The following is a 57,671-nucleotide window of genomic DNA, read 5'->3' as shown; positions in this document are numbered from 1 at the left end:
AGTAGAATCGGCGCAGGTAAGCCCAATCCAATCAGACACATCATTTCCACGCGGCTATATTCGAACAGCTTTTTCTCTATTGGTACAGGTGAGACGAACTTACCTTTGGCCGTTTTGAACGTATCTTTTTTACGACCTTGTATACTTAAGTAACCCTCATTATCAATAGCACCAATATCGCCAGTATGAAGCCAACCCTCTTTATCAAACGACTCCTGAGTGGCTATGTCATTTTTATAATAACCGGAGAATAAGCCTTTACTGCGTACCATGATTTCCGCATCGCTCGCGATCTTGAGCTCAACCCCTGGGCCTGCATTCCCCACACTGCCGATTTTATCCGCGCGGAACGGGTAATTCAGTGTGCTGTAAGCAAATGATTCAGTCATGCCCCATGCTTCAGTGATGTTCAGACCGATAGAGTGATACCACTTGAGCAGTGCTGGAGATACAGGGGCGGAGCCACAGCCCAGTACTCGCGCTTGATCTAATCCCAAGCCGTCCGCGAGCTTTTTCTTAATCAACGAGTTCACGAATGGAATTTTCAATAAAATGTTTAATGTTTTTTGCGGAAGCTTGTCTTGAATCCGTTGTTGGAATAGCGTCCAGAGTCTTGGCACTGAGATAAACAAGGTAGGACGCTGCATTTTGACATCTTCAATAAAGGTATCGAGTGACTCAGGGAAAGCGGTTGGGACCCCTCCCATGATGGAAGAGCCAAAGATATACACGCGCTCGGTAATATGCGCCAATGGTAAATAAGAAAACAGTCGGTCATTTTCTTGTATGCCAATATGATTGATCAACTGCTGGGCTGACCAAGAGAACGCGCCGTAGGTCAACATCGCGCCTTTTGGTAAACCGGACGTTCCCGATGTATACACCAAGGACATCAACTTATCGTCGTAATGTTGTGGGCGTTCTTCACTTGGCTCGGCATCATCAATGAGTTGTTTGAACTGATACTGACACCTTGGCGCTGTATCGTAAGGCAATGAAATACTGATTAGGTCTGCGATACTATCAATCACTTGCTGTGTTGCGGCAGGGTCATCCAGCTTACCACCAATGACCGCTTTACTCTCACTATGGGTGATGCAGTACTCGATGGTGTCTGCGCCAGCGGTAGGGAAAATTGGCACACTGACGTAATCACCCAGCATCATTGCTAAATCGCAGATAAACCATTCTGCACAGTTTTTGGATACTAGTGCGACTTTATCACCAGGATGAATACCAAGCTTGCGCAGTGCGCTAACCAGCCGAAGCGCCTGATCCGCCACGTCGGCATAGGTGTATTCGACAAACTGTCGGTTGATGATTTGTTTTAGATAAACCTCATTCGGGCGTTCTTGTGCCCATTTGAGGATCATTTCATTTGGTGGTGGGAGAGCGCAAGCAGCCGCGCTGTTGGATTTTGGCTGACTCATCATCTGTGACTCCATGTCATCTCGTTAACTGTTATTTGAATTTATAGTTGTTAATGTAATGTTAACTTTAGCATGGTAAGTCACAAGTGGTGAATCGCTTGTGGCGAAAACTGTGGCAACGGTAACGTTAGTTTTGGTACGTTACCGTTGGTTTGACGAGCGCGAAAAAGGTGTTCATAAAAGATAAATAGGCGCAAATCAAAACTGCTGACGATAACTGGCAGGAGACAGTCCGGTTTTCTTTTTAAATATTCTCGAGAAATAAGACACATCATGATAACCACATTGATAAGCAATATAAGCAATCTTTGTCGAATCATCTTCAGTAAGCATTTGTTTTGCTAAAGAAATACGCTTAGTGGTGATGTAATCTCGAAAACACATGCCCACTTTTTTATGGAATACTCGCGAGAAATACGTCGGGGAATAGTGACACAGTGCCGCGGCATCTTCTTCGCGCACATCCTTGTCAATATTATTCATAATATAATGAATTACTTGGGATATATCTTTTTCACCTGTTTCAATCGATATTTCACCACTGTTTATTCCGTTGGATAAGAAATATTTTAGTTTGATCTGAGAAAGCCAATTATTGATAGTGCTTTGATTTAAAGAGTAATATTCTGCAGTGACATGTTCAGGAGGTAAACTCTCGTAGAGCTCCGCCGGAGCATTAGGTTCAGTATTCGTATCGTTGTGCGGATACACCACAATCAACCTTTTATCCAAGTTCTCGCACAAGGTGACGATGCCTTTTAGTAACTCGTTGTGATCGTGAGTGAGGTAATAAAAAAAATACTCACACTCTTTACTACTCAGTATAGAAATGTCGTTGCTGTAATCGTGTAATTCAAAATTGTTATAAAATTCAGAATAGTATGGTTCAGGCAGAGATTGAAATGATTCTCCGATCCAATAAGCTTTGGTTTGATTTTCCATAAACAACCCATTTAAGCGAAATGTAAGATTTTTGTTGTTATCTGACGTTATCTAATTACTTTCTGTTATTGAGAGTGCGTACTTTCTCATTCCTTGAGTTTTTTGTCTCACTCTTAATTCATTCTTTTATTGTTAGTATTAACTATAAAACTAATCCTTTAGTTCTGGTTTTAAAAAGTTGTTCGCTTAAATATGATAAGTGCATCACTATTTTTGAATGAATGTCTCATTTTTGAAGCGCATTATCCTTCTAAGTGATAGGGCAAAAAAGTGCTACTTAATCTTAACAAAGTCCTAACGTTCTAACACTTTGCTAACCTAAGTTATAAGCGAACGTCAAATACATGACGTCTCGTAAGGGATTAACTTAACATCAATGAAAGAGATGTCTGAAGAAACAGAGATCTTTAGGGGGCAAAATGGACAAGTTCACACAAGTATTAAAAGACTTTTGGAATGATGAAGAAGGATTGACGCTTCTTGAATATATCTTAGGTGCGGCATTGATTGTAGCGGCCTTACTCAGTATGGACTTCTGGGGAGCTTTGGCTGATAAGTTTGGTGAAGTATCTTCAGAGATTGATGGGATTGAAGTTAACTCTGGTGGTTAATAGTCAAAGTCTGACAGATATCAGTATGCACATAATTATTTGGGTATTGTTAGCTGTAATCGGTGTCTCTGATGCTCAGAGGCACCGTATACCGAATCAGCTTGTAGGTTTACTTGCCTGTGCCGTTTTAGCAGATATCTACATGCAAGGGAGTGAAGTGTTGGGGAGTCACATTCAAGGGCTACTTACGACTTTTGCTATTTGTTTCGGGTTGTATCTGCTCAGAGTTATGGCTGGAGGCGACGTAAAGCTTCTGGCGACGGTTGGTTTGTGGGTTGGTATTGATGTAATGGGGGAAGTCTCGCTCTATATCGTTGTGGCTGGTGGTTTAATCGCCTTATTTTATCTAGCGTTACATGTGGCATGTTCGACCATTCCATTTACACAGCAAGTTAAAGGCTATGCTGTACAGAAAGTCACTCCGGGATGGAAGTCTAAGCAGCCACTCGTGATTCCTTTTGCACCAGCGATAGTCATAGGTTTGGCGTACTACTTTTATATTCATTAGAGCTACCAGAAAATACTCAATTTAATGCTTGATTCAGAATGGAATCTTTTGTTTGGCAATTGATAACTTGCCAGCAAAGGCAATGAGTAAGTGCCAACATTAGGAGGGCACCACTTTATGGCTAAGGTCTTCAAAGACAGCTTAGTGCCGCAAATAGCGCCTCCACCAGTTCCGGTATCCGAAGATAATTTGGACATTCCTATAGCGGTGGTGGAGCACTTACTGCTTAAACATTTGGCTGCCTATCCCAAATCAGACTTGATTGAATTGTCGAATAGGTTGTGTGTGGTGTCAACGATCGTTGAGTCTTCACTAGCACACATGCGTAGCCGAAGCTGGGTCGAAGTTTATCAACCGTTAAGCGCGACGAGTTCCTATTCCAACATACGCTATGGGTTAACGGAATTAGGCACGGCTGAAGCTGAGTTGGCGTTTCGCCGTGAAGCGTATATGGGGTCGGTTCCTGTATCTTTAGAGCAATATTGGGATGTCGTGCAGCGGCAAAATCTACGTAATCAGCCGATTACACGATCCGATGTAGAGCGCGCGCTGGATGATGTGTATGGCTCACAACGACTAATCCCGGTGTTGGGGCCTGCGATAAACTCAGGTCGCGCGCTGTTGCTGTATGGGCATGCAGGGACGGGTAAGAGTTATGTGGCTGCACGAGTACTGAATGCCTTAAACACTTCAGTATTTATTCCTCACGCTGTTTATGCCGAAGGCAATATCATCAAAGTGTTTTCCGAACATCACCACAAACGTATCGATAACTCACACAGCAAATCCTTTGTCAAAGTGGCTGACCATTATGATAAACGCTGGATACTGTGTGAACGCCCTAATATTCAAGTGGGCGGTGAGTTAACCATGGATATGCTGGAAGTGAATCACTCAGAGCACAATCGAGTCTGGATTGCGCCACTGCAAATGATGGCGAACAACGGAATTCTGGTGATCGATGACTTAGGACGTCAATCCATGCCAGTGGATGCGCTGCTTAACCGTTGGATTGTGCCTATGGAATACTTTATTGACCACCTCGGGTTACCGAATGGTCAACAAATCTCTGTGCCATTCCTATTAACATTAGCATTTTCTTCTAACTTGTCTCCGAGTTCGATTGCCGATCCGGCGTTTTTACGTCGTCTCGGCTACAAAATCGAGTTCACCCCATTAGAGCTAGATGAGTATTGTCAATTATGGATGGAGCTAGCACAAAGTTATGAACTTGATCTTGATGAAGGCTTTTTTGACCAATTAAAACAATTACATGACGAGACTCAAACGGGATTTTTTCCGTGTTTGCCAAAGGACATTTTGGGAATAAGCAGAGATATTCTGTTGTTTGAGGAAATAGGGCAGCAGGTGTCGAACGAGGTATTGACTCGTGCTTGGGGTCTCTATTTTACCGTGGATGAGTAGTGGATGAGTAAAGGAGAGGGAAGTCATGAGTAAAACGCAAATTGCCATGCTGTTACTGTTATCCATCGCTTTTGGGTTGGGCGCAGTGATGATTGCAAAACAGTGGTTAGATAACCAAACACAGCCTACGATTAAATTAGAAGAAGTCGAGCGTCACCCAGTTCTTATTGCTGCCACTGATTTAGAGCCCGGGGTGATTATTGAAAGCAAGCACCTAACGACTAAGCAGATGGAAGTGGATTGGATTGAAGAAACAACCTTAAAAGAGTCAGCGTCGGCAGTGGGCAAAGTGGTTGCGACATCCATCTATAAAGGTGAATTGATCAATCCAAACCGCATAGCTGTTCCTGGAGAGGGGGTAACTTTGGCAGCCATGATTCCTGAAGATAAACGAGCGCTGACTATTCGTGTGAATGATGTCATCGGTGTTGCCGGATTCTTATTGCCTGGTAACAAGGTTGATGTGCTGAACACTAGGGAAAATAGCGGTACTCGAACTGTCCTAAAAAACCTTAAAGTACTCGCTGTTGACCAAACGGCACGAACTAACGATAACAAGCCAGTAATCGTGCGAGCCGTAACCTTAGAAGTAACGCCGAAAGAAGCGGAAAAACTGCTCACTGAAAACAGTAAAGGCAGCATTCAGCTTGCGTTGAGAAATCCGCATACCATTGACAAAGCACCACCAGTACGAACCTACAAGCCGCGACCTAGCGTGACCGTAATTAAAGGGTCACAAACTTCCAATGTACGAGTGAGTAATTAGGTGAATTATGAAAAGAACAATACTAATTTTAAGCCACTTAATCATGGTGCTCACGAGTACCACAGCCTACGCTGCCGCGCAGTCAGGACGGTTTGTTAGCGTACCTCATCACCAGTCGACCCAATTGATGATTTCGGGTAAAGCGAAAAAAGTTACGTTAGGTGATCCGGCTATTTTGGATATTTTGGTCTTGCGATCAAACGAGCTCTATCTGATAGGCAAAAAACTAGGCACGACCAATGTATCCGTGTGGGATCGCAATGGGCGCATTATTGAGTCATTTAACGTTGAAGTAACCCATGATTTGAATACTTTAAAATCTAAGCTTCATCAGTTTTTGCCTGAAGAAAGCATTGAAGTGCATAGTACTCAAGACAAGATCGTATTGCGAGGGCTTGTGAGTAATCAGCAAAATATGGATGTGGCAATCAAAGTCGCAGAAACGTTTGCGGCGGGTAAAGCTGCAGATGAAAACAAAGACCAAGACCAAGAAACTGAGAGTTCAGTGATCAACTTACTTTCTATTGGTGGCGCTCAACAAGTGACGCTTGAAGTTACCGTCGCTGAAGTACAGCGTTCATTAGTGCGCACCTTCGATACTAATTTTCATTTCTTTCAAAAAAGCGGCGACATCACCTGGGGAACGACAACGGTCGGTGGAGCGATTGATAGTATTGGTCCGATATTGAGTGGTAATGCAGGAGTGAATGAATTTGGTTTTTTGGGATCGTTTATCGACAGTAATACCTTATTTACCTTTGCCTTAGATATCGCGAAGCAAAATGGTGTGGCCAAAGTATTGGCAGAGCCCAGCTTAACCGCACTTAGTGGTACCAAAGCGGAATTTGTTGCAGGTGGTGAGTTCCCGATTCCTGTTCCTAATGAAGATGGCATAACCATTGATTACAAAGAGTATGGCGTCACGCTCGATTTTATTCCCTACATCCTGAGTGATAAGAAGATAAATCTAAAGCTTAATGTCAGTGTGAGCGAGTTGGCCACTTCTGGCGTCGTGACTTATAGCGTCGGAGATACTAACGCCGCGTATTATATACCGCCTTTAACTAAGCGTAGTGCAAGTAGTACGTTGGAATTAGCTGATGGCCAAACCATGGGTATCGCAGGCTTGTTAAGCGAGAACTCGCGAAACGTCGACCAAGGCTTGCCCGGTGTGTCTGATTTACCTGTGTTGGGGCGTCTATTTAAAAGTGAGCAATTTACTTCCGGTGAAACTGAGTTGGTTATTCTTGTCACACCACGTTTAGCCAAACCAATAGATAGACGCCGAATTACATTACCAACGGATGGCTATGTGAGCCCGAATGATGTGGAGTTCTATCTGCTTGGGAAGGGGGCAAGTTTAGATTTTGATAAATACAAGCTTGATGATGAAGCAAGTGTGAGTACTCAAAATCAACCAGACTATCAATTTACCTCAGGTGAAGGCGGTACTGATGGGCAGTTTGGACACAGCTTATAAACGCTTAGGGAAGTGAGTGATATGAATAACATAATCAAGTTAACCGTTGGTCTTATCTGTTTTGGCTTGTGGGGGTGCGCTAATGAGCCAGCGCTTGGTGTCGCTAAGAACCAACTCCGCGCGGAGCAAACTCTTAACCCAGAAGCTTGGCACGAAAACTTAGGTTATCTGCCCGAGGGAAGCGGTGAGCGTACCCAAACAAGTTTAAAAGTATATAACAACAATGGTGTAGCTAAGAAAAATAAGTGAGAACATCACTTAGGAGGCTGCTATGCGGTATAGAAAAATAATCACATCAAGGCGATCACAGCAAGGGATCACTTTGGTATTGATAAGTCTAATCATGCTGATTTTGATTGGCATGGGTGCATTTGCAATGGATTTGAATCACCAAGTCTTAAACAAAGCGCGTTTGCAAAATGCTGTAGATTCGGCCGCGTTGGCCTCCGCTGTCGTAGCCGATGACACCGGAGATGCAAATTTAGCTGAAACGGCTGCTGTTGCAGCACTCAATAGTTTTGCTACCTCGACTGGTAATGAAGAGTTAGTTTACACATCAGAAAATATTTCTATTACCTTTTCTACTGATAACCAAACCTTTGTTGATGTAGCCTCTTTTTCACCGACAGCTGATGATGACATTTATGTTCGTATCGCGGTTAGTAATGTCAATTTAACTCAATACCTAAGCTATATATTTGGTGTCGGAAAGAATGTGTCTGCAAGTGCGGTAGCAGGCCCCAGTGCTCCAATAACGAGTACGTGCAACATCTCACCAATAGCGATGTGTGGAAACCTTGCTGCAACTGATCTTGCTTGGGGGTATATACCGAGTACGAAACCCAATTATGACGCTAAGACTGACAAGATTGCTGAAACTGTTCATGTGTTAAAGCCGTCAGGTCATAAAGATGGAGGAATCGGCGCAGGTAATTATCATCTGTTAGATTTTGGTTCCGGTAAAAACACCGTTAGAGACTTATTGGCTGGTATCTCAGATACTTGTATTTCTGTTGGAAATACGGTTACAACTGAAACGGGTAAAGGAACGGGCCCAGTTGCACAAGGTTTAAATACACGATTTGACACTAAGTCGAGTAATAAGACAGATACGGGAGAAGAAATTAAATCGGATAAGTATTTAGAAGAGTCTAATGTTACTTATGACAACTATGAATCTGTGTATAAAGAAGCGGAAAGTACCTCTAATCCAGATGCTTTTTATTATGCTGATTATTACGCTGCGTTAAATTCGTGTAAAAGTGGTGGTATTTGTAACACAAGTTATTACGAACCGTCGGGGCAAGAAGGAAGAAGAACACTTCGGGTGCCTATCGTTAATTGTGATGGTTCACCAAAATCTGGCGGAAAAAAGGACTTGGAAGTCCTAGGGATAGGTTGTTTTTTTATTACACAACAAGTGAAAAAAAAAAGGTAACGAATCAGAGATATATGGCCAATTTCTCGAGGACTGCACTGTTAAAAATGCATCAACGGGCATAGACCCTAGTGATACGATTGGCCCATATAAGATTCAGCTCTACAAGGATCCTTATGGTGGAGCGTCTTGATATGAACATTGGCAATCGAAATAGTGTTATGTACAAAACTAATAGATATCAAGGTGGCCTTGCCGCACTTGAATTTATTATTTGTTTACCCGTGCTGCTAATGCTTGCTGTATTGCTTATTGATGTAAGTCGGGCGTTTATTCAGTACACAGAAATCAATAAAGCGTTGCAAAATGGGGTTAGGTACGCGGTAGTAGATACCTACGGGACGCTAGACTTTGGGGCGATTGCTGATAAGAATAAAATTAAAAATGTGGTGGTCTACGGAACACCGTCTCCGCCGGTTGGGGCTTCTAAGGTTCTGAAATACATAGAAAAGGATGATGTCGATATTGATGACACAACGGTACCGAACGAGGTGACACTTTCTGCCACGTATACATATGAGCCAATCTTTAATACGCTTCCATTCACGAATAACTCGCTGTCATTCACGATTGGCGCATCAACAAAGATGAGGACAGCCCCATGAGTAATTTTTTGCGTAAACAGAAAGGTGTAACTCAGGTTGAATTTACTTTGATCGCGTTAGCGGTACTGTTAGTTATTTTTTCTATTATGGAATTTGCACTTTATTTTTATTCAATACAAATGGCCAATGAAGTTACTCGCAGGGCAGCACGTTTAGCGACGGTTTGCTATATCGCTGATCGAGATAATATTCCTCAGCTTCCAGCAGTAACAGCGCTCTATCCACCTGGATTTTCGCCGGAAAACTTGACGATTAGCTATCTTGATAAGGATGGTAATAACGTAGATGTATCGGGGTTCTTGACATCGCCCCCTGCTGATACTGATGCATTAAACGCAACGTTTTCCACTATTCGTTTTGTCAAAGCAGAAGTAGATTATACCTTCAAGTTCTTAGTTCTATCGTTATTAATTAATGCTGTCGGTGCAAGCCCTGAATTTCAGACGATTCTACCAGCAGAAAGTTTAGGGGTATTAAGGCCAGAGTCAGGTCTTAATGATCATGAGGATTGCTGAGGGAGTAATTATGTTGAAACCAGTAGAACTAGATAAAGAGATAAAAACAAACAGCACATATTCCCTTAAAGCGAATATTAATATTTGGGTAATTTATGCGACGACTGAGTTCAAAACTCATATGGATTTGGAACTTTCGAAGTGCGTCAATGTAAATAGAGAATTGTTAGATTTGAATAAAGTCGCAGTAACGTCGTTGGGTGACAGAAGAACACCGGATGTTATTTATATTGAAGCTGGAAGTAATTGGGCACAAAGAGTTGCCCATATTTATTCTAACGAGGGTAACTTACAACGTAATCAAACTGCCTTGGTTGTTTTTGGCGATGAGCAAGACACCACTTCCCTCAAGCTAGCATTAAAGCTCGGGGCTTCTGATTATTTTCACCGCGAAGTCGGATTTAATGAGTTGTTGCCACTGCTAGAGGACATTGCCAACGAAAAAATTTCTAGCAGTGAGTTGGGAGAACTGTCCCTTTTTATCAATACCAAAGGCGGCTCCGGAGCGACGACGGTTGCATTGAATACCGCCATAGCGTTGTCGGAATATTCTAAAGGCAAAGTGTTGTTGATTGATTTGGGAATGCAGTTTAGCGATGCGGCTGACTATCTAAACAGTAAACCTAAATACAGTATTAATGATGTGATCGATACCATGGATGACCTTGACGATTTATCTCTGGATGGCTTGGTTTATCGACATGCTTCTGGGGTCAATTATCTCTGCTTTAGTTCTGACAATATTAAAGACAACTATGACCGAGCGGAGAAAGTCAGTGCTCTGATTCCATTGTTACGCCAATTTTATAGACACATTCTTGTCGATATGTCGAATGGTGTTGAACATGTCTTTCAGCATATAGTCAGCCCTGCTTCGTATGTCTATTTAGTGATGCAGCAAAACGTCACCTCGATCAAGCATGCTGCTAACTATGTGAAAACATTGCAGTTCGATCACCACTTATCGGGTGAGCAAGTCAAGCTGGTGGTGAATCGATATGAAAAGAAAAATTCCATTACGCTCAAAGATATTGAAGCAACGTTTCCAAATAGGGAAATGTTTTTAGTCCCTAATAACTACGCATTGGCAATGGAGTGCTCCAACTTGGGTAAGCCAATCGTGCAAACGAAGAAAAATTGTCCCATCAAGTCATCACTTATAGAGATATCACACGGTTTAGAGACACCTAGCAACGAAAAAGCACAAAGTTGGTTAGGTCGATTATTTTCTTAGCAGGGAGTTGCTATGTTTTTTAAACGAAAGAATATTGGCAGTACGTTTCCAGAGACAGAGCTGGTGACTGCTAATGAGAAGAAAACTCACAGATCCGCTTCTGATTCGAAAAGTAACGTTGTTGCTCAAACGGCATCGATTGATGAGAAAATTCGAGCAATGGAAGCTGAGAGAAAGCAGTTAGAAAGTGATCAGGCGATCAAGCACTATTACCATAGCAAACTCTTAGATACGTTAGATTTAGGGTTGCTATCACATCTGCAAGAAGACCGCGCAAAAGAGGAATTGCGTGAAGCAGTCGTTCACTTGATTGCTGAAGATCAGACTCACCCATTAAGCTCGGAAGCCAGAAACCGGATGATTCGCCAGATTGAAGATGAAATTTTTGGTTTGGGGCCACTGGAACCCCTGCTGGCGGACACCACCGTATCAGATATTTTGGTTAATGGACCGAAGAGTATTTTTGTTGAGCGCTTTGGTAAGTTAGAAAAAACCCCTCATACCTTTCTCGATGATCGACACTTACGCAGCATCATTGACCGCATTGTTAGTCAAGTGGGACGGCGAATTGACGAGTCCTCGCCAATGGTGGATGCTCGTTTAAAAGATGGCTCGCGTTTTAACGCCATCATCCCACCGCTCGCTATTGACGGTGCTTCGGTATCGATTCGTCGTTTCGCGGTCGAACGTTTGAATATGGACAATTTATTAGAGTTGGGCTCTCTCTCAACTGAAATGGCAAAATTCCTCAATGCAGCCGTTGTAGGTGAAATGAACATCCTCATTTCGGGAGGGACAGGCTCGGGTAAAACAACCACACTCAATATTCTTTCAGGGTTTATTCCATCTGATCAAAGAATTGTCACGATAGAAGACTCTGCTGAGTTACAACTGCAGCAGCCGCATGTGGTGCGCTTGGAAACTAGGCCAGCCAATATCGAAGGGAAAGGTGAAATATCTCAACGAGAATTAGTAAAAAACTCGTTACGTATGAGACCTGATCGCATCGTTGTTGGTGAGGTCAGGGGTAGTGAAGCAGTAGACATGCTTTCTGCCATGAATACCGGTCATGATGGCTCCCTTGCGACCATTCACGCCAATACACCACGCGACGCATTAAGCCGAGTGGAAAACATGTTTTCTATGGCGGGGTGGAATGTTTCAACCAAAAACTTACGTTCTCAAATCGCTTCCGCGATTCATCTTGTGGTGCAAATGGACCGACAAGAAGACGGCAAGCGTCGTATGGTCAGTGTTCAGGAGATCAATGGCATGGAAGGTGAAGTGATCACCATGTCAGAGATCTTCAAGTTTCAAAGACAGGGGGTGGACGGGAACGGTAATGTCATCGGTGATTATATTGCCACAGGCATTGTTCCTGATTGTCATGACCAGTTGATTAAAAGAGGCCTTGATCTGCCTTTTGAAATCTTCAACGAAAAAATACGTTAGGGAGGCTCTATGGGCGGCCAATTACCACTGTTTATGCTGTTATTGTTCTTGTCGGTATTTTTTATCAGTCAAGCGTTAATCATGCCGTCTGCAGGTAAGAAAGTTAAACACCGACATCTTATTCAACGTATTAAAGAGAGCCATAAACATATTGATCAGGAGAGTATTTCTTTATTGAAAGAAAACTCACTGAAACACCTTTCTGGTATTGAACGATTTTTAGTGCAATTTTCTTTATTTGCAGTCTTCAAAAAAAAGTTAGAGTTGGCCGGTATCGATATGACATTTGGTAAATTTCTTTTTCTTTCCTTTGTCGTAGGCGTCATCATTGCTTTGTTGTTATTACTATTTAGCCAGCCTTGGTACATGTGTGTGGGGGCAGCATTCTCTCTTTGGGTCATTGAGTACTTTTTGATTCAGAAGCGTATTGGCGATCGGTTAATGAAGTTCGAAGAGCAACTTCCCGAAGCGCTGGATATTATTAAGCGTGTTCTCCAAGCTGGACAGCCGATAAATCAAGCGTTTGGTGAGGTTGGCCGAGAGATGCCAGAGCCAATAGGTCCCGAGTTTAAGAACACGTTCAGCTTGCTGAATTATGGCTATGATATGCGTTTGGCGATTATGCAAATGAGTGAGCGCGTGCCTACCGTCTCAATGATGGCTTTTTCCAGCGCTGTTCTACTACAAAAAGAAACGGGCGGTAACTTAATCGAAAATATTGAAAAATTGTCTCGTGTATTGAGAAGCCGTTTTAAGCTTGCACGAAAAATAAAAACAATTTCAGCTGAATCTCGGATGTCTGCTTGGGTATTGGTTTTGGCACCGTTTGCGATGTATATCATTATTGCATTACTCAAACCGGATTACATATCTATCTTACACAACCATCCGACAGGAATTAAAATGATCATAGGCGGAATGGTTTCACTATTCATTGGTTCAATATGGATCCGTAGAATTGTAAACTTTGAGGTGTAGCTATGGATACAATAAGTGATTTATTTTCTAGCGTGAACATAAGTCAAGAAATGTTATTTATGTTGTTTGTCTTGGTTACAACAGTCCTGATAGTTATGACGTTAGGTATATGATAATTGGCGTCAACTCACCAATAAAACGTAAATTGTCAGAGATATCGTCGGGTGATGAAAAGCCGCAACATTTGTCAGCAAATGAAAAAATGTTGAATACATTGGAATCTCTAGCGCCTTTAACATCTTCAAAAAATGAAAAGGATCGTCAAACAAATCGGATATTGCTGATGCATGCTGGATTTCATCAGAAAAATGCGTTGTCTCTGTTCTATTCGATAAAATCGCTTACTACTATCATTGGCTTGTTGATAGCTTTTGGGTTTTACATTGTATTACCCAAATCAAATAACCTCTATATATACATGGCAGCCAGTGCATTTATCGGCTTGATTTTTCCTGACATTATCTTGAGGCGAATGGTTAAAAAGCGTCAAGAGAAAATACGTTCGGGTGTTGCGGATATGCTCGATTTATTGGTGGTGTGTACCGAATCTGGATTGGGTTTTAATGCTTCCTTACGTCGTGTTGGTGATGAAATGGTGATATCCCACCCTGATTTGGCTGATGAACTTGATACCGTATGTGCGAAAATTCAAGCGGGTAAATCAATGCCTGACAGTTTAAGAGAAATGATAGTTAGAACCGGGCTCGATGAGTTTATGGGGTTAGTGAGTATGCTTAGCCATGCATCTCGAGTGGGCGGCAGTTTGGTGGACTCTCTCAGAGAATATACGGAGGATTTCCGTGATAAAAGACAGCAAGCTGCAGAGGAAATCGCAGCAAAAATTCCGGTCAAAATGATGTTTCCGATGGTGTTATTTATTTGGCCCTGTTTTTTTATTGTTGCGATAGGGCCTTCATTGATAACGCTTGCAGAAGCATTTTCTAAATAAAAATGAAAGAACGAGCATTTTAAGGGACGATTATGTGGAAAATTTACTTGCTAGCTACGGTGCTAGTTATTTCTGGGTGTGCTAATAACGACACCAAACAATCTAATTTTGATAAAAGTCTTTATTCAGGTAAACCGGTTGAGTCATTAACTAGTGAACAGCCGCCTTTGAGTGAGGAAGAAGCGATTGAGAGGGGGGATCGAGCCCTAACCAGTAAGAATACTGATTTGGCGTTATACGAATACATCCGTTCACTCACATTTGAAAACGGCGTACATAAAGATAAAACGTTATACACTATTGGCCGTATTCACGAAGCAAAAGGTGACTTTGAATTAGCAGACCGATCGTTCAGAGCATCTTTGGCTGAAAACCCAAATCATATAGGGTCATTGGAAGAACTAGGTAAGCTCTATACTAAGCAAGGACGGAAAGATGTTGGTAACGACTACTATTTACGTGCCCTGAATGCAGACCAAGTTCGATTAGGTGGTAAAGGGGACTTAGTCGTCAACGCAATCACAACCGAAAAAGTAATGGCTTTGAGGTATGATGAGAATTCTCCAGTTAATGCGTATGTGGGGCTCGGTGTTCTCTATGATATCAACAATCGTCATGAAACCGCACAAGCATTCTTACGTCGAGCGCTTGAAATTAAACCGTACAACGAAAATGCATTAGTCAGTATCGGCTATTCCTACTACATGGTTGGCGATTACGGTAAAGCAACGCACTTCACCAATTCAGCTTTAAACCTAAACAACAACAATGAGAAAGCAATTAATAACCTAGGGTTGATTGCAATCGCAAGAGGCGAGCCGCGTAAGGCGCTTGGTATCTTCAGTCGTCATATGACGCCATCCGAAGCGCTAAATAGTGTCGGTTACTTCTTAATTTTACGTGATGAACCGGGTGAGGCGATTCCATACCTACAGCAAGCTATTGACAAAAGTCCTTCTTACTACGCAAAGCCAATGAAAACTTAGAGCGTGCTTTGGCGATGGTAAGGGCAGATAGAGATACTTCAAAAGCGTTTTTTCAGTAGTGTAATTAAAATAATTAACAATTATGCGTATAGACCAAAATATAATTGTTTGTTCTCTATTAAATAAAAATTCGTCTTGAGAAATTGAGGAGAATTTTTAATTAGAATTGGTCAGGTTTTGTAAAAGTTTTTTCTATTTAATGGAGGTGGTAGAAATAAAAAAGATAGTAATCATGTGCATTATTGTTTGAATGTTATGTATTAATAAAAATATATATTAATATGATTTTATGATTAATTTTAAAGCGTTAAATCTGATAATATTGTAAATAAATATAGCTGGTGCGACTAATGATTTTTTAATGGTTTCAATTTTCCCTTCCATGAAGGCTGTAAGAAAAGTATATTACTCTAATAATTCTTAGTTCTAAATTTAGTATGATAATTGTTTATTTTGTAGGTTTTTTGATTTTACAAATACTGCAGAAAATATTTTTAATGCTATTCTTATATCTGCATTTTTTTCATTATCATTGTAAGTTTTTCCATGTTTTATTATTTATATTTCAACGATCTTATCTTTTTAACTAAGTATCCAATTAATTTCCATAGAGCTATCGTTAGAAAAATAGATACATAACCATCTATTGCATAGTGCCAGCCAAGATGTACTGATCCTATCAATATTAATATAGCGTAAGCATAAGCAAAAAAACCTATTTTTTTATTTATCCGGTAAACACTTAGTGCCATAATAATTGCTATAGAAACATGCATACTTGGCATGGCAGAAATACCGGAACCTATACTGTTTGCATGTGTCATATATTCTTTCCAAAGGTGTTGCTGTGTTGGTAGAGCCCATAATTTACCTATGTGCATATCCATAAGGAACTGATTTTGGTTTGTAAGCTTGATCATTAATGGTGCATATTGATTATTTCCTGTTATAAGTTCCAAAAAACATGGACCTGCAGAAGAAAATATCGTGGCAAAAAAAACACCGATTATCATCCAAGACAAAGAAAAGCATAATAAAAACTGTTGCCTCAATTGAGGTTTGTTTTTATAGACTATGAAAAATATTAACAGTCCCCACATAAAGAAGAACCAAATATTATATGCAAAATTTATCGCTAGTGATGATAACGGAGATGAGAATATTGCATGTGTAATTTCCCAGGGGTAGAATCCAAAATGAATAAACTTATCAACTTCTGAAAAAATTATATCCCACTTAAATGGGTTAATTTTAGGAATAAGAGATTTTAAAAAAGTATGATTTGAAAATATTAAGTTGAAGGCTAGGAGGGATATAAAAATCGATACTATCCTGCCTGCAGGGAATAAGAAATTTATTATTTTAGTAAAGAAGTTTTTCAATATATACTTTTCTTTATTTAAAATTAAGTATAAATAATAATAAATGCTAAATGATATGCCAGTTATATAAAGTGCGACTCCCATTGTTTTTAAGTAGGTTATAAAAGAGTATGCGATGGTGGAGTTCACGAAATATGAAAGAAGATAGATAATGAATGTGGTAATAAGGCAGTATAGATATAGTACCTTGTCAACAAGTAAATGTTTTTTTATAGAGCTTAACTCTACGTCAACTCTTTCTCGCCAAGTGATAGTGATTGATAGTTTGCGTTCTTGTGTCATCATTATCCCATTGTAAACTTCGTCTTATTTAACAAAGCATAGTTGAAAATGGACAACCTGACGTTGTGAACTTTATCTATTACAAATTCATTCTCAATCACAGAATTGGATTGTCTACATTATAGTCTAATCAATGGCCGTATTTTATCAATGTCCAGAGTTAACGAATGTTCTCAAAAATCGACGCTAGAGTTTGGAAGACAAGTTTAACTTCGGCTCTGCATCCATGCAGTTGTGCTCTATCCAGAACTGAGGCATGTAATAGTCTAACTTGATGTGGCGATATTGGTTATTGTCTATTCTTTGGTAAGTTTTATAGCCAATAAAGATGAGAGACCAAAGCGCGATAAATATCAGACAGAGATGCGAAAATGTTGATGCTTTTGATGAAAGTAAGCGAGACTTTGATTCTTTCTCTGACGTATTTACTTCTCTAACACTTGCCCAATATAGAGCGACCGATATAGCAGCAAAGCCTTGACTCATCGATGCGTTAATTACTGAGGATATAAAGCTGTAAGCAAACCCAGATAGCACAGTCAGACCTAAAATTCGGACAGATTCATTTGTGATTTTGCAAACGCGATAGAGGGTATGCAGCAATAACACGATATAACAAAGCGCGGTGATGACTCCCCATTCGACAGCCATTAGCAGAATGGAATTGTGAGGGGAGTGGGCAATGACATCGTTGTTACAAACAAAGGTATCTCCACCGTGTCCCCAAAATGATATCATTGCGATGGCGTTCGACCATAAGTTCAGTCGGTTTGAATCACTTAAGCGAATCTCTCCTTGTCCGTCAGGCCAAACCCCATGAATAAAATACTGCGGCAGCGGCGTGAAGAGCAGCCACTTTAAGAGAAGCCCACAAGCTACCAATGTCAGCACCCACTTGAGTTTTTCTACTTTTTTTTCTGAGAGCAGTATCCAAAGTATTATCCCCGTAAAACTAGCAATAATTGCCCCTCTTGCATCCAGAGCAAACAGCAAACTAAATTGAATCACGACTGGAATGGCGAACATCCAAGACTTCGCTTTTCCTTTGTTTGTCCATGCCCAATAGAGTAGGGGCAATACTAGCCAGACTTGGACATAATTTATGTTTCTTGGGTTTACAAAGCTGAACAGGTAGCGGTAGTTTGGAATATCACCTTGCCAAGTCGCGAGGATATGGAAAAGAAAAACGGAAAGAAAGATCGAGAATGTCAACCAAACATACAGGCGTAAAATGACATCTTTATACTTTAGGACGACACCCGTCAGCAAAGTGGTGACAATCATGAGCATCAGCGCGTAACTAAATACGGCTTGTGACTTGACCCAGTACAAACTAGAAATGTTGGCGACAGTCGCTGCAGCGACTGCTGAGCTAATAACACGCCATTCGTACGTGACAACGTGGATAGAGATACAATGACTTTTTCACGCACGGACCATGAGACTAAAAGAACTATCGCTGTGCATAGCAGATAAAAGATAATAAAAAAGCGCTTATTATCAAATAGAGTAGTAGGATCAAGCCAATAGGGAGTAAAGCTCAGTAATATGCTTCCGCCTAGAATAAAGAACAGTAGCAGCGTAGGGTATTGTTTTTGTAGTGAAAACTGTTCCGTCTTGAACATCACACCTTACTCATGATTTTACGTATTATGAGTATAGGTAAGGGAATCGTCACATGACGGCGAATTTTTCCATATTTCTACTTAGCTAACATTTTATTTTGCGCACTTATTGAATACCAACCGCTGCTCCCATCCCCACAAAAAACACAATCAACCACAGTATCGACAGATTCAATTTCTTAAGCAGATAAAAGCCGGCGATGATTAAGGCGATGTCGATAGGGGCAGTCACGGCGCTACTGAATACCGGTTGGTAAAGTGCAGCGAGTAGAAGACCAACCACCGAAGCGTTGACACCATGAATCGCGCCCGAGACTCTAGGTTTACCTGCCAGTGCTTGCCAGTTTTTGAGTACACCAAGCAGTAAGAGAAAGCCCGGGAGGAATACGCCAATGGTGGCGATCAGGGCACCGAGGATTGGCGTTGCAGACATTTGATAGCCAATGTATGTTGCGAAGGTAAACATCGGGCCCGGTACAGCTTGCGCTGCGGCATAACCAGTTAGGAATGCGTCTTGGCTCAATTGATCACCAACGATATTCTGTAACAAAGGCAGTACCACATGACCGCCACCAAACACCAAACTGCCGGCTTGGAAAAAGTCACTGAACAGGCCGAGTATTGGGAGGGTATGCGCGAGCAAAGGCAAACCAATGAACAACAAAGCAAATATCATTAATGGTGTGAGAGTTGGTTTAAACGGTTTGCTCTCAGCCGTTGATGGCTGATGAAGAAAGCGCGTGCCAATCAATCCGGCAACGATCAATACCATCATTTGTGTCCACAAACTTGGTGCCACCAGTAATGCAATCGCGGTTGAGACACACAAACCCGCCGTCAGTTTGCTTTGGCAGAAGTTTTTATACATACCCCACGTTGCATCCGCTACGACAACAACGGCTAACAGTTTTAAACCATGCACGATGTTTTGAAAAACAGTGGTATCGGTGATTTGGCTGCTGACCATGGCCAATACGAGCATAATTAAAACTGAAGGTAGGGTAAATCCAAGAAAGGCTGCGCATGCACCAGTTAAACCACCGCGTCTATAGCCTAAGGCAAACCCCACTTGACTAGAACCTGGACCGGGTAAAAACTGACTCAATGCGACGATTTGTGCGTATTCGCTGTCATCGAGCCATTTCAACTTCTCTACAAAGGTTTTACGAAAATAACCAATGTGTGCTGCGGGACCGCCAAAGCTGATCCATCCGAGCCAGAAGAAGGTTTTGAAAATGGTAAACATGCTGATCCTATTCAATATTCTAAAATTCCGCTGTTGCCAATTTACCCATTCACATAAAATGATTCCAATTAATAGATTTAATGAAAACTATGAATGAAATGGGATTGGGTTTGAATGAAAGAAGATATCCAGTGGCGTAACATCGATCTGAATCTGTTGGTGACGTTTTCTTATCTTTATCGTTATCGAAGTGTCAGCTTAGCTGCGGAAAAGAGTTTCGTCAGCCAGTCGGCCATGAGCCACAGCTTATCGCGTCTTCGGCTATTGCTGGATGATTCGCTGTTTGAGCGCAAAGGGCATAAGATGGAACCGACTGAGCATGCGCATCAGGTCGCTCCGGTCGTGCATCATCTATTGGACTCCATTGCCAAAGAATTGCTTACCAAATCCTTCTTTCAACCCGATAGCTACACGGGCGTGTGTCGTATTGGTTTAACGGATTACGCGGAATTTATCTTTGCGCCAAAGATTTATGACCACATTCGCCAATGCGCACCCGAAGCACAAATCAGCTTTGTTAACGTGAATCGCAGTAATTACGTTGGATTAAGCGAGAGTGATAAATTGGACGTCATTATTGGCAGCATACCGATATTAGATGACAACTTTACCAGTGAATACTTGTACACAGAAAGGCACGTTTGCTTGTGTGATAAGCGGGTATTGAAAGGAAAGGATACATTGTCGGTTCAACAGTTTGCCGACATCGAACACGCTTTAGTGAGCCCCGATGGCAGCTTAAAGACACAAGTAGACCAAAAGCTCATTGAGCACGGTTTACGCCGCAAAGTGACGGTGGCTTCGCGTAACTTTCTCACCATACGAAAATTGCTTAAGCAACGTGAATTAATTGCTATCGTGCCGGAAAAAATGGCGCTTGCAGAAGGCTTCTCAGATAACTTAGTGACAGTGAAACCGCCGATTTCGGTAGCGGATTTTGATATTGCAATGGTGTGGCACACCAGTCGAACCAATGATGAAAAAGGCATTTGGTTACGAGCGCTACTTTCCGAGTTAATCACTACGGCGTGAATGTTTAATAATATGATTTACTGAGTTTAGTGAAAACGTTTTACCTTATTCCTTTGTTCAATCAAATGCGCTTTATTTATCTGCAATTAGCAATTAGCAATTAGCAATTAGCAATTAGCAATTAGCAATTAGCAATTAGCAATTAGCAATTCGCGGGAGTGAGCTGAGAAAATCTAAGCATCTGAGAAAGGCTTGGTGGTGCCGCGCAGCATTAGCTGGCTTGGTAGTGTCACCTTCAGTGGTATGGAGCGATTGTCGCGGATTTTTTCGACCAGTAGGTTCACACCTTGAGCGCCCATTACTTCAGGGTACACGCACACTGTTGACAAAGGCGGGAAGGTAAATGGTGCGGTTGGGGTGTCATTCACGCTAATCAACGCGATATCATCTGGAATATGTAATCCGTGTTCATGAATGGCACGAAGGACACCAATGGCGATGGTATCGGATGAAATGAATAATGCATTTGGGACATCATCTTGAGCCAGCATTGCTTTCGCTACGTCATAGCCCGACTGGCTGGTGTTGTCACTCCAGTAGATATCTTGTTCAGATAAAAGACCTTTTAGCCTACCATGATCTAAAAAGTCCTCACGCTGAACAACGCTTTCACTTAGGTGTGTTTTATTGGGAGTTTCTGCGCGGCTTTTTATCTGTTTATCTCCAATAAAACCGACACTTTGGTATCCTTGATTTGTATATAAATCAATCACTTGATTGGTGATTCGGGCGCGATCAATATCGACACTATCATGTGGGTTTTCTGGAACTGAAAAGTTGATACAGCAAATGCTATTGATGAGCCGTTTCGGCAGCTTATCGGTGAGTGAAGGGGATGGTTTTCCGACTAAAAGGACACCCGTGATCTTTTTGGTTTCAATATCCAGTTCTGGACCAAAACAATGGCTCAGCGCGATGCCTAATTTGTCGCACTGGCGTTCTATTCCGTGGCGAATCGACAAGTAGTGGGGATCGCTGGCTTCTGCTGCTTGAGGGTAGCTGTACAGGGCTAAAAAGTGATGTCGGTGTGTTGTGCCTTTGGCTTTTCTCGCACTGCTGGTGCGGTACTCAAGCTTTGCTGCGATCTGCTTAATGCGCAGCTTAGTCTCTTCCTTTACATTGATTGTTGGATCGTCATTCAATACTCGCGATACCGTTGCAAGTGAGACGCCGGCTTCTTGCGCAATGTCTTTTAATTTCGCCATTTACTTCTTACTCTTCCCTTTAGCACAGCTCACCTTGTTTGAGCGTTCGCCCATTTTAAACAGGCGCTTATGCGTTCACAAACTTTTCGTCTTCAGTAGTTACTCGATTCATCGCTCTGCCTTTCGTTTTTTCTCTTACTTTCTTTCTCCTAATAGTGTGAATCGAGACTTTAATGGAATTTTGTGGAAACGTTTACACAACTTGATATTGATCACGGACCTGAATAGGAATTGATTGCTAGACTTTTAGCCAGTTAAGCGAATTTGCTAGATGAATGCGGTTAAAGGCTCAATTACGCACTTATCGGGCAGTCATAGGAGAAGCAAAGTGAAAGTTCTTATCACAGGCGGTATGGGATACATCGGCAGTCACACATGTGTGCAAATGATTGAAGCAGGCATGGAGCCAATCATTGTTGATAACTTATGCAATGCAAAAATGGAAGTGTTAAGCCGAATTGAAGCACTCACAGGCAAACAACCCGTGTTTCATCAAGGTGATGTGCGTGACGAAGCGTTTTTGGATTTGGTCTTTGCCCAGCATGATATTCAATCCGTTATTCACTTTGCGGGCTTAAAAGCAGTGGGTGAGTCGGTAGTGAAACCATTGGAGTATTACGACAACAACGTCAATGGCTCTCTGGTTCTGGCACGCAGCATGAGAAAAGCTGGCGTCAAGAGCATCGTGTTTAGCTCTTCCGCAACGGTTTATGGTGATCCAGACATTGTTCCGATCACTGAAGATTCGCCAACGGGCGCGACGACCAATCCTTATGGGCGCAGTAAGCACATGGTGGAAGAATGCTTGAGTGATTTGTTTCATGCAGAGAACGACTGGAGCATCACATTACTGCGCTACTTCAATCCTGTGGGTGCACATCCATCTGGCACTATGGGCGAAGATCCACAAGGAACTCCTAATAATTTGATGCCGTTCATCGCGCAAGTGGCCGTCGGGCGACGCGAAAAGCTGTCAGTCTTTGGTGATGACTACTCAACCCCGGACGGTACTGGGGTCCGCGATTATGTACATGTGATGGACTTAGCCGATGGTCACATTGCCGCGTTGAAAGCGGTCGGTGAAAAAGCGGGTTTGCATATTTATAACCTTGGGACTGGTAAAGGCTCGAGTGTGCTGGAAATGGTTGAGGCATTCGCTGCTGCATGTGGAAAGCCAGTGCCTTACGAATTGTGTCCTCGTCGTCCAGGTGACATTGCAGAATGTTGGGCTAGTACCGATAAAGCAGCACGAGATCTAGGTTGGAAAGCGACTCGCTCTGTGGCTGAGATGACCGCCGATACTTGGAAGTGGCAATCGAACAATCCGCAAGGTTATTCCCCAGAATAATATTGTGGAATAACTATCAAGCTGTAAGCCAGAGGTTCTAGGTTCTAGGTCCTAGGGGGATCGGATTACAGATTACAGAGGTTAATCCTCCCTTCTGTATTCTGTAAGCGAAGCGCTCCGTGTTCAGTAATCAGTTTTCTTTCCCTAGGTCAAAGTCAAAGCCGAGAAACGAAAAAGAATTTTTAAAAGTTGAGTAAGTACTATGTCGAATGTTGAATTTAACCCTGTGGACCATCCACACCGTCGTTACAACCCGCTCACTGGTCAGTGGATTTTAGTGTCCCCTCATCGTGCCAAGCGTCCTTGGAGTGGTGCGGATGAAAAGCCATCGATTGCTGAGTTACCAGCATACGACGAGAAGTGTTTTCTGTGCCCGACCAATGAGCGAATCTCCGGAGATGTGAATCCGGATTATGAAGGAACCTATGTGTTCAATAATGATTTTGCTGCGCTGATGGTGGACTCGCCTGATGCGCCTGAATCAGACAATCCGCTATTCAAAAGCCAAGGTGTGCGTGGTTTGAGTCGAGTGATCTGTTTTTCTCCCGATCACAGTAAAACATTGCCTGAACTGTCCGTCGATAAGATTCGTGGGGTGATTGATACCTGGAACGATCAAATTGAAGAGCTGGGTAAAGATTACGTTTGGGTTCAAGCGTTTGAGAATAAAGGCGAGGCGATGGGATGTTCACAGCCTCACCCACACGGTCAAATTTGGGCAAACAGCTTCTTACCCAATGAAATTGAGCGCAAAGAGCACAACCTGAAAGCTTACTACCAAGAAAACGGCAGCAACTTGTTGGTGGATTATGTGCAAGCAGAGCTTAAAGATGGTTCGCGCATCGTGGTCGAAACTGAACATTGGGTTGCTGTTGTGCCGTACTGGGCGGCGTGGCCATTCGAAACTATGTTGTTGCCAAAAACGCATATTCGCCGTATGAGCGAGTTAACGGATGCGCAGCGTGATGACCTCGCGGTTGCGATCAAAAAGCTCACCAGCCGTTATGACAATCTATTCCAGTGCTCATTCCCTTACTCGATGGGCTGGCACTACGCACCGTTTTTTGAAGAGGGTACAGATATCGACCATTGGCAACTTCACGCCCTGTTCTACCCACCACTCCTACGCAGCGCCACCGTTCGTAAGTTTATGGTTGGCTACGAGATGCTAGCGGAAAGCCAGCGTGATCTCACTGCAGAACAAGCCGCACAACGCCTGCGTGATTTGAGTGAGGTGCATTATAAGGAAAAAACAAGGTCCTAGGTTCTAGGGGCCTAGGTCCTAGAGGGGAGCTAGCGGAGGCGGCAGTGTCTATTTGGTTTTATAGCTTTTGTTGTTCTGGATTACGGAATACGGAATACAGAAAGGTCCTAGGGGAAAAACAAGGTCCTAGGTAGAAAAGGTAGGTCCTAGGTTCTAGGGTCCTAGGTCCTAGGAAAATATTAAAGACTACGGATTACGGAATACGGAATACAGAGGTTCAGCCTTCCTCCGTATTCCGTAAGCGAAGCGCTCCGTATTCAGTATTCTGTTTTCCTTCCCTAGGACCTAGAACCTAGGATCCTAGGACCTCAAAAATCCTAGGACCTTTGTTTTCCCTAGGACCTCAAAATCGTTTTCCCTAGGACCTTAACCTCATATATTTTTAAAAATTAAAAAAACGAGATTTTACTATGTCTGATTTAATACAAAATGTGAAAACATCCTTTAACACCGTATTGGGCTATGCGCCGACGCATATTATTCAAGCGCCTGGTCGTGTCAATCTGATTGGGGAACACACAGACTACAATGACGGGTTTGTATTGCCATGTGCGATCAACTATCAAACGGTTGTGGCTGCGGCGAAGCGTGACGACAACATCGTACGAGTGGTGTCGGTGGACTACCAAGATGCCGAGGATGAATTTGATATCACTCAGGAAATCACCTTTCAACAAGACAAAATGTGGGCGAACTACATTCGTGGAGTGGTGAAGTGCTTGCTGGCGCGTGGCTATCAGTTGAGTGGTGCGGATATTTCGGTGAGTGGTAACGTGCCTCAAGGGGCTGGGTTGAGTTCTTCTGCGGCGCTTGAAGTGGTTATCGGTCAGACATTTAAAGTGCTGTTTAATCTAGAAATCAGTCAGGCTGAAATCGCTCTCAATGGTCAGCAAGCGGAAAACGAATTTGTTGGCTGTAACTGCGGCATTATGGATCAAATGATTTCGGCACAAGGGCAAGAAAATCATGCGATGCTTTTGGACTGCCGTAGTCTAGAAACTCAAGCGGTTTCCATGCCAGAAGATATGGCTGTCGTTATCATCAACTCAAATAAGAAGCGTGGGTTGGTCGACAGCGAATACAATACCCGCCGTGAACAGTGTGAAGAAGCCGCGCGTTTTTTGGTGTCAAAGCACTGCGTGATGTGACGATCGAGCAGTTTAACCAAAAAGCAGCAGATATGGATGAAATGGTGGCTAAGCGCGCTCGCCATGTCATCACAGAAAATGATCGTACTGTTAAAGCAGCAGAGGCGTTGCGTTCACACGATATGAAACGTATGGGCGAACTGATGGCTGAGTCACACGCCTCTATGCGTGATGATTTTGAAATCACCGTCAAAGAGATCGATACGTTGGTTGATATGGTCAAAGATGTGATCGGTGAGCAAGGCGGTGTGCGCATGACTGGCGGTGGTTTTGGTGGCTGTATTGTGGCGCTTGTGCACCAGTGCTTGTGGAGCAAGTTAAAGCAGCGGTAGAAACCAACTACCAAGCGGCCACAGGCTTGAAAGAATCCATTTATGTTTGCCAAGCTAAAGAAGGCGCAGGTCTGGTTGAAGTATTGTGAGTGAGCTCAATATAGTGTTGAGTTTAGGGGGTTGCTATCAGCATCAGGCTGTATAAGTTTGAGTTTTAGATAGCGTTTGGGTGGGTAATATTCCCACCATTTTTTTATTACTAGCTATGCGTTACCACCCAACCTTCAGGCGCGAGCTCAACGCTTTTCTACCGAATGTCTTCTCACCAACGTTGGGCTAAAAACAACGGTTTCGTCTTCGCCTGGTTCATCGCGCGATAATGCCAGCGCTAAGCGAGCGGCTCGTTCAGCCATCATCTCGATGGGGTAACGAATGGTGGTTAGGCTAGGGTGAACAAAGCGAGCAATTAAGCCGTCGTCAAAGCCAATCATCGAGATTTTTTCAGGGACTTGAAGGCCATTTTGATCCAGCGTGATGAGCGCACCAGCTGCCATATAGTCGTTATAGGCCACGACGCCTGTGATATCTAATGATTTCGTCAACAGGTTGGTCATGGCGGCTTCGCCACCATCACTGTTTGGCTCACCATATTCGATGTAGCTTTTCGAAAGCGCAATACCATTATCTTTGAGCGCGGCTTGATAGCCGTGTATGCGCTGTTCGGTATCTTCAATGTCGTGTGAAGAAGCAATATAAGCGATTTTGCTGTGTCCATGACGAATTAAATAGTCTGTGGCGAGATACGACCCTTTGTAGTTATCAAGTGAGATACAGCGATCGGCCAGCTCTGGTATGTGCCGGTTGATCAATACCATGCCTTTCACTTCTTTGGCGTAGCAATCAATTCTTCATCAGATAAGCCTTTAGCTGGATGACTAGCGCGTCACATCGGCTATTAATCAGTAACTCTAACGCTTGACGTTCATCATTGGGGTTGTGGTAGCCATTACCAATCAAGATGTGCTTGCCGTTTTCACGTGCGACGGTATCAACGGATTTGATCAGCGTGCCAAAGAATGGATCAGAGACATCACCCACCAACACGCCCATGGTGTTGGTGCTTTGGCTGACAAGGGCACGAGCGGCGGCATTCGGACGATAACCGAGCTTACTCATTGCTAAAGTGACCGCATCAATCGAAGACTGGCTTGCTTTAGGGGATTTGTTGATCACCCGAGAAACGGTGGCGACGGACACGCCGGCTTCTTTTGCCACATCTTTAATGGTTGCCATCGTGAACCTTCACTGACTAATAAATCGAATATGCGGTATTAAACACCCAATGTGTAACAAGTGCAATTTTCTATTATCAGGAACGAGAGCTGTATAGCTTACTCTCTGTAATTTAAAAGGTTGTTATTGTGTAAACGTTACCCTTAGCGATGTTGAGCGATTAAGTTATCAATTAACTCATAATGATGTTCTTCGACCCCTGCAAGGTTGCCGTATTTAGGCTGGTGACGATCGTTTTCTTTCGCATGTTGCCAGCCAACTGTGTGGTGAACAAAGTGCTCAGCAAAGGAGTGAGAGACTTCTAAACACCCTGCTAGTACGGTATCGACATAGCTTTGCATGATTGGGCTCTTTGAGCATGGCGGCAATGGCTCATCTTTAACATACACCCAGATATCGTGATCACGGTTAAACGACGTCTCGGCTTCTATCTGATGAGCTTGAACCGGAATTCGGTGGTAGCCGCGCTCTCGGCGATCAAATTCTGCTAATGCTGATTCATCGACCTCCAGCAACACGCCATTGACCTGTCCTTCACCTTGATTAACTACGAGGGGGGATAGGGTATAGCTGTCATCGATTTTTCCCCAGTAACGGACCAAGCCATGAACGATCACGGGAATGGCTTCGCCTGTTTGACCGGTTAACTTTCGTGACGCAGCATTGATTAAGCTGCCATAACCAAAGATATACATCTGACTTTTCCTTTGCTTTATTTGTTTTGTATTCGCTCACTTCTTTTATACCTAACCCCGCTCTTAAGCACAAACTTTACCCCTAAAGAGGAGTCTTAGTTTTTAACATGTATTTTTTATACATGTTTATGATAACATCTATCGTGTAGTTGAGTTCATCAGGGTAAAGCAACGCTTGAGGGCAACATAATGCTGAACATTACCGATAAAAAAGTGGAAGAAAAGATCCCCGCATGGCTGCGTTTAGGTTTTAGGCCGTTTTTTCTGTTTGGTTCCATCTATGCGATCATAGCGGTAGCTTTGTGGGTGTGGATGTTTCAAGCTGGTCAGCCGGATGCTCTTGCTGTCCCCGCATTGTGGTGGCATGTGCACGAAATGTTGTTTGGCTTTTCAATGGCGATTGTTGCTGGCTTTGTGCTCACGGCGGTGCAAAACTGGACGGGCATCAATGGCACCAAGCATTACACACTGTTGGCGATTTTTGCGTTATGGTTAGCGCCAAGGTTGTTACTTTGGACGTCTACTCCGTTATGGGTTACCAGCATTATTGAGTCGCTATTCTTACTTTTTGTCGCGTATGAGGTTGGTATTCGGGTCTACCGCTCGAAAGGGTGGCGCAATCTCTTCTTTGTTCCGCTATTTTTTCTCGCTATTTTCGCGAATTTTGCCAGTTACGCAACGATAAAGGGTATGCCGCCATTTTCATCTTCGGCTGTGTGGCAAGCGATGCTGTGGTGGTTTACTTTACTGCTTTCCGTCATGGGTGGGCGAGTCATCCCATTTTTTACCGCGCGTCGGTTTGATTTCGAAAAAGCTCAACCAATGTTGTGGCTTGATTGGTTAGCGAACTTGCCGTTGTTGATGTTGTTTATCCTGAGCTTTTTCCCGGTCACCTTTGTTGAGCTTGGCAACCCATTGATGCTATTTGCAGGGTTAGCACAGTTGGTGCGCTTTCTGCGTTGGAAACCATGGCGAACACTCAGTGAACCTTTGGTTTGGTCCCTGCATGCGGCTTACCTGTGCTTACCGTTAAGCTTAATCTTGCGAGGCGTGTGGAGTAATGCCTTCGCGAGCCATAACCTGATTCACCTGTTTGCCATTGGTGCATTGGGTGGGTTGATTTTGGCAATGATTGCTCGAGTGACGATGGGACATACTGGGCGAATGATTTATAAAGGCCCGAACATGAGTATTGCGTTCGCAGCGGTGATTCTGGCTGCCATCGTACGCAGCTTCGCGGTGATCTTGGATCCTGCCAATATGATGCTGTGGATTGATATTAGCGGTGGGTTATGGATAGTCGCGTTTGGTCTGTTTGTGTGGCGTTTTGGCGTGATGCTTATTACCCCTCGAGTTGATGGTCATCCCGGCTGACGCAATTTTTAGAGTTAGAGAAAGAGGAGCTGAGTGCTCCTCTTCTCGTTTTCATGCAATTTAGGCTTCATTCATCACTTTTGGCGGTAAAGCCTAAGCGTTTAAACAGCATCCATTCAAGAGCAAAAATCACGACCAGCGCGACACAGAACCAGGTAAAGGCTTGTGAAGAGTCCACACCAGGCATGCCGCCTATGTTAATGCCCAGTAAACCCGTTAAGAAGCTGGTGGGCAAGAATATGGTGGCAACTAGAGTGAACAAGTAGCTGTTTTTATTGGTTTTCTCGTCTCGGTAGTGTTTGATTTCTTCTTGAAAAAGAGCAACTTCACCGAGGTAGAACTCCAACGTTTCATTGATTCGAGTAATGTTGTTGTGGGCGAATCGATATTGATGCGGTCTGGAAACAACCAAACTTGAATCCGACTCGATCAAGTCACGAATCGCGTATTGCTGAGGGCGGATAAAACGTTTGATTGCAATCAATGCCTTCTGAGCTGCGATGTGTCTGTGTGTCGATTCATCATGGACGTCGAAATGATTTAAGGTGTCTTCAATGGTATCTAGGTAGGTGTCGATTTTACCATTTAGCCCTTCAATAATTTGATTGAGAAGGCTCGCTAAACTTTTTGGCCCTTTTTGTTCCGCCAGTGCCCGTCTAATCTCCATAATTGCCCGCGACGGAATCTTGCGTGTTGAAATCAATGCGCCTTGAAAATAGAGAATACGAACACTCAACATATCTTCAGGTGAGGCGTTATCGTTCATATTGATGCCACGCAGAATCAACATAAAGTTATCGTCATCCAAAGGGTGAAAAGAGGGGCGACTTTCATCGGCGAGTAGGTGTTCTACCGTTGCTCGAGGGACTTGGTTTTGCTCCAACCAAGTGCGAATATCAGGATGCTGTCTTTCACAGTGATACCAATGGTTCGCTTGTATCTTCTCGGGTGGACGGTCTGGTGTTGATTCGTTTGCGGTGGCAACTTGGGTAGAAAAATCCCAATGATCAATCATAAAACCCATCTATTTATCCTTGTCGTGAGCCTATCTTTATTTGAGCGATGAATATCAATGTCAATATCTACGAAAAGTCGATGGAGAGCAAACGAAAAAAGCCTGCACGTGGCAGGCTATACGGAGAAAGAATGAAAGACTAACTGACTTGCGATAGGCTTATGACTTTCTGTTGCAATTTTTCTTTTAAGTAGGCTGACAGTGATTGTTTTTCGTCATCACTCATGTAAAGGCCAAGCTTGGTGCGGCGCCAAAGAATGTCTTCATCTGTCATGGCCATTTCATGGTTCATCAAGTAATCCACTTCTCGTTGATAAACGCCGCCTGCTTGCGCAGAGAATTCATGACCTAGGTCAGCTTCACACGTGGCGTCTTCCATCAATGCCCACGTTTGTGTCCCAAACTGAGTGACATAGCGTAGGATCAACGCTTCTGGTGCCCAAGCGTATCTAGTATGAATTTGCTTCGCTAATTGCTCTCGACTACAGCTGAAGTTTCCGCCGGGTAACGCTTGATTTGCTGTCCAGTTACCCCCCATGTTTGGCAGAAACGGTTCAAGCTTTTTCATTGCAGCTTCACCCAGTTTACGATAGGTCGTTAACTTACCCCCAAAGATAGACAGCAGTGGCGCTTGGTCGAATTCTGCGTCCAATTCCAGAGTATAGTCCCGGGTGATCGCTTGAGGTGAGTCAGATTCATCATCACACAGTGGACGCACGCCGCTGTATGTCCACACGACATCTTCTGGCGTTAACTGATGGACAAAGTGTTGGTTAACGATATCGATAAGGTAATCCACTTCATCTTCAGAAATTTCGACGTTACGTGGATCACCGTGATATTCGAGATCCGTTGTACCAATGATTGAGAATTGATCTAAGTAGGGGATCATAAACACAATACGGTTGTCTTTGTTTTGCAGAATGTAGGCCTGTGGCTCGTTGTGAATACGAGGAACAACAATATGTGAACCTTTGATCAGACGGATGTTGCGCGGAGACACTTGTTCCAGTCCATCATCAAAAAACTGTTTTACCCAAGGCCCAGCAGCGTTAACCAGCGTTTTTGCTCTGCGCTCGAAACGTTGATCCGTCATCATATCGTGGATGGTGACGTGCCAAATACCGCACTCGCGATGCGCTTTTTCGACTCGGCAGTAGTTACGAACTTCAGCTTGATTTTCGCGAGCGGAAAGCACATTGAGTAACACCAAACGCGCATCATCTACCCAGCAGTCAGAGTATTCAAATCCGGTTTTTATCTCTGGCTTCAACAGGCCAGACTTCGCTAGGTCGACGGTTTTACTCGCTGGCAGTGTCGTACGTTTACCTAAGTTGTCGTAAAGGAACAAGCCGCAACGGATCATCCAAGCTGGGCGTAAAAAAGGGCGATGAGGTAAACGGAAACGCATTGGCAACGCGACATGAGGGGCTTTACGAAGAATGACTTCGCGTTCCGCGAGCGCTTCCGAAACTAAACGAAACTCATAGTGTTCAAGGTAGCGCAGTCCACCATGAATCAATTTAGAGCTTGCTGACGAAGTCGCGGAGGCGAAATCATTGGCTTCATACAAGCCAACACTCAAACCTCTGCCAGCAGCATCTGCCGCGATACCAGCACCATTAATGCCGCCACCGATTACGATTAAGTCTAATGGAGTGGATGAGTCAGTGGTGGAAGCATTTTTTTGTATACTCATAAATTTGACCTCTTTGTGCGCGAACGAGCATTTTGGAACATGGTGTAATCGTATCCTAGGTTTCGTTTGTGGTCATTATTTATTTTCGTTTTTGAGCGTTTTGTGTGATTTGTGCATAAAAAAACCTCTGTCTAATTAAGGCAGAGGTCATTTAAAGGTTCAAGTTTACATGATTTATTTATTCTATTTCATCATCAATCGCGGTGTTGGCCTGAACGACTTCTAAAGGGATGGCGCTTCTTTTAGGATCGCCAAAATTTCTTCGGGTGGTTGTTGGTTGGTAAATATCATGTTTAATTGTGCGATGTTGCCCAGCTTCACCATTGCATTGCGACCAAACTTAGTATGGTCAACAGCAAGAAATACACTGCGACTATTGTCGATAATGGCCTGCTTTACTCGCACTTCGTGGTAATCGAAATCCAATAGAGAACCGTCGAAATCAATCCCACTGATACCCAGAATGCCAAAATCGAGGCGGAACTGCTTTACAAAATCTAAGGTCGCTTCACCAACGATGCCACCATCACGGTTACGAACTTCGCCACCTGCCAATATCACTTTAATTTCTGGATTTGGGAAAAGGATCGTCGCGACATTGATGTTATTGGTTACAACGCGCAACTGCTTGTGATGTTTATTCAGTGCTCGTGCTACAGCTTCTGGTGTCGTACCAATGTCGATAAATAGTGTGGCACCATCTGGTATATGCTTAACGACCTCTTCAGCAATGACATCTTTTTCATTAAAATTCAGTGCTTTTCGTGTGTTATAAGAGGTGTTTTCAGAACTAAGAGGTATGGTCGCACCACCATGATAGCGACGAATTCTGTTGTCGTCTGCGAGTTCATTGAGGTCGCGTCGTATGGTCTGTGGGCTGACATTGAACCGTTCTACCAATTCCTCGGTGCTGACATAGCCTTGTTTTTTCACCAAATCGACAATTTGTTGGTGTCTAGGTATTTGCTTCACTTGCCACTCCATAATGCATTGAGCACGTCCAATGCTTCATCTTCGAAATGTTTTTCTCAAATTCATCGAACAATTTGAGGCTATTTGAGGATATTGTGCTCGAATTTGCGCGTTGTGAGAAGCGAAGGCATCAAGGAATTGGCGGTTTTATGCAAAAAAAGAGCGCTCGAACAGCGCTCTTTTTTTCGTTTTGTGATGGTTAATCGTCTTCGTCGTGAAGCGAGGACCAAGTTTGCGCACACTTCACCGCTCGTTTCCAGCCTTTATAACGACGGTTACGTTTCTCTTCATCTTCATGAGGCTCGAACGTACGATCGAGAATGGCTTTATCTTGTAGTTCATCAAGGCTACCCCAGTATCCCACAGCGAGTCCCGCTAGATATGCCGCGCCAAGGGCGGTGACTTCCGTCACTTGAGGGCGGTGAACTTCTGTGTTGAGTACGTCTGATTGGAACTGCATCAGGAAGTTATTCGCGACAGCACCACCGTCAACTCGGAGGTTAGCCAGTTTTATGCCGGAGTCCGCTTGCATTGCGTCCAGTACATCACGCGTTTGGTAAGCAATGCCTTCTAAAGTTGCTCGAATAATATGGTTTGAGTTGACGCCCCTTGTTAAGCCAACGATCGTGCCTCGAGCGTACGCATCCCAATATGGCGCGCCAAGGCCCGTGAATGCTGGTACGACGTACACACCATTTGATGTATCTACTTTCGTGGCGAAGTATTCTGAATCTTCAGCACCATTAAGGATCTTAAGTTCATCGCGCAGCCACTGAATTGACGCCCCTCCCATAAAGACTGCACCTTCCAGTGCGTACGCTGGCTCCCCTGTTGGGCCACATGCTAGTGTCGTCAATAGGCCATGGGTTGAGGTGACTTTCTCTTTCCCGGTGTTCATCAATAAGAAGCAACCCGTGCCGTAGGTGTTTTTTGCCTGGCCTGCTTCTACACACATTTGTCCGTACAGTGCTGCTTGTTGGTCACCTGCAATACCAGCAATAGGGATACGAGTTCCCCCTTTACCACCGATGTTGGTTTTACCATAGACTTCCGATGAGCGTTTTACTTCGGGCATCATTGATGCAGGAATACCCAGTTCATCCAGCAGTTTCGCATCCCAGCATAAATCGTTGATATTAAATAGCATGGTTCGAGAAGCATTGGTGTAGTCTGTCACATGTACACGACCTTGAGTCATTTTCCATACTAGCCAAGTATCGACAGTACCAAACAAGAGTTTGCCAGCTTCAGCATCTTCACGCGCGCCTTCGACATTATCAAGAATCCACTTCACTTTCGTGCCAGAAAAATATGGGTCAAGCACTAAGCCTGTATTATCACGCACATAGTCTTCTAACCCGCGATGTTTGAGATCTTCACAGATTTCTGCGGTACGGCGACATTGCCAGACAATGGCGTTGTAAACGGGTTTGCCAGTCTCTTTGTTCCAGACAATGGTTGTTTCACGCTGGTTGGTGATACCAATAGCGGCTAGTTGGTCACTACGGATGCCTGACTTCGCTAATGCTTCCACTAAGGTTGAACTCTGTGTTGCCCAGATTTCCATTGGATCATGTTCGACCCAACCTGCTTGAGGATAAATCTGAGTAAATTCGCGTTGAGCAACGCTGACAATATTGGCGTCATGATCAAGAATTACTGCGCGAGAGCTGGTGGTGCCTTGGTCTAGGGCAACGATGTATTTTTGCTCAGTCATGGTAAGAATCCTTTTTGTTTCGTTATTTATATTTTAGTCAGTGGTTAAGCTCGCGCTTGTTCAGTTTCTTCTGCATCGCATTGATTTGGTATGGTACAGCCCTGGCCTTGTTGTGGAAGGTAAGCTGCAATCGCTTTCGGGTAGAGCCAGCCACCAAAGCAAGCGCCTGCAATTGGACCAAGAATTGGAACAATAAAGTATGGAATCTCTTTCGCACCAGTCAGGGCGTAATCCCAGCCCGCGAAGTAAGCGAACAGTTTAGGTCCAAAGTCACGCGCAGGGTTCATAGCAAAGCCAGTCAATGGACCAAGTGAGCCACCTATCACTGCAATAAGAATACCAATTAAGAGAGGGTTCATCGCCCCTCGAGACGCGCCGTTACTTTCATCACCCAGCGCAAGAATGGCAAACATTAAAACGGCAGTAATCACAAATTCAACAGCAAACGCACCCATAAAAGAAAGCGAAGCGTGTGGATAGGTAGAAAAAATCCCTGCGGTTGCTAAGGCCTCTTGGCTACTACGAACGAAATTGTGTGCGATTTCATAATCAGTAAAGAGGTTGGCGTACAAGCTGTAGACCAAAGCGGCAGAGCAAAATGCACCGAGTAGTTGAGCTGCGATATATGGCACGACTTTCGCCTTATCAAAGCCATGGAACAGTGCAAGTGCAATGGTTACGGCTGGATTGATGTGAGCACCAGAAACGCCAGCTGTACAGTAAATAGCAATGCTGACCCCGAAGCCCCATACGATGCTAATTTCCCATTGTCCAAATGATGCTCCGGTTAATACGAGAGCAGCTACGCAGCCAACACCGAAGAAGATAAGCAGTCCGGTACCGATAAATTCCGCCAAACATTCTCCGAGCAGGGAAGGGTGTTTGTTGATTGTCATGTTAAGAGTCCTTTAGTTATTTTTGCTTATTTAGCAGGGTAGTATTTTGCACATTTATTCGGTTTCGAAAATAAACGAGCATTATAAATGAGCGTTAGAGCATAAAAATGTTAAGGAAACTCTTATTTTTTGTTAAATGGCGCATGTTTTGATCATGAAAGAAATATTATAACCTTGTTTCTTAAACATGGATGATCATGTTGTGGTTTAAGTTACCGAGGTAAAAAATAATACGCAACTGGTAAGAGGAGTTTTGTGATGCTAGAGTGTAAAAGGTGGTTTGTTGTTCAGTTTTGGTATGAAAAATAAACCTAAATAATTAAAAAATATAAGTTTTTACTGGTTTCTGTATGTGTAGTGACGGCGTGAGCTCAGGTTAAGTACAAACGGCTGTTCATTGACCTATCGTGAGTGCTAACGTCTTATAGAGGTCTCATTCTGTCTTTTTAATGAAAACTTATATGAGCATTTTTGAGCTTTTTTCTTCGTTTTTAATTTGAGTTGTGATGTTGAAAGTAACCAATGTCGTTCGTGATTTATGGTATTCGTTAATTTATATGTAACATTGTTGACGTTAAATCCCTCTCAGATATTGCTTTATTACGGATTACTGGCTATCGATTGTGCTTGGGCACGTTTTGGTCGGACGAGCATGAACGTTAAAAAGCGCGCAAAGAAAATGCTAGCGTCATGTATCTTTAAACAAGCAGTGGCATGCTGCTTTTCGCTTTTCTAAAGGGAATAACAATGAAAACAACGTCTATATGTCTTACTTTTTTGGCGATCGGCTTATCTGTGGGGGCGATTGCGAAGCCTGTCGTGATTGCTCACCGTGGTGCGTCTGGTTATTTGCCGGAACACACCTTGGAAGCTAAAGCACTTGCTTATGCAATGAAACCCGATTATATCGAACAAGATGTGGTTATGACCAAAGATGATAAGTTGGTGGTTTTGCATGATCACTATCTGGATCGAGTCACGGATGTTACGGAACGATATCCCGATCGAGCACGTAAAGATGGACGCTACTACGCGATTGACTTTACGTTGGCTGAAATCAAATCGCTGCGAGTCACGGAAGGGTTTAATCTCGACGACAATGGGAAAAAAGTGGCGGGTTACCCAACTCGATTCCCGATGTGGCAGTCGGATTTTACAGTCCCTACCTTTGCTGAAGAGATTGAGCTGATTCAAGGCCTGAATAAGACATTGGGTTACGACATCGGTATTTATCCAGAAATCAAAGCCCCTTGGTTCCACCGCCATGAAGGCAAAGATATTTCCAAAGCGGTTCTTAAAGTCTTAAAGCAATATGGTTATGACACCCAAGATGACAAAGTCTACCTGCAGTGCTTTGATGCCAATGAACTGCAACGTATTAATAGCGAATTGATGCCAGCAATGGATATGGATTTAAAACTGGTTCAATTAATGGCTTATACGGATTGGAATGAAACCATGGTTTATCAAGGTGATACCGCAATACCATACAGCTATGACTGGATGTTTGAAGCGGGTGGCATGAAAAAAGTTGCTGATTATGCACAAGGGATTGGTCCATGGAAGCCGATGCTGGTGGATGACAAGTCGACCAAAGATAACATCATCATTAAGCCTCTCATGAAAGCGGCAAAAGACGCTGGTTTACAGGTTCATCCTTATACGTTCCGAGCCGATCCAGGCCGTATTCCTGCTTACACGGATAGCTTCGAAGGTATGATGGATATCTTCTACAATCAAGTCAAAGTCGATGGTTTGTTTACCGACTTCCCTGACAAAGCGGTCAGTTTCTTGAGTCATACCAACCGTAGTAAATAACTGATTTCGCAAAGTTAGAGAAACAAAAATCCCCCAACATTTCTGCTGGGGGATTTTTAGATTCTAATTCAAAAAAATTAGTTGTTTGAGTGCAGTTCGCTGTTCAGTTCAACCGCGCTCTTGTTGGCAAGACACTCAACCTGGCCCGTTTGAGAGTTACGGCGGAATAGTAGGTCTGATACGCCTGCTAGATCGCGAGCTTTAACAATTTCTACTTCGTTACCTTCTTTATCCAGCATGCGTACTTTAGTACCCGCCGTTACGTATAGGCCTGATTCAAGAGTACAACGATCACCTAGTGGGAAACCAAGACCTGCGTTTGCGCCCAGTAGTGAGTTTTCACCGATAGATACAACCACTTTACCGCCGCCTGATAGCGTACCCATGATAGAGGCACCGCCACCGATGTCTGAACCGTTGCCAACGACAACGCCAGCTGAGATACGACCTTCGACCATGCTCACGCCAGTCGTACCTGCGTTGAAGTTAATGAAACCTTCATGCATAACTGTCGTACCTTCGCCAACGTGTGCACCAAGACGTACGCGAGAAGTGTCAGCGATACGAACGCCAGTTGGAACAACGTAATCCACCATTTTAGGGAATTTGTCTACACAATCTACGCTAAGTGTGCGGCCAGCAAGGCGTGCTTCGATTTGACGATCTGCTAGTTCAGGCAAGTCGATTGGGCCTTCGTTAGTCCACGCGATGTTGTGCAGTAGACCGAAGATACCATCCAGTACAATACCGTGAGGTTTCACTAGACGGTTAGAAATAAGTTGAAGTTTTAGGAAGCCTTCAGCCACAGATTGTGGTTGCTCATCAGTCGCAAGAATAACCAATACAAGCGGCTGTGCTGAATCCGCGGCTTTAGTTGCGAATGAAGCGTTTGCTGTATCGCCGTTTGCTTCAAATGCTGCTGCAAGTTCTGCGCTTTGCGCGGCAGAGATCTCGATAGCTTGGTTGCCTTGCTCGTAACCAGCTACTGCCGCTAGGGCATTAACCAGTGCTTCGCTTGGGTTAAGAACTGGATTTGGAAAAAACGCTTCGATGATTTTGCCGTCGCGATTTTTAGTTGCCGTACCAAAGGCGAGAGAAAAGAAAGCCATAGTTGATCTCCATGTGTTGAGTCTTGAATCTCGCCATTCTCTGGCAAGAGCTTTAAGTAAGTGGTAGCCATCATAATGACACTATTGAGGAGTTTAAAGGGAAGAAATCGATAAAGTCCGTAGATGGATACCTTTTGTCTTTTAGTCGATATATTTTTCCAACCAGAAAAATAAAGGTTCTAGGGGGAAAACAGAGGTCCTAGGTTATAGGATCCTAGGTCCTAGGGGAGAACGCTGGGACTTCGGGGTTTATCGTGTCTTTTGAATTTGTGGTTTTGGGAATACAGATTACGGAATACCGATAAGGTTACAGGTAAGAACAAGGTTCTAGGGGCATTAAGAAAGGTCCTAGGTTATAGGATCCTAGGTCCTAGGGGAGATCGCTGGGGCTTCGGGGTTTATCGTGTCTTTTGAATTTGTGGTTTTGGGAACACAGATTACGGGAACAGTCCTCGCTTCTTAGAACAAGAACTTCTGTACTCTGTAATCAGTATTCCAAAGCGATAAGCTCGAAAAGTATATTAAGCACAGAAGTTTCAACAAACGCTTCCTAGAGCCTAGAAAAACCTAGGCCCTTATTTTGACCTATGCGGCGTCTTCGTTTTTATCTTCTTCAACCGCTTCAAGCTTTTTTGCTTTTTTGGGTGCAGGTCGACGTTTTGCTCCTAGAGCGTACAGTACTTCTTCTTTATTTTGTGCAAGGAACATAGCGAGGTCTTCTTGTTTACTTTCCTCTTCAAGAAGTTCACTTTTACCTAGCAGAGAAAAAAGTTCATCTGCCATATCCAGCATTTTGTCGTAGGCGTCAGCTTCCGCTTTAGAGGTAAAAGTCATTTTCTCTTCTCCATTGCGTTCTACCACGTACTTGACGATTACAGCCATGGTTGGTCCCCTAATTTGGTGTATTGATACTGGCTTTTTATACAGTTTTTGACTAGCCAAGTCTAGTAACGAGCTCAAGAATGAGAGGCACGCACAACTAACTGACCAGCATTTAAACTATCTCGGTTTATGTTGAAACGTTCTGCTTGGCGTGAAGATGATCTTTTCTTTGCCAATGTTGGCAAAACTCAATGAAGGCTTTCAGTAAAGGGCTTTGGTATTTTTCCTTATGCACCAGTAACCAAAAGCGACGCTTCATATCGAGCGGCATTTCTAACACTTTGACTCGGCCATCCAGGATAGCCGGCTCAGCAGACAAACGGGACAGACAACCAAGCCCCAAGCCTGCGGAAACCGAGTTGATTAAGGCTTCGGTGGTATTGAGTTGAAACGCTTCATGCCAATGTTCCAAGCGAGGGGCGACAACGCGCATAAAAAACTCACGTGAACCAGAACCCGCTTCACGCAGTATCCATTCGCTGTTTTCTAATTCAGCGAGGTTCATCACGCCATCGTGTGCAGCCGCATAGTCTGGCGCGCAAATGACACACATTTCATCTTCACTAAATTGAGTGGATTGCAACTCTGAATGCAGCGTTTTACCCTCGATTAGCGCGATATCCAGTTCATAGTCCGTCAGCATGTCACAGATTTGTGCCGTGTTGGAGATGAATAAGCTTTGCGAACGGTGCAGGGTGTGCTGGCGAAAGTCGCTGAGCAGATAAGGCGCGACTTGATTACCAATCGTGTCGCTGGCCCCAATTTTTAGGAAGCCCGTTAAGGTTTGGTTGCCCTCGAATAGGTTCTCGATATCTTCAGCGCGATTGAGCAACTCATCGGCTAAAGGCAGGAGTTTTTGGCCTTCCTGATTGAGAATAAGTCGATTATTGACACGATCAAACAGGTGATGACCGATTTGCTTTTCGAGTTCAGACAACGTCATGCTCACTGCTGCTTTGGAAAGAAACAAGCTCTCCGATGCAGACGTCAGGGTTTTATGCTGGGTGATGGTGGTAAACACCTTGAGTTGCTTGAGAGAAATATGGTTTGTCATGGCAGGTTGTTTTCAAGCGCCTTGGTTGAGTAACGGTAAACAGTTTAATCATAGTAAACGTCAGTGCTTGATCATTAGATAAAACAAAACGTACTGCAAGTTACAGTCACTGAAATGGAGTCACGATACCCAAATGCAATTCACGGTATGTTGATTATTTAGGAGAAATCTCTTCATCAGAGTGGTTAGAGACCACACGAATATCGCGTTGTGGGAAGGGGATTTCAATACCATTTTCTTGTAATGTTTCTAGGATAATCAGCAACAAATCTCCGCCAACCCGGTTGCGACCATCGTCAATGCCTTCCATCCAGAATTCGACAAACATGTTGATGCCTGAGTCGCCAAAGCTATCAATTTCACAATCTGGGCGCTCTTCGAAAGGCACCTTGGGGCCACTCAATACCTGTGGGTGGGACGCGACGGCGTCTTTAATCAATTCGACCATACTGCGAACATCGGTTTTATAGGCGACAGAGAAGTCAACGCGGTAACGTTGTTTAGTATTCTTATGAGTCCAGTTGGTAAATGAGCTGGAAATGAACTTTTCGTTAGGGACGACAATGTCCTTGCCATCAAACGTTTCCAATGTGGTTGAACGCATATTCAGCTCGGTCACGACGCCAGTTCGTCCGTCTTCAAGTTCAATATAGTCTCCGACAGAAATTGAGCGGTCGAAAATAATAATGATCCCTGAGATGAAGTTAGATGCGATGGCCTGCAAGCCAAACCCAAGCCCAACGCCGACAGCACCGCCAAATACAGCAAGCGTAGTCAGGTTGATGCCCATAAGTTGTAGAATCAACAGAATGACGGTGAAGAAAAGTGCAACTTCAAACACCTTAGCGACGATTTCGCGAGTACGAAAATCCAGAGATTTCTGCTTACGAATAATGGTTTGTCCGGTTACGTTGGAAACGCGTCCGAGCCAAAAAAGTAACGAGCCAAAAATCAAGGTTCTCACTAAGCCGTAGGCCGAGATATGAATGTTGCCCAGGTCAATCGACATCGACTCAAGAATAAGAATGATGTCGTCGAGTATACCGATGCCATAAAAGATAATAATAGGCATGCCAACCCATCTGAATATATGGGCGACAAGTGGGTTTCTGATCAGCAAATTGATAAATGAATTAAACAGCAGAAGAATCGCAACCGCAAAGGCGACTTTGATGACCCAGCCTCCCGTTGTGTAAAGTTGACTGAATTCCAGTGAAATTCTTAATAGCAATATGGCAAAAATGGGGAATAGGAGTTTCCCACAGCGATAAGCAAGCGCGCGAATCGGGTCATAATTATCCGGTGTTGGAGTTTCTCTTAAAATCGGAATGTATTTGTAGACGCGGTTGGCAAGAATGTACGCCATTAAATAGATCAACAAAATAATGCCAATCTGGCTGTATGTTTCAATGTGGGTCAAGGAAGCGAGAAGCGCGTGGTAGTAGTTGGTTATAAGTTCCATCGTGAACCCCTAACTTTCCTTATCGTTATGATTATCGTTGTATATATTTGCTAAATGTTTGGTTCCTAACATTTAACCTTAAAGCTGGACTTGAGCGAGATCTGGTGATGAGATGCACGCGTTAATCTCTTCTTTTGGGATGAGTAACAAGTTATTAACATTGTAGTCGGTGTTGAGGTCATTGTCCTAAACAAACGTCATTTGTTGTGGTTAGGGCTATAGGGGTAAGATGACAATTTGAGCGTTATCTAACCTTTTGTTATTTCAACTAACGACAACGCTGCGGGTTTAAATCGGGCTGTGCTAAGCTAGCTAACAGTTTCAATCGGCACTCGGTGTTCCTACTTTGTTTACTGTTTACCACTCCAATCAAGTTGACGTTCTCAAATCACTCCTTGTGGAACTGATTCGAATCAGTCCGCTGGAAAATCCATTCGAAAAAGAACAAATTCTAGTGCAAAGCCCTGGTATGTCTCAGTGGCTAAAAATGGAGCTTGCAAAAGAATTTGGTGTCGCAGCGAACATTGATTTCCCTCTTCCCGCTACGTTCATTTGGGAAATGTTCACTCAGGTTCTGCCTGATGTACCGAAGCGCAGTGCGTTTAATAAAGAAGCAATGACGTGGAAGTTAATGCATTTATTGCCGGGGTTATTAGACCAAGAAGCCTTTTCGCCGTTAGCACAGTACCTTAAAGACGACAGTGATCATTCCAAGTTGTACCAATTGTCAGAAAAAATTGCCGATATATTTGATGGTTATTTGGTGTACCGTCCGGAGTGGATTGCAACTTGGGAAGCTGGGCAACGAGTTCCCGAATTGGAAGGTGAGCATCCGTGGCAACCGATTCTGTGGCAAGCGCTGTATGACCATACGGTCGCGCTAGGGCAGTCGCCTTATCACCGCGCCAATTTGTACGAACATTTTATCGACACGTTAGAAAATTCTACTCAATCATTACAAGAGTTAAACGGCAATGTTACCCACTTGCCAAAGCGCCTGTTTGTGTTTGGTATTTCTTCTTTGCCACCTCGTTATATGGACGCACTTAAAGCCATTGGTGAGCACATCGACGTACATTTGATGTTCACTAACCCTTGTCGTTACTACTGGGGTGAAGTTCGTGACCGCAAGTATCTGGCTCGTTTGGCGGCTAAGCACCGGCAGCATGTGGTTTGGCAGGATGATCACTCCGAAGTGCGGGGCGAAACTGAACAGTTGAAAGGCTCACTAGAAGAGAATGTGGTTGATGAACTGCACACGGACGTCGTCGGAAACAGTCTATTAGCGTCGATGGGGAAACTTGGGCGCGATAATATGTATCTGCTTTCTCAGCTTGAATCCCACGAGATTGAAGCCTTTGTGGATGTTGCACGTGACAGTCTGCTCCATCAATTGCAGGCGGATATTTTGAATCTCGAAGAGCATCAAGATGATGAGCAAATCGACAACAGTCGCCACAAACAGATCGTCAGTTTGGCGGATAAATCATTAAGCGTGCATGCTTGTCACAGCCCAATGCGCGAAGTGGAAGTGCTGCATGATCAGCTCTTAGCGATGTTCGATGCCGACCCAACGTTAAAACCGCGCGATATTATCGTCATGGTCGCGGACATCAATGCCTACAGCCCTGCGATTCAGGCGGTCTTTGGGAATGCACCGGGTGAGCGCTTTATCCCGTATTCGATCTCGGACCGAACTGCGGACCAAGAAAGCCCCATTCTTGCGGCGTTCATGCAATTAGTGAACTTACCTAACACGCGTTGTTTGGCATCAGAATTACTTGAACTGCTCGAAACTCCGGCGATCTTGCAGCGTTTTGAATTGAGTGAAGATGATTTCTTACAAGCTAAGCAATGGGTTGAAGAGTCCGGTATTCGTTGGGGTCTAGACGCTAACACTGGTAGTGAGTTTGAATTGCCTGAAACTCGTCAAAATACCTGGCAGTTTGGGATTGAGCGCATGTTATTGGGTTATGCAATGCCAGACTCGGCAGGTCTGTTTGAAACCGAGCAATGCAGTGTCTCTCCCTACAACGAAGTGCAAGGTATGGGCGCAGAGCTTGCGGGGAAATTAGCGCACTTTATCCAACAAATCAGTATATATCGTAGCAAGCTTTCTCATGTTGAAACCATTGATGGTTGGCGCGAAACACTCGTTTCGCTGCTGGATGACTTCTTCTCCGTCGAGTTAGAAGGTGAAATGGCGCTGAAGTCGATTCGTGACACACTCAGCCAACTTAAAGAACAGCTAGCGGACGCCGTGTTTGATGACGCGCTATCGCCTGCAATTATCCGCCAGTACTTGCAAGATAAATTGTCTGGTACTCGCGTTAGCCAACGCTTCCTCGCTGGACAAGTGAACTTTTGTACCTTGATGCCAATGCGTTCGATCCCGTTTAGAACCGTGTGTTTGCTGGGAATGAACGATGGTGTTTATCCACGTTCAATGCCGCCAGAAGGTTTTGACTTGATGACCGGTAGAACCAAACCCGGGGACCGTTCTCGCCGAGATGATGACCGTTACTTATTTTTAGAAGCCGTGCTATCTGCGCAACAAACCTTGTATATCAGTTACGTCGGTCGCTCTATTCAAGACAATACCGAACGGGTGCCATCGGTACTTGTGTCTGAGTTGATGGAGTATTGTCACCAAAACTACTGTTTAAGCAGTGACAAAGATACACCTGTGGACGAGTCCGGCGATAACTTGTTGCAAGCGATCGTGACTACGCACGCCATGGTGCCATTTAGCCCCAGTGCATTCCAAGGGGTGAATGCCAGCTATGCGAAAGAGTGGATTCCGGCTGCGTTAACCCAAAGTAGTCACTCTCAGAGTCACATTCGCGGTGACTTTAACCGAGCGCTGGATGATTACCTACTCGGCGCGACGTTTCCAATTGAGCTTGATTTGGTTGAGCTCCAGCGTTTTTGGCGTCTACCTGTACAATACTTTTTTAACCGTCGATTAAAGGTGGTGTTTGAGCCGCCACTGCCTGTTATGGAAGACGATGAACCATTCGTACTCGGCGGCTTGGAAAGCTACCAAATGCGTGATGAGCTGTTAGATACCTTACTTGATACCGCGCTAACCCAACCAGAAAAAAAAGCGGATGTGCTCCAGCACTTTATGCATGAGCAACGTGCACAAGGGAAATTACCTGTGGGAGCCTTCGGCGATATTGAGTTTGAAACGAACCGGGTTCAAGCGGAAGAGTTAGTCGATAAGTTGGCGTTTTTATCTGGAGCTCCGCAAGAGGATTTAGAAATCGATCTGACTTTTGATTCTGTGTTTGATTCCTCATTTGAAAATAACGAGAGCGAGCAAAAGAAGGTACGTCTGACTGGTTGGCTTACTCAGTGCTATCAATCCGGGTTGATTCGTTATCGAAGCGGTAAAATTCGAGCGCAGGATTACCTCTCCGCTTGGATTGACCATCTGGCTATGTCCGCGTCGGGTTGTGCCAAGAAAACGCATGTGATTGGTTACGACCGCAAAGAAGGTGCTGTGCATTTAATTTATCCAGAAATTGCCGATGCCCAGTATGCGAAACAGCTTCTAGCTGAGTTAGTTCGTTTGTTTTTTGAAGGCATGACCAAGCCTTTACCTTACTTCCCTAAAACTGCGTTAGCTTGTGTAGAAGCAGGCTTTAGTCGTGGTCATTGGGCGGATGATGAAGAGAAGTCGTTGAAGAAAATGGCCGATACATTTAATGATGGTTACATGACGTCTGGCGAAGGCAATAATGCTTATATTTCGCGCATTTGGCCTGCGTGGAATGATGAGCTAGCAGAAGAAGTGCGCTTGTTGACGGCATTAGTCCTGCAAGGTGCTCGCTTAGCAGCGCAAGACGCAGAAGATATAAAAGAAAAATAAAGCTTAGAAGAGTAGGGTGGCCGCCAGAAAATCATTATTTTGTGTAGGGCGTTCGCTGTACGGCCACAGGGTCAGAGGGACCATGATTCTTTTACTTAATTCGTTTGAGTTGCCACGCCTAAATAGGCTTGGCTTGTCTCGTGACGGGGATAGTAATGGTACAACGGACGGATAACTGTGAGAAAGATCCCACAAAACTTTAAACACTCATACTTAACAGACAGATTAATAAGAATTTTTACGATAGATCACAATTTGATTAGTCGACAAGCCGGAGAGATTCAGAGCAATGGTCCACATGTCAGGTGAAGAATTAGAAAATACGGTGCAATCACAATGCGCCCAGCAGACAGTTCAGCCAACGCCTCTAAAGCCGATGACGTTTCCTTTGCATGGCGCAAGATTAATTGAGGCATCGGCTGGTACAGGTAAAACGTTTACGATCGCTGGATTATACCTGCGCCTTTTGCTTGGGCACGGCAGTGCAGAAACCAAACATCGTGTCCCTTTGACCGTGGACCAAATATTGGTGGTGACGTTTACCGAAGCTGCGACGGCGGAACTGCGTGACCGTATTCGAGCTAGGATTCATGATGCACGCATTGCTTTTGCTCGTGGAAAAAGTGCTGATCCAGTCATCCAGCCATTGCTTGAAGAAATAGACGATCGCCAACAAGCGGCTGAGATTCTACTGCAAGCGGAACGCCAAATGGACGAAGCCGCAGTGTATACGATCCATGGCTTCTGTCAGCGTATGCTGACCCAAAATGCCTTTGAATCTGGCAGTCGATTTAATAATGAATTTGTCACTGATGAAAGCCATCTAAAAGCTCAGGTAGTGGCGGATTACTGGCGACGTAACTTCTATCCGTTACCCTTTAATCTCGCCGGGGAGATTCGTCAGTTGTGGGGTTCTCCGTCTGCACTATTAGGTGATATCGGTCGTTATTTAACCGGCGCACCTTTGAGCTTGTCTGTACCTGCGATGCAAGGCAGCTTAGCGGATCTTCATGCTGAAAACCTGAAAAGAATTGATGAGCTGAAAGCGCTATGGCGGGAAAGCCAAGATGATTTTCTGGCGTTAATTTCAGACTCCGATATTAACAGACGTAGCTACACCAAAAAATCTTTGCCGACTTGGTTAGAGGTTGTGAATGGATGGGCCGCGACGGAAACCACTGGCTACGACTATCCGGATAAACTGGAGAAGTTTGCTCAGAATGTACTTGAGGAAAAAACACCGAAAGGTACCGCGCCTCAGCATGCGGCTTTTGCTGCGATTGAAACCTTTCTCGCCAACCCCATCAGTTTAAAAGCGCCGCTACTTGCCCATGCGATTGAACATTGCCGGGTGATGTTAGCCAACGCAAAAAGCCAGAAGCAGTGGCTGTCGTTCGATGACTTGTTGACACAACTTTCAGCGTCCATGGATACCGATGAAAGCGGGTTGCTGGCAGAGCGAATTCGCACTTTGTATCCCGTTGCTATGATTGACGAATTCCAAGATACCGATCCGTTGCAATACAGCATCTTCAGCCGTATTTATCTGAATAACCCAGAATGTGGTTTGTTCATGATTGGAGACCCAAAACAGGCGATCTATGGGTTTCGTGGCGCGGACATTTTCACCTATATTAAAGCGCGAAACCAAGTCAGTGCCCACTACACTCTCGGTACCAACTGGCGTTCCAGCGCGGATATGGTTCGGGCAGTGAATCAGGTTTTTGATTTACCAGACAGTCCATTTATCTATGATTCGGACATTCCATTCTTACCGGTTAATTACAGTCCAAACGCCGATAAACGCATTTGGACCATGGGTGGTCAAAAGCAACCTGCATTGACGTACTGGTTGCAAGACGCTGACGATAAGCCATTGCCGAAAGGGGAGTATTTAAGCCGAATGGCAGAGGCTACCGCGAGCCAAATTCAAACCATATTAACCCATGCTAAGCAAGGCAGGCGAGTCTGGTGAACGGTGAAAAACAACAGTCGGTTCAAGCGGGTGACATTGCGGTATTGGTTCGTACCGGTAGTGAAGGCCGAATGATTAAGCAGGCTTTGGCAGACCAAGGCATTGCCAGTGTGTACTTATCTAACCGAGATAGTGTCTTCACTAGTTCAGTTGCGCAAGATTTACAGCGTCTTCTACAAGCGGTCCTTACGCCAGAAAATGACCGGGCCTTGCGAGCGAGTTTAGCGTCTGAGTTATTTGCGCTGGATGCCGCGAACCTAGATGCACTGAATAACGATGAAACCGCATGGGAAAACGCCGTCAACGAGTTTAAAGAATATCGCAAACTTTGGGTTCAACGTGGTGTACTCCCTATGCTGCGTGCGGTGATAAGCAAGCGTCATATTGCTGAACGATTGTTGGAAGAAGGCGCAAGCGCGCAAGGTGACAACGGTGAGCGAGTCCTCACCGATCTCATGCACATAGGGGAATTGCTTCAGCAAGCCAGTAATGAATTAGACAGTGACCACGGTTTACTGCGTTGGTTGGCACAGTCCATCAGCGATGCGCAAAATGGTCTGGGTGGCAGTGATGACCAGATTCAGCGTTTGGAATCTGAACGTAATTTGGTGCAGATCGTCACCATTCACAAATCGAAAGGTTTGGAGTATGACCTTGTATTCTTGCCGTTTGTATTTAGCTATCGAGAGGCCAGCGAAGCTAAGTATTATGATGAGGCTAGCGGTCGTACCGTACTGGATATCACCGGGAATGACGCTTCGATGAAGCAAGCGGACAAAGAGCGATTGGCTGAAGATCTCCGTCTAATTTATGTGGCATTAACCCGTGCAGTTTACGCTTGTTTTATCGGTGCTTCGCCACTACGTAATGGTCGTTCGACGAAAGAACCAACAGGAGTACATCGCAGTGCAATTGGTTATTTGGTGCAAAATGGACAAGAAGGCGGAATCGACGATTTATACCAGGGGCTAAAGCAGCAGCAAAATAATCTCGATAGTATTGTGCCTGGTTGTGTCGTAATAACCGATCCGCCGAAGCCGCTTGAGGAGGCCTACGTTGCTCCTCAAGAAGAGATACAGAACCTGACGGCGAAAGAGCTGCAAAACCCAATCGACAGACATTGGCGCATCACCAGTTACTCTGGCTTAGTGAAGCAGGGTTCCAAGCATGCAGAACATGACGCGACCATTGAGATGACTGGCTTCGATATTGACTCTTCAGAAGAGCATGATGAAGCAGACTTGGTTGAACCAGAGCGTTCTATTTTTACCTTTCCACGTGGTGCGCGACCGGGAACATTCCTGCACAGTTTGTTCGAGGAAATAGAGTTTACCCAATCAGCCATGACGGAAGAGAATACGCGAATTATTCTGAGCTTGATGGAGAGTGAGCAATTAGACGAAGAGTGGTTGCCAATTTTACAGCAGTTAATAGACACCGTGTTGGCTACGCCATTGGATGGCAAGTCTCTGCTGCTCAATCAAAAAGCACCGCCGCAGCGGTTGGTTGAAATGGAGTTTTTGTTGCCGATTAAAGTCTTATCTGCACCCGCGTTAAATCGCGTGATTCAGAGACATGATCCATTATCTGCCAAAGCGGGGGACTTAGGATTTCAGACCGTACAAGGCATGCTGAAAGGGTTTATCGATTTGGTGTTTGAACATCAAGGTAAGTACTACGTGCTGGACTGGAAGTCGAATCACCTTGGGGACGACGTGACGCATTATCATGGCGAAGCATTGAAGTCTGCAATGGCTGATCACCGGTATGACTTGCAGTATCAAATCTATGCCCTGGCTCTGCATCGCTTTTTACGCAGCCGACTGGCTAATTATCAATATGAACAACACTTTGGTGGTGTGTATTACTTATTCTTACGTGGTATGGACGGGCAAAGCGATCACGGCATTTTTTCCGCTAAACCTACTTTAGAGTTTTTACAAGAGATGGACCGCCTGATCGATGGGCAAGCGCCGGATACACGTTCTACTCAAGCTGGGCAGATGGAGTTACTGTAATGACGACAATTCATGATTTTTCATCTGACCAAGCCAGCTTAATGGATGCACTGAATTTGCTCGCGCGCAAGGGGACGATACGCCAGATTGACTACCAGTTCGCACGCTTTATTTATGCTCAAGTCAAGCATGAACCAAGCGAGCAACAACCCGATGGTCAGGCGCTGGCGTTTATCGCTGGCGTAGTCAGTAGTGAGCTTGGTAAGGGCCATATCTGTTTATCTCTTTATGACTTGCAAGGTCAGCCTAACGACTTCGCCAGCAAGTTGGGGCTGTTTGGTGAGTCAGCGTTAGCACTCAATACACATCTGCAACGTATTGACTGGATTGAAGTATTGCGTTCCTCTCCTTTGGTTGGCGAACAAGGAGAAGCGTTACCATTGATGTTTGATGGCGAACGCTTGTACTTGCATCGCTATTGGCATTATGAAGTTACATTGGCAGAGAAGCTTCATCAATTGGGGGCTGCGGTTAGTTTAGCGCCGCAAGAATTTGCTCGGTTATCTGAACTACTCAACCATTTGTTTGCGCGCCAGTATCACTTTCTTTTTAATGCATTAATTAAAGCGACTGAGATAGGGAATAATAACCAAGTCCAGCGCCAGCAATTGGTGTGTGATCATCTTGATGTGGTTGAGAGCGATAGGTTGGATTGGCCCGCCATTGACTCGGTTTTACGTCAAGCGAGTAAAGTTCAGGATTTACAGTCACTGGATGAGCTTGTGCCACTTTCAGCGTGTGTAAACTGGCAAAAAGTCGCTGCTGCGGTTGCGTTAACTCGTCGGTTTGCAGTGATTTCTGGCGGACCAGGAACGGGCAAAACAACCACGGTAACCAAATTGCTCGCCGCTTTAATTGAGCAGGCCACACAAGAGAAAAACCTCACCATTAAGCTGGTGGCGCCAACGGGCAAAGCGGCCGCACGATTAACCGAGTCGATAGGTAGAGCAGTGCAAGAGCTGCCTGTTTCTCCGGAGTTAAAAGCGAAAATTCCAACAGAATCGAGTACTTTGCACCGTTTGTTGGGGGCAATTCCTAATAGTGCGGAGTTTCGTCATAACAAACATAACCCGCTACATTTGGATATCTTAGTCATCGATGAAGCATCCATGGTTGATTTGCCCATGATGTACAAAGTCGTTGATGCGTTACCTAAACACGCCCGGTTGATTTTACTTGGAGACAAAGATCAACTTGCTTCGGTAGAGGCGGGAGCGGTGCTTGGCGATATCTGTTCTTTCCATGCATTTGGTTACAGCAAAGAGCAGGCTGCTGCTGTCGCAAAGCTAACGGGCTTTGATACTTTAACGCATAGCTCGAACAGCTTGGTTACCTCCAGTATTGCTGACAGTCTTTGTATGCTGCAAAAGAGTTACCGATTCGATGCACGTTCGGGGATTGGTCAGTTAGCCAAAGCGGTTAACTCAGGTTCTGCGGTTAGTGTTGATAATGTTTGGGCGAGAGAGTTTGCCGATATTGAACATTTCGCGCTGAGCAGCCAAAACTACAATCATATGGTTCAGACGCTAGTGAAGGAATATGGTCACTACCTTCAGCGTATCGGCCAACAAAACATCGACCCAAATACTGGGGAACCGGAGTCTGTTACTCACAAAGCAAAAGCGGTACTCGATACGTTTAACCAATGCCGATTGTTGTGCGCGATTCGCGAAGGTGATTTTGGTGTGGCCGGGTTAAATCAACGTATTGAGAAAGCGCTCGCCGCACGTAAGCTGATTCAGGTACAAGATGAAGTTTGGTATCACGGCAGGCCAGTCATGGTCACCCGTAATGATCATGGTTTAGGTTTGTATAACGGTGATATCGGTATTTGTATGCGCGACGATAGCGAAGAGAATCCGCGCTTAAAAGTCTTTTTTGAATTGCCTGATGGCAGCGTAAAATCAGTATTGCCAAGCCGAGTTCCTGAGCATGAAACGGCCTACGCGATGACCATTCACAAATCACAAGGTAGTGAGTTCGACTACACTCTGATGATCCTACCACCGGACTTTAGTCCGATACTCACCCGCGAGCTGATTTACACCGGTATCACTCGTGCGAAGAAGCGTTTGTCGCTGTATGCCGAGCTCAATGTGCTTAAGCGAGGAATCAGAGTCAAAACTACCCGAGCCAGTGGATTGGTGGATAGATTGACCAATTAATAAAAGACCGAGCTATGGCTCGGTCTCTATTTAGGTGTTTTGTGTAAATACGCTCGTAAAGGAAATGCTGCGGAATTTATATTGTTGCTGGCGCGTTAGAATAAATTCGCGAATGGCATCATTAACAGGGAATACACAGTGAACATTTAAGCCTTCTAAAAACTCGTTGTCGGCCATATCCCAAAAGCTTTGTAGTGAATTGCAAACTACAGTTTTCATAACAGTGCTCGTCTCAGCTTAATTAACGTAAGATCAACCGCTGTCCTTGATGTGAAACACCGAGTGTTTTATTACTCAGTATTTTAGGGTGAAGGTGTATGCACATCACCTAGATCCATTTCAACTGGTTGATTATCAACCGTTGGTGCGCAAATTATAGACAGTTGAATGTATATTGCAAAGGAAAAGTGTGATAGATATCAATATAATGTTTGAGCTTTGATGTTTTTTTGCGCAGCTTGCCCTTTTAGGTTCAAGCTGCACATATACTCAAGCATCTTGAAGTTACTTGAGTATAAATATTAGTGTTATAAATCCAGCGTTAGGATTTTTGATTTACGCTGAAAGTTGTACAGGCCTTGCTTTTCGCTTGGTAGATAGTCTACGCCCACCTCATAAAAACCTTGCTCTCTAAACCAATGCAAGCTATGCGTGGTCAGTACGAAAATCTGGCTAATATTGTCTGATTTTGAGCGGTGTTTCATGTAGTTGAGCAACAGCAAACCACGGTTTCCATCTCGATAATCTGGGTGAATGGCCACGCATGCCATTTCGGCCTTGCGTTCTTCAGGGTATGGGTAGAGCGCAGCACAGCCAATGATTAAGCCATCTTTTTCGATAATAGTGAACTTGCCAATTTCTTGCTCGAGTTGCTCACGTGAGCGCCTGACTAAGATGCCTTGCTCTTCTAATGGTCTGATTAAGTCCAAGATACCACCAATATCATCAATGCCTGCATGACGGACTTGTTCTGCACTGGCCATGACAACTTGAGTACCAATACCGTCAAAAGAGAAAAGTTCTTGAATCAAAGCACCGTCGACCTTGTAACTGATCAGATGGCTTCGAGGGACACCGGCTCGACACGCAGCAATAGAGCCTTTCAAGAAGCGTAAGGTCCCCGTATCGTGTTCGACATTTTTTTCCGCTCTCTCGGTGAGTGTTTTAAAGACGTGCTCAGCTTCGATAGGCAAAAGTTCTGCAACTGCATTGCCGTTGTCATCAATAACCCCTTGCTCGGAACAGAAGCCAATCAGCTTGTCGGCACCGAGCTTGATCGCGAGTTGTGTGGCGACTTCTTCAGAAAGTAAGTTGAAACACTCCCCGGTGACTGAACTCGCAATTGGACCTAATAGGACGATGGAGCCTTGATCGAGCGTACGATTGATCGCATCCGTATCAATGCGCCGAATTTTTCCTGTATGGCAGTAATCAACGCCATCATCCACGCCCAAAGGTTGAGCAATAATATAGTTACCAGATACGACACTCAGTTCCGTTCCTGCCATTGGCGTATTGTTCAGACTCATGGAAAGGCGAGCAGTGATCGTAAGCTGCATTTGGCCGGCGGCTTGCATAACTACTGATAGCGACTCTTCATCAGTGACTCGAATGTTCTTATGGTATGGCGTAGTCAGGTTTTGTCTTTCCAATAACTGGTTTATTTGTGGACGCGCACCATAAACAACAACAACTTTAATGCCGAGACTATGCATTAAAGCAATATCATTGATTATGTTGCCAAAATTACTATGGGCAACCGCTTCGCCACCAAGCATGATAACCATGACCTTGCCACGGTGTGCATTCACATAAGGTGTCGATTGTCGGAATCCTTTTACGAGTGCGGTACTACGAATTTTCACTACAGCCATTCCTATTGTTTATTTATGCTTAAATAATGTCTTTTTATTCATCTCATGGCAAGGTGAAATTTTGCCAAAAGGTACAATTGATTAAGATAGTTGTTGGTTTGAGTATATGACGTTTCGAGAGAGCTAGAGGTTGACCGCACAAATCTGTTCGAAAGCTTAGTTAAGGTCAAAATAAGGAAGGTTTTAGCGCTATAATATAGACCTTCATTTTTATGATAGGCAGAAATGACACAATGATATCGTCCTCTCTGGGAGCAAAAAAAACCACATTACGTAAGTGGGTTGAGCGTTCTCTTATGCTTTTGGCAGTCATTGGTACCGTCGTGGTTTGTATGTTGTACAGTGATTTGTTTACGCGCTATGTCACTCCAACCAACTCTAACTCAATGATTTATGGAAAGTGGGTAGAGCAAAACGTAGCGCCTTATGCCCGAGAAGTGATTGTATTGAGTGAACGTGGTGTGAGCGTCAATGATTCACTTGTGGCAACGTCATTCAAGTTCGATGGCGACTCGTTTTCTTATCGAGTGGGGGATGCTGAACGACACTTTGATTTTGTTGATCACGAAAATTATACGGAAATGAAGCTAAACGCGAACGCTCACTATTTGCCCGTTTTCCATTTGCAAGAGCGTTCTACCAAAGTAATCCGTTAATTTATCTTGATCTAAACTCGTTGATGCAGCTCTGAATCCGCATCTTGAGTCACTTGAGTATAAAAGTTTGCTTCCAGACATTTTCTGGACAATTGGTTGCATGTGGTTTTGGTACCATCCGCCGCGAGTCTGAAATGGCAACAAGTCGAATCGTTCGCTTAGTATTGAAACACTTTAGCGTTGCTTTTCAATTGCCTTGTGTGTATTTGTTTGCCATCCTTTCGCTATCTTTTACTACGGAAATGACACGTGTTAAAAAAACTCCTCCCTATCCTTTCTTTGAGTTTACTTTTTGGTTGCGCCCAGCAAAGCGACACCAACCAAACGCTCAGCGACAAAGACACCAACGATTTTGCGAAGCAGTACGTCGATGGTGAATTTTCTGAAATTCTAAACAAAGTCGACGTGGTTAAGTCAGACAAACCGCGTGATTTTACTGAATTTAATAAGCAAGCCGAACAGGTCATAATCAAGTCACCGTCTATGGCTCGGATGTATCAACCGCTTTACCGAAAATTAAATGAGTGGGCCCAGCAAAGTGGTGATACCGCGATGCTCGATGCTTATGGCATAAAAGCCGCGCAGTTGGGGGGCGCAGATAAACAAGGCAATGTTTTATTTACAGGCTATTTCTCGCCTGTGATGGAGTTACGCCACCGACCAAATGAGACGTTTAAATACCCGGTTTATGGGAAGCCAAACTGTTCTTCTAATTGCCCAACTCGCGCAGAAATATACAACGGTGCTCTAAATGGTAAAGCCCCAGTATTAGGTTATTCGCCTAACCTGATAGATCCTTTCATGATGGAAGTGCAGGGCAGTGGCTATGTTCATTATGAAGATGACGATACATTAGAATATTTTGCTTACGCGGGTAAAAACAACAAAGCGTACGTGAGTATTGGTCGTGTCTTGATTGATCGTGGTGAAGTTGCGCGTGAAGACATGTCGTTAAAAGCGATTAAGGACTGGGTCGCGAAACAAGACGAAGCCACCGTTCGTGAGCTATTAGAACAAAACCCATCTTATGTCTTTTTCGCTCCTAAAGCGGGCGCACCTGTAACAGGGTCGGCGGGTATTCCTTTGTTACCAATGGCATCAGTAGCGGGTGATCGCTCTATTTTACCTATGGGGACGCCAATTTTGGCAGAAGTGCCATTATTGAATGCGGATGGGAGCTGGAGTGGTGTGCATCAACTTCGTATGCTGATTGTGTTGGATACAGGCGGCGCGGTAAAACGTAATCACCTGGATCTTTATCATGGTATTGGTGCGAGAGCGGGGAATGAGGCTGGTCATTACAAACATTTTGGTCGTGTTTGGAAGCTCGGACTAGAAAATACGCCAACGCAAGCCCCTTGGGCTTTGTCGCCAGAAAAGATACAATAATAGTCTGATAGGAGAGGATTCCTCTCTTACCTAGACATTTCTTCAAAGAGTGCGTATAAATCGCACTCTTTGTTTTTCTACCGTTCATTTGGATTTTTCTATGCGCGAACTCGATACTCCGGCATCCGATAATTACAATCAACGTTTCGGCGGCACACGTCGTCTTTATGGTAATAGCGAAGTTGAAATTCTTCGCGCTGCGCATGTGTGTGTGATTGGGATTGGCGGTGTAGGATCGTGGGCGGTAGAAGCGCTTGCTCGCACCGGAATTGGTGAGTTGACGTTGATCGATATGGATGATGTCTGTGTCACTAATATTAATCGTCAAATCCATGCCATGTCAGGTACGGTTGGCCAGAGCAAAATTGAAGTGATGGCTGAGCGAGTGAAGCTGATCAACCCTGAGTGTAAAGTCAATTTGATCGATGATTTTATCACTCCGGATAATCAACACGAGTACCTAAGTAAAGAGTACGATTATGTGTTGGACGCGATCGATAGCGTTAAAGCAAAAGCGTCACTGCTGGCTTACTGTCGCAGTAACAAAATCAAAGTGATTACCACCGGTGGTGCGGGTGGTCAGGTGGATCCGACTCAAATCATGGTGGCGGACCTTACCAAAACGATTCAAGATCCGTTGGCGAAAAAGATTAAAGACACGTTGCGTCGTCACCATAATTTTCCGCAGAATCCTGCGCGTAAATTCGGCATCGATTGTGTGTTCTCTACCGAGCAGTTGAAATACCCACAAGCGGATGGTTCGGTATGTGGAGTTAAATCCACCGCTGAAGGTCCAAAGCGTATGGACTGTGCCAGTGGGTTTGGTGCTGCAACCGTCGTGACAGCAACATTCGGCTTCGTGGCCGTTTCACGCATCGTGGAAAAGCTGATTCAAAAACACAAAAAGTAATGAATTCTAGAAAAATAATTGATTGTAGAGAGTAGAAAGCACCATGACGGATTTTCCTGTTTCCCCATTCGGTTCTGAAATCACCAGTGACGATATTGTTGCCACTATGCAGCAATTTAAAGGTTGGGAAGATCGCTACCGTCAGGTCATTCAATGGGGAAAAAAACTGCCGCCAATGCCAGATGAATTAAAATCTGAGCAAGTAACGGTTTCCGGTTGTGAAAGCTTGGTTTGGTTAGTCAGCCAGGAGAGAGACGGTGTCTGGAACTTCTGTGCCGATTCTGATGCGCGCATCGTACGTGGCCTAATTGCACTTGTGATGGCGGCGTATAACGGAAAAACGGCGGAGCAAATCAAAGCATTCGACATAGACGAGTACTTTGACCAGTTAGGTTTGGTCGCTCACCTGAGTCCCTCTCGCGGAAACGGATTGAAAGCGATTGTAGAAGAAATAAAGAAAAAAGGATCTAGGTAGAAAAGAAGGTCCTAGGTGGCTAGGATCCTAGGTCCTAGGCGTAATACTCGAGGCTCGGTGTTTATTTTTGAGCATCGATGCTTGCGGTTTTGTAACACGGAACGCTGCGCTTACGGAATACGGAGGAGCGCATTGATGGTTTTGTGTAAAACTTCGGGTTCTGAGTTTGTGGTTTTGGAATACAGAGTACAGAGTTGCTTGACATCCGAGCTAGGTGTTTGAAAAT

At 44.3% G+C, this 57,671-nt stretch carries 41 protein-coding genes and 6 pseudogenes (1 of these 47 running past the window's edge); 28 read left to right on the top strand and 19 right to left on the bottom strand.

What is annotated here, in order from left to right; genetic code table 11:
* Together SU60_RS14435 and SU60_RS14430 are read right to left on the bottom strand one after the other, a co-directional pair.
* Window positions 1–1,430, bottom strand: partial view of an AMP-binding protein gene (locus SU60_RS14435; protein WP_041156158.1) — the 5' portion only. It extends 277 nt beyond the left edge of the window; the window shows 1,430 of its 1,707 coding nt (coding positions 1–1,430); it begins with the start codon at window positions 1,428–1,430; the stop codon falls past the left edge of the window.
* A 198-nt stretch (window positions 1,431–1,628) separates the two neighbouring features.
* A complete protein-coding gene (locus SU60_RS14430; RefSeq protein ID WP_041156128.1) occupies window positions 1,629–2,372 on the bottom strand; it encodes an AraC family transcriptional regulator in 744 nt (247 codons plus the stop codon).
* Between the two features lie 419 nt (window positions 2,373–2,791).
* On the opposite strand from SU60_RS14430, the gene SU60_RS14425 reads away from it, so the two are divergent.
* From SU60_RS14425 to SU60_RS14360, 14 genes and pseudogenes are all read left to right on the top strand, one after another.
* Complete coding sequence (locus SU60_RS14425) at window positions 2,792–2,983, top strand: Flp family type IVb pilin (protein WP_041156127.1); 192 nt, start codon at window positions 2,792–2,794, stop codon at window positions 2,981–2,983.
* Window positions 2,984–3,008: 25 nt separating this feature from the next.
* Entirely contained in the window at window positions 3,009–3,491 is a 483-nt protein-coding gene (locus SU60_RS14420) for an A24 family peptidase (RefSeq protein WP_342418116.1), read from the top strand.
* Between the two features lie 117 nt (window positions 3,492–3,608).
* Window positions 3,609–4,916 (top strand): ATPase AAA, encoded by a 1,308-nt coding sequence (locus tag SU60_RS14415; RefSeq protein WP_041156126.1) that lies wholly within the window; start codon window positions 3,609–3,611, stop codon window positions 4,914–4,916.
* Between the two features lie 25 nt (window positions 4,917–4,941).
* Window positions 4,942–5,682: a Flp pilus assembly protein CpaB gene (gene cpaB, locus SU60_RS14410; protein WP_041156125.1), complete on the top strand. Its 741-nt coding sequence runs from the start codon at window positions 4,942–4,944 to the stop codon at window positions 5,680–5,682.
* Window positions 5,683–5,689: 7 nt separating this feature from the next.
* Window positions 5,690–7,162: a type II and III secretion system protein family protein gene (locus SU60_RS14405; protein ID WP_041156124.1), complete on the top strand. Its 1,473-nt coding sequence runs from the start codon at window positions 5,690–5,692 to the stop codon at window positions 7,160–7,162.
* Between the two features lie 21 nt (window positions 7,163–7,183).
* Complete coding sequence (locus tag SU60_RS14400) at window positions 7,184–7,411, top strand: hypothetical protein (protein ID WP_041156123.1); 228 nt, start codon at window positions 7,184–7,186, stop codon at window positions 7,409–7,411.
* A gap of 22 nt (window positions 7,412–7,433) precedes the next feature.
* The gene (locus SU60_RS14395; protein WP_342418115.1) at window positions 7,434–8,600 is read left to right on the top strand and encodes a pilus assembly protein TadG-related protein; all 1,167 of its coding nucleotides are present in this window, start codon (window positions 7,434–7,436) and stop codon (window positions 8,598–8,600) included.
* A 134-nt stretch (window positions 8,601–8,734) separates the two neighbouring features.
* A complete protein-coding gene (locus tag SU60_RS14390; protein ID WP_084735853.1) occupies window positions 8,735–9,205 on the top strand; it encodes a TadE/TadG family type IV pilus assembly protein in 471 nt (156 codons plus the stop codon).
* Entirely contained in the window at window positions 9,202–9,720 is a 519-nt protein-coding gene (locus SU60_RS14385; protein WP_041156122.1) for a TadE/TadG family type IV pilus assembly protein, read from the top strand. The genes SU60_RS14390 and SU60_RS14385 overlap by 4 nt, the downstream gene beginning before the upstream one ends.
* 10 nt (window positions 9,721–9,730) lie before the next feature.
* On the top strand, window positions 9,731–10,954 hold the full coding sequence (locus SU60_RS14380) for an AAA family ATPase (RefSeq protein WP_041156121.1): 1,224 nt from the start codon (window positions 9,731–9,733) through the stop codon (window positions 10,952–10,954).
* Between the two features lie 12 nt (window positions 10,955–10,966).
* Window positions 10,967–12,406, top strand: coding sequence for a TadA family conjugal transfer-associated ATPase (locus tag SU60_RS14375; protein WP_041156120.1), 1,440 nt, complete (start codon window positions 10,967–10,969; stop codon window positions 12,404–12,406).
* Between the two features lie 9 nt (window positions 12,407–12,415).
* Entirely contained in the window at window positions 12,416–13,384 is a 969-nt protein-coding gene (locus tag SU60_RS14370) for a type II secretion system F family protein (protein ID WP_041156119.1), read from the top strand.
* A 2-nt stretch (window positions 13,385–13,386) separates the two neighbouring features.
* Window positions 13,387–14,333, top strand: a pseudogene (locus tag SU60_RS14365) (type II secretion system F family protein).
* A gap of 32 nt (window positions 14,334–14,365) precedes the next feature.
* A pseudogene (locus SU60_RS14360) lies at window positions 14,366–15,378 on the top strand (tetratricopeptide repeat protein).
* A 495-nt stretch (window positions 15,379–15,873) separates the two neighbouring features.
* Here the strand turns inward: SU60_RS14360 and SU60_RS14355 are convergent.
* The 3 genes from SU60_RS14355 to chrA form a co-directional block, all read right to left on the bottom strand.
* Window positions 15,874–16,701, bottom strand: a complete 828-nt coding sequence (locus SU60_RS14355; RefSeq protein ID WP_342418114.1) for a phosphatase PAP2 family protein — start codon at window positions 16,699–16,701, stop codon at window positions 15,874–15,876.
* Window positions 16,702–17,169: 468 nt separating this feature from the next.
* Window positions 17,170–18,273, bottom strand: coding sequence for an O-antigen ligase family protein (locus tag SU60_RS14350; protein WP_041156117.1), 1,104 nt, complete (start codon window positions 18,271–18,273; stop codon window positions 17,170–17,172).
* 441 nt (window positions 18,274–18,714) lie between these two features.
* Window positions 18,715–19,854 carry a chromate efflux transporter gene (gene chrA, locus SU60_RS14345; RefSeq protein ID WP_041156116.1) on the bottom strand — a complete coding sequence of 380 codons (1,140 nt, stop codon included), beginning with the start codon at window positions 19,852–19,854 and terminating at the stop codon, window positions 18,715–18,717.
* Between the two features lie 114 nt (window positions 19,855–19,968).
* On the opposite strand from chrA, the gene SU60_RS14340 reads away from it, so the two are divergent.
* The gene (locus tag SU60_RS14340; RefSeq protein ID WP_041156115.1) at window positions 19,969–20,886 is read left to right on the top strand and encodes a LysR family transcriptional regulator; all 918 of its coding nucleotides are present in this window, start codon (window positions 19,969–19,971) and stop codon (window positions 20,884–20,886) included.
* A 173-nt stretch (window positions 20,887–21,059) separates the two neighbouring features.
* Here SU60_RS14340 and ebgR read toward each other — a convergent pair whose 3' ends face one another.
* The gene (ebgR, locus tag SU60_RS14335) at window positions 21,060–22,091 is read right to left on the bottom strand and encodes a transcriptional regulator EbgR (RefSeq protein ID WP_041156114.1); all 1,032 of its coding nucleotides are present in this window, start codon (window positions 22,089–22,091) and stop codon (window positions 21,060–21,062) included.
* Between the two features lie 328 nt (window positions 22,092–22,419).
* On the opposite strand from ebgR, the gene galE reads away from it, so the two are divergent.
* From galE to galK, 3 genes and pseudogenes are all read left to right on the top strand, one after another.
* Window positions 22,420–23,439: a UDP-glucose 4-epimerase GalE gene (gene galE, locus SU60_RS14330; RefSeq protein WP_041156113.1), complete on the top strand. Its 1,020-nt coding sequence runs from the start codon at window positions 22,420–22,422 to the stop codon at window positions 23,437–23,439.
* A gap of 202 nt (window positions 23,440–23,641) precedes the next feature.
* Window positions 23,642–24,703 carry a UDP-glucose--hexose-1-phosphate uridylyltransferase gene (locus SU60_RS14325; RefSeq protein ID WP_041156112.1) on the top strand — a complete coding sequence of 354 codons (1,062 nt, stop codon included), beginning with the start codon at window positions 23,642–23,644 and terminating at the stop codon, window positions 24,701–24,703.
* Window positions 24,704–25,113: 410 nt separating this feature from the next.
* Window positions 25,114–26,272, top strand: a pseudogene (gene galK, locus SU60_RS14320) (galactokinase).
* A 147-nt stretch (window positions 26,273–26,419) separates the two neighbouring features.
* Here the strand turns inward: galK and SU60_RS14315 are convergent.
* Together SU60_RS14315 and SU60_RS14310 are read right to left on the bottom strand one after the other, a co-directional pair.
* Window positions 26,420–27,416: pseudogene (locus tag SU60_RS14315) on the bottom strand (substrate-binding domain-containing protein).
* A gap of 143 nt (window positions 27,417–27,559) precedes the next feature.
* Window positions 27,560–28,111 carry a gamma-glutamylcyclotransferase family protein gene (locus SU60_RS14310; RefSeq protein WP_041156111.1) on the bottom strand — a complete coding sequence of 184 codons (552 nt, stop codon included), beginning with the start codon at window positions 28,109–28,111 and terminating at the stop codon, window positions 27,560–27,562.
* Window positions 28,112–28,300: 189 nt separating this feature from the next.
* Here SU60_RS14310 and SU60_RS14305 point away from each other — a divergent pair, with 189 nt between their 5' ends.
* Window positions 28,301–29,485 (top strand): NnrS family protein, encoded by a 1,185-nt coding sequence (locus SU60_RS14305; protein WP_041156110.1) that lies wholly within the window; start codon window positions 28,301–28,303, stop codon window positions 29,483–29,485.
* Between the two features lie 67 nt (window positions 29,486–29,552).
* Here the strand turns inward: SU60_RS14305 and SU60_RS14300 are convergent, their stop codons facing one another.
* From SU60_RS14300 to SU60_RS14280, 5 genes and pseudogenes are all read right to left on the bottom strand, one after another.
* The gene (locus SU60_RS14300) at window positions 29,553–30,509 is read right to left on the bottom strand and encodes a CorA family divalent cation transporter (protein WP_041156109.1); all 957 of its coding nucleotides are present in this window, start codon (window positions 30,507–30,509) and stop codon (window positions 29,553–29,555) included.
* A gap of 130 nt (window positions 30,510–30,639) precedes the next feature.
* Entirely contained in the window at window positions 30,640–32,199 is a 1,560-nt protein-coding gene (glpD, locus tag SU60_RS14295) for a glycerol-3-phosphate dehydrogenase (protein WP_041156108.1), read from the bottom strand.
* Between the two features lie 178 nt (window positions 32,200–32,377).
* A pseudogene (locus tag SU60_RS14290) lies at window positions 32,378–33,171 on the bottom strand (DeoR/GlpR family transcriptional regulator).
* Between the two features lie 199 nt (window positions 33,172–33,370).
* Window positions 33,371–34,888 (bottom strand): glycerol kinase GlpK, encoded by a 1,518-nt coding sequence (gene glpK / locus SU60_RS14285; RefSeq protein ID WP_041156107.1) that lies wholly within the window; start codon window positions 34,886–34,888, stop codon window positions 33,371–33,373.
* A 44-nt stretch (window positions 34,889–34,932) separates the two neighbouring features.
* Entirely contained in the window at window positions 34,933–35,784 is an 852-nt protein-coding gene (locus SU60_RS14280; protein ID WP_041156106.1) for an MIP/aquaporin family protein, read from the bottom strand.
* Window positions 35,785–36,531: 747 nt separating this feature from the next.
* Here SU60_RS14280 and glpQ point away from each other — a divergent pair.
* Window positions 36,532–37,602, top strand: a complete 1,071-nt coding sequence (glpQ, locus tag SU60_RS14275; protein ID WP_041156105.1) for a glycerophosphodiester phosphodiesterase — start codon at window positions 36,532–36,534, stop codon at window positions 37,600–37,602.
* A 77-nt stretch (window positions 37,603–37,679) separates the two neighbouring features.
* Here the strand turns inward: glpQ and dapD are convergent, their stop codons facing one another.
* From dapD to SU60_RS14255, 4 genes are all read right to left on the bottom strand, one after another.
* Window positions 37,680–38,711, bottom strand: a complete 1,032-nt coding sequence (dapD, locus tag SU60_RS14270) for a 2,3,4,5-tetrahydropyridine-2,6-dicarboxylate N-succinyltransferase (protein ID WP_041156104.1) — start codon at window positions 38,709–38,711, stop codon at window positions 37,680–37,682.
* A gap of 585 nt (window positions 38,712–39,296) precedes the next feature.
* Window positions 39,297–39,593 (bottom strand): YebG family protein, encoded by a 297-nt coding sequence (locus SU60_RS14265; protein WP_041156103.1) that lies wholly within the window; start codon window positions 39,591–39,593, stop codon window positions 39,297–39,299.
* A 127-nt stretch (window positions 39,594–39,720) separates the two neighbouring features.
* Window positions 39,721–40,647, bottom strand: coding sequence for a LysR family transcriptional regulator (locus SU60_RS14260; protein WP_041156102.1), 927 nt, complete (start codon window positions 40,645–40,647; stop codon window positions 39,721–39,723).
* 154 nt (window positions 40,648–40,801) lie between these two features.
* Window positions 40,802–42,109 carry a mechanosensitive ion channel family protein gene (locus SU60_RS14255; protein ID WP_041156101.1) on the bottom strand — a complete coding sequence of 436 codons (1,308 nt, stop codon included), beginning with the start codon at window positions 42,107–42,109 and terminating at the stop codon, window positions 40,802–40,804.
* A 346-nt stretch (window positions 42,110–42,455) separates the two neighbouring features.
* Between SU60_RS14255 and recC the strand changes: the two genes are divergently transcribed.
* The 4 genes and pseudogenes from recC (at window position 42,456) to recD (ending at window position 52,141) form a co-directional block, all read left to right on the top strand.
* Entirely contained in the window at window positions 42,456–45,983 is a 3,528-nt protein-coding gene (gene recC, locus SU60_RS14250) for an exodeoxyribonuclease V subunit gamma (protein ID WP_041156100.1), read from the top strand.
* A gap of 298 nt (window positions 45,984–46,281) precedes the next feature.
* Entirely contained in the window at window positions 46,282–47,958 is a 1,677-nt protein-coding gene (locus SU60_RS22920) for a UvrD-helicase domain-containing protein (RefSeq protein WP_425337378.1), read from the top strand.
* A gap of 71 nt (window positions 47,959–48,029) precedes the next feature.
* Window positions 48,030–49,976, top strand: a pseudogene (locus SU60_RS22915) (3'-5' exonuclease); the annotation flags it as partial.
* Window positions 49,976–52,141: an exodeoxyribonuclease V subunit alpha gene (recD, locus tag SU60_RS14240; protein WP_041156099.1), complete on the top strand. Its 2,166-nt coding sequence runs from the start codon at window positions 49,976–49,978 to the stop codon at window positions 52,139–52,141. The pseudogene SU60_RS22915 and the gene recD, both read left to right, overlap by 1 nt.
* 30 nt (window positions 52,142–52,171) lie before the next feature.
* On the opposite strand, the gene SU60_RS21435 is transcribed toward recD, so the two are convergent.
* Both SU60_RS21435 and argA read right to left on the bottom strand, forming a co-directional pair.
* Window positions 52,172–52,360 carry a hypothetical protein gene (locus SU60_RS21435; RefSeq protein ID WP_084735850.1) on the bottom strand — a complete coding sequence of 63 codons (189 nt, stop codon included), beginning with the start codon at window positions 52,358–52,360 and terminating at the stop codon, window positions 52,172–52,174.
* A gap of 308 nt (window positions 52,361–52,668) precedes the next feature.
* The gene (gene argA / locus SU60_RS14235) at window positions 52,669–54,006 is read right to left on the bottom strand and encodes an amino-acid N-acetyltransferase (protein WP_041156098.1); all 1,338 of its coding nucleotides are present in this window, start codon (window positions 54,004–54,006) and stop codon (window positions 52,669–52,671) included.
* A 242-nt stretch (window positions 54,007–54,248) separates the two neighbouring features.
* On the opposite strand from argA, the gene SU60_RS14230 reads away from it, so the two are divergent.
* The 4 genes from SU60_RS14230 (at window position 54,249) to csdE (ending at window position 57,445) form a co-directional block, all read left to right on the top strand.
* Complete coding sequence (locus SU60_RS14230) at window positions 54,249–54,671, top strand: DUF2850 domain-containing protein (protein WP_245228414.1); 423 nt, start codon at window positions 54,249–54,251, stop codon at window positions 54,669–54,671.
* A 249-nt stretch (window positions 54,672–54,920) separates the two neighbouring features.
* Window positions 54,921–56,060: a murein transglycosylase A gene (gene mltA, locus SU60_RS14225; protein WP_041156096.1), complete on the top strand. Its 1,140-nt coding sequence runs from the start codon at window positions 54,921–54,923 to the stop codon at window positions 56,058–56,060.
* Between the two features lie 100 nt (window positions 56,061–56,160).
* Window positions 56,161–56,970: a tRNA cyclic N6-threonylcarbamoyladenosine(37) synthase TcdA gene (tcdA, locus tag SU60_RS14220; protein WP_041156095.1), complete on the top strand. Its 810-nt coding sequence runs from the start codon at window positions 56,161–56,163 to the stop codon at window positions 56,968–56,970.
* 43 nt (window positions 56,971–57,013) lie between these two features.
* The gene (csdE, locus tag SU60_RS14215; RefSeq protein WP_041156094.1) at window positions 57,014–57,445 is read left to right on the top strand and encodes a cysteine desulfurase sulfur acceptor subunit CsdE; all 432 of its coding nucleotides are present in this window, start codon (window positions 57,014–57,016) and stop codon (window positions 57,443–57,445) included.
* The last annotated feature ends 226 nt before the right edge of the window (window positions 57,446–57,671 follow it).

The sequence above is a fragment of the Vibrio mytili genome, assembly GCF_000830505.1.
Taxonomy (GTDB): domain Bacteria; phylum Pseudomonadota; class Gammaproteobacteria; order Enterobacterales; family Vibrionaceae; genus Vibrio; species Vibrio mytili.
Note: the sequence above shows the minus strand (reverse complement) of the source record. Positions and strands in the feature narration are given on the sequence as shown.

Excerpts from the sequence above, each read along its gene's own strand:
- SU60_RS14385 (WP_041156122.1), top strand. The coding sequence starts at position 9,202 with ATGAGTAATTTTTTGCGTAAACAGAAAGGTGTAACTCAGGTTGAATTT.
- SU60_RS14425 (WP_041156127.1), top strand. The coding sequence starts at position 2,792 with ATGGACAAGTTCACACAAGTATTAAAAGACTTTTGGAATGATGAAGAA.
- SU60_RS14420 (WP_342418116.1), top strand. The coding sequence starts at position 3,009 with ATGCACATAATTATTTGGGTATTGTTAGCTGTAATCGGTGTCTCTGAT.
- ebgR (WP_041156114.1), bottom strand. The coding sequence starts at position 22,091 with ATGGCGAAATTAAAAGACATTGCGCAAGAAGCCGGCGTCTCACTTGCA.
- SU60_RS14300 (WP_041156109.1), bottom strand. The coding sequence starts at position 30,509 with ATGGGTTTTATGATTGATCATTGGGATTTTTCTACCCAAGTTGCCACC.
- SU60_RS14430 (WP_041156128.1), bottom strand. The coding sequence starts at position 2,372 with ATGGAAAATCAAACCAAAGCTTATTGGATCGGAGAATCATTTCAATCT.
- SU60_RS14340 (WP_041156115.1), top strand. The coding sequence starts at position 19,969 with ATGAAAGAAGATATCCAGTGGCGTAACATCGATCTGAATCTGTTGGTG.
- SU60_RS14325 (WP_041156112.1), top strand. The coding sequence starts at position 23,642 with ATGTCGAATGTTGAATTTAACCCTGTGGACCATCCACACCGTCGTTAC.
- SU60_RS14375 (WP_041156120.1), top strand. The coding sequence starts at position 10,967 with ATGTTTTTTAAACGAAAGAATATTGGCAGTACGTTTCCAGAGACAGAG.
- SU60_RS21435 (WP_084735850.1), bottom strand. The coding sequence starts at position 52,360 with ATGAAAACTGTAGTTTGCAATTCACTACAAAGCTTTTGGGATATGGCC.
- SU60_RS14380 (WP_041156121.1), top strand. The coding sequence starts at position 9,731 with ATGTTGAAACCAGTAGAACTAGATAAAGAGATAAAAACAAACAGCACA.
- glpD (WP_041156108.1), bottom strand. The coding sequence starts at position 32,199 with ATGAGTATACAAAAAAATGCTTCCACCACTGACTCATCCACTCCATTA.
- SU60_RS14260 (WP_041156102.1), bottom strand. The coding sequence starts at position 40,647 with ATGACAAACCATATTTCTCTCAAGCAACTCAAGGTGTTTACCACCATC.
- SU60_RS14305 (WP_041156110.1), top strand. The coding sequence starts at position 28,301 with ATGCTGAACATTACCGATAAAAAAGTGGAAGAAAAGATCCCCGCATGG.
- tcdA (WP_041156095.1), top strand. The coding sequence starts at position 56,161 with ATGCGCGAACTCGATACTCCGGCATCCGATAATTACAATCAACGTTTC.
- SU60_RS14255 (WP_041156101.1), bottom strand. The coding sequence starts at position 42,109 with ATGGAACTTATAACCAACTACTACCACGCGCTTCTCGCTTCCTTGACC.
- dapD (WP_041156104.1), bottom strand. The coding sequence starts at position 38,711 with ATGGCTTTCTTTTCTCTCGCCTTTGGTACGGCAACTAAAAATCGCGAC.
- SU60_RS14230 (WP_245228414.1), top strand. The coding sequence starts at position 54,249 with ATGATATCGTCCTCTCTGGGAGCAAAAAAAACCACATTACGTAAGTGG.
- csdE (WP_041156094.1), top strand. The coding sequence starts at position 57,014 with ATGACGGATTTTCCTGTTTCCCCATTCGGTTCTGAAATCACCAGTGAC.
- SU60_RS22920 (WP_425337378.1), top strand. The coding sequence starts at position 46,282 with ATGTCAGGTGAAGAATTAGAAAATACGGTGCAATCACAATGCGCCCAG.
- SU60_RS14400 (WP_041156123.1), top strand. The coding sequence starts at position 7,184 with ATGAATAACATAATCAAGTTAACCGTTGGTCTTATCTGTTTTGGCTTG.
- SU60_RS14280 (WP_041156106.1), bottom strand. The coding sequence starts at position 35,784 with ATGACAATCAACAAACACCCTTCCCTGCTCGGAGAATGTTTGGCGGAA.
- SU60_RS14370 (WP_041156119.1), top strand. The coding sequence starts at position 12,416 with ATGGGCGGCCAATTACCACTGTTTATGCTGTTATTGTTCTTGTCGGTA.
- SU60_RS14395 (WP_342418115.1), top strand. The coding sequence starts at position 7,434 with ATGCGGTATAGAAAAATAATCACATCAAGGCGATCACAGCAAGGGATC.
- glpK (WP_041156107.1), bottom strand. The coding sequence starts at position 34,888 with ATGACTGAGCAAAAATACATCGTTGCCCTAGACCAAGGCACCACCAGC.
- SU60_RS14265 (WP_041156103.1), bottom strand. The coding sequence starts at position 39,593 with ATGGCTGTAATCGTCAAGTACGTGGTAGAACGCAATGGAGAAGAGAAA.
- SU60_RS14350 (WP_041156117.1), bottom strand. The coding sequence starts at position 18,273 with ATGCTCATGATTGTCACCACTTTGCTGACGGGTGTCGTCCTAAAGTAT.
- chrA (WP_041156116.1), bottom strand. The coding sequence starts at position 19,854 with ATGTTTACCATTTTCAAAACCTTCTTCTGGCTCGGATGGATCAGCTTT.
- SU60_RS14390 (WP_084735853.1), top strand. The coding sequence starts at position 8,735 with ATGAACATTGGCAATCGAAATAGTGTTATGTACAAAACTAATAGATAT.
- recD (WP_041156099.1), top strand. The coding sequence starts at position 49,976 with ATGACGACAATTCATGATTTTTCATCTGACCAAGCCAGCTTAATGGAT.
- cpaB (WP_041156125.1), top strand. The coding sequence starts at position 4,942 with ATGAGTAAAACGCAAATTGCCATGCTGTTACTGTTATCCATCGCTTTT.
- SU60_RS14310 (WP_041156111.1), bottom strand. The coding sequence starts at position 28,111 with ATGTATATCTTTGGTTATGGCAGCTTAATCAATGCTGCGTCACGAAAG.
- glpQ (WP_041156105.1), top strand. The coding sequence starts at position 36,532 with ATGAAAACAACGTCTATATGTCTTACTTTTTTGGCGATCGGCTTATCT.
- SU60_RS14405 (WP_041156124.1), top strand. The coding sequence starts at position 5,690 with ATGAAAAGAACAATACTAATTTTAAGCCACTTAATCATGGTGCTCACG.
- SU60_RS14415 (WP_041156126.1), top strand. The coding sequence starts at position 3,609 with ATGGCTAAGGTCTTCAAAGACAGCTTAGTGCCGCAAATAGCGCCTCCA.